59 protein-coding genes (2 of these 59 cut by a window edge) are annotated in these 54,768 nt (G+C 58.2%); 38 read left to right on the forward strand and 21 right to left on the reverse strand.

Annotated elements, in window-relative coordinates:
• On the forward strand, positions 1-419 hold the 3' end of the coding sequence (locus AC1RTP_RS08320; protein ID WP_498606310.1) for a PAS domain-containing protein. 643 nt of this gene lie to the left of the window's left edge; 419 of the gene's 1,062 nt are visible here — the last part of the coding sequence; the start codon falls outside the window, past its left edge; it ends in the stop codon at positions 417-419.
• 5 nt (positions 420-424) lie between these two features.
• Here AC1RTP_RS08320 and AC1RTP_RS08325 read toward each other — a convergent pair whose 3' ends face one another.
• Positions 425-868 carry a MarR family winged helix-turn-helix transcriptional regulator gene (locus AC1RTP_RS08325; RefSeq protein ID WP_498606314.1) on the reverse strand — a complete coding sequence of 148 codons (444 nt, stop codon included), beginning with the start codon at positions 866-868 and terminating at the stop codon, positions 425-427.
• Entirely contained in the window at positions 865-1,503 is a 639-nt protein-coding gene (locus tag AC1RTP_RS08330) for a TetR/AcrR family transcriptional regulator (protein ID WP_498607142.1), read from the reverse strand. The genes AC1RTP_RS08325 and AC1RTP_RS08330 overlap by 4 nt, the downstream gene beginning before the upstream one ends.
• 81 nt (positions 1,504-1,584) lie before the next feature.
• Here AC1RTP_RS08330 and AC1RTP_RS08335 point away from each other — a divergent pair, with 81 nt between their 5' ends.
• Positions 1,585-2,250, forward strand: a complete 666-nt coding sequence (locus AC1RTP_RS08335; RefSeq protein ID WP_498606317.1) for an O-methyltransferase — start codon at positions 1,585-1,587, stop codon at positions 2,248-2,250.
• On the opposite strand, the gene glmS is transcribed toward AC1RTP_RS08335, so the two are convergent.
• Positions 2,251-4,080, reverse strand: a complete 1,830-nt coding sequence (glmS, locus tag AC1RTP_RS08340) for a glutamine--fructose-6-phosphate transaminase (isomerizing) (RefSeq protein WP_498606320.1) — start codon at positions 4,078-4,080, stop codon at positions 2,251-2,253.
• Between the two features lie 127 nt (positions 4,081-4,207).
• Between glmS and AC1RTP_RS08345 the strand changes: the two genes are divergently transcribed.
• Together AC1RTP_RS08345 and AC1RTP_RS08350 are read left to right on the forward strand one after the other, a co-directional pair.
• Positions 4,208-4,666 carry an Lrp/AsnC family transcriptional regulator gene (locus AC1RTP_RS08345; protein ID WP_498606322.1) on the forward strand — a complete coding sequence of 153 codons (459 nt, stop codon included), beginning with the start codon at positions 4,208-4,210 and terminating at the stop codon, positions 4,664-4,666.
• Between the two features lie 328 nt (positions 4,667-4,994).
• Positions 4,995-5,591 (forward strand): acyl carrier protein phosphodiesterase, encoded by a 597-nt coding sequence (locus AC1RTP_RS08350; RefSeq protein ID WP_498606326.1) that lies wholly within the window; start codon positions 4,995-4,997, stop codon positions 5,589-5,591.
• Here AC1RTP_RS08350 and glmU read toward each other — a convergent pair.
• Positions 5,554-6,951, reverse strand: a complete 1,398-nt coding sequence (gene glmU / locus AC1RTP_RS08355; protein ID WP_498606329.1) for a bifunctional UDP-N-acetylglucosamine diphosphorylase/glucosamine-1-phosphate N-acetyltransferase GlmU — start codon at positions 6,949-6,951, stop codon at positions 5,554-5,556. The two genes, AC1RTP_RS08350 and glmU, sit on opposite strands and share 38 nt — an antisense overlap.
• 30 nt (positions 6,952-6,981) lie before the next feature.
• On the opposite strand from glmU, the gene AC1RTP_RS08360 reads away from it, so the two are divergent.
• From AC1RTP_RS08360 to AC1RTP_RS08380, 5 genes are all read left to right on the forward strand, one after another.
• Positions 6,982-7,848: a DUF6279 family lipoprotein gene (locus tag AC1RTP_RS08360; RefSeq protein ID WP_498606331.1), complete on the forward strand. Its 867-nt coding sequence runs from the start codon at positions 6,982-6,984 to the stop codon at positions 7,846-7,848.
• 35 nt (positions 7,849-7,883) lie between these two features.
• Entirely contained in the window at positions 7,884-8,468 is a 585-nt protein-coding gene (rsmD, locus tag AC1RTP_RS08365; RefSeq protein ID WP_498606333.1) for a 16S rRNA (guanine(966)-N(2))-methyltransferase RsmD, read from the forward strand.
• A gap of 36 nt (positions 8,469-8,504) precedes the next feature.
• Positions 8,505-8,996, forward strand: coding sequence for a pantetheine-phosphate adenylyltransferase (gene coaD / locus AC1RTP_RS08370; RefSeq protein WP_498606338.1), 492 nt, complete (start codon positions 8,505-8,507; stop codon positions 8,994-8,996).
• A gap of 12 nt (positions 8,997-9,008) precedes the next feature.
• Positions 9,009-9,263 (forward strand): YfhL family 4Fe-4S dicluster ferredoxin, encoded by a 255-nt coding sequence (locus AC1RTP_RS08375; RefSeq protein ID WP_498606343.1) that lies wholly within the window; start codon positions 9,009-9,011, stop codon positions 9,261-9,263.
• Between the two features lie 65 nt (positions 9,264-9,328).
• The gene (locus tag AC1RTP_RS08380; RefSeq protein ID WP_498606344.1) at positions 9,329-9,958 is read left to right on the forward strand and encodes a chalcone isomerase family protein; all 630 of its coding nucleotides are present in this window, start codon (positions 9,329-9,331) and stop codon (positions 9,956-9,958) included.
• A gap of 20 nt (positions 9,959-9,978) precedes the next feature.
• Here the strand turns inward: AC1RTP_RS08380 and AC1RTP_RS08385 are convergent, their stop codons facing one another.
• Positions 9,979-10,242: a hypothetical protein gene (locus tag AC1RTP_RS08385; RefSeq protein WP_498606346.1), complete on the reverse strand. Its 264-nt coding sequence runs from the start codon at positions 10,240-10,242 to the stop codon at positions 9,979-9,981.
• 102 nt (positions 10,243-10,344) lie between these two features.
• Between AC1RTP_RS08385 and AC1RTP_RS08390 the strand changes: the two genes are divergently transcribed.
• The gene (locus AC1RTP_RS08390) at positions 10,345-11,313 is read left to right on the forward strand and encodes a LysR family transcriptional regulator (RefSeq protein WP_498606348.1); all 969 of its coding nucleotides are present in this window, start codon (positions 10,345-10,347) and stop codon (positions 11,311-11,313) included.
• 64 nt (positions 11,314-11,377) lie between these two features.
• Here the strand turns inward: AC1RTP_RS08390 and AC1RTP_RS08395 are convergent, their stop codons facing one another.
• Positions 11,378-12,151 carry an REP-associated tyrosine transposase gene (locus tag AC1RTP_RS08395; RefSeq protein ID WP_498606350.1) on the reverse strand — a complete coding sequence of 258 codons (774 nt, stop codon included), beginning with the start codon at positions 12,149-12,151 and terminating at the stop codon, positions 11,378-11,380.
• Between the two features lie 111 nt (positions 12,152-12,262).
• Positions 12,263-15,892, reverse strand: coding sequence for a trifunctional transcriptional regulator/proline dehydrogenase/L-glutamate gamma-semialdehyde dehydrogenase (gene putA / locus AC1RTP_RS08400; RefSeq protein WP_498606352.1), 3,630 nt, complete (start codon positions 15,890-15,892; stop codon positions 12,263-12,265).
• Positions 15,893-16,104: 212 nt separating this feature from the next.
• On the opposite strand from putA, the gene AC1RTP_RS08405 reads away from it, so the two are divergent.
• Positions 16,105-16,560 (forward strand): Lrp/AsnC ligand binding domain-containing protein, encoded by a 456-nt coding sequence (locus AC1RTP_RS08405; protein WP_028103394.1) that lies wholly within the window; start codon positions 16,105-16,107, stop codon positions 16,558-16,560.
• Here AC1RTP_RS08405 and AC1RTP_RS08410 read toward each other — a convergent pair.
• Positions 16,553-17,257, reverse strand: a complete 705-nt coding sequence (locus tag AC1RTP_RS08410) for a 5'-methylthioadenosine/adenosylhomocysteine nucleosidase (RefSeq protein ID WP_498606354.1) — start codon at positions 17,255-17,257, stop codon at positions 16,553-16,555. The genes AC1RTP_RS08405 and AC1RTP_RS08410 overlap by 8 nt on opposite strands.
• A 223-nt stretch (positions 17,258-17,480) precedes the next feature.
• A complete protein-coding gene (locus AC1RTP_RS08415) occupies positions 17,481-20,456 on the reverse strand; it encodes a bifunctional diguanylate cyclase/phosphodiesterase (protein WP_498606356.1) in 2,976 nt (991 codons plus the stop codon).
• A 306-nt stretch (positions 20,457-20,762) separates the two neighbouring features.
• Here AC1RTP_RS08415 and AC1RTP_RS08420 point away from each other — a divergent pair, with 306 nt between their 5' ends.
• From AC1RTP_RS08420 to AC1RTP_RS08450, 7 genes are read left to right on the forward strand one after another with little or no spacing between them, the layout of a single operon-like run.
• Positions 20,763-21,800, forward strand: a complete 1,038-nt coding sequence (locus AC1RTP_RS08420; RefSeq protein WP_498606358.1) for an NAD(P)H-dependent flavin oxidoreductase — start codon at positions 20,763-20,765, stop codon at positions 21,798-21,800.
• A 12-nt stretch (positions 21,801-21,812) separates the two neighbouring features.
• Positions 21,813-23,414, forward strand: a complete 1,602-nt coding sequence (locus AC1RTP_RS08425; RefSeq protein WP_498606362.1) for a GMC family oxidoreductase — start codon at positions 21,813-21,815, stop codon at positions 23,412-23,414.
• An 18-nt stretch (positions 23,415-23,432) separates the two neighbouring features.
• Complete coding sequence (locus tag AC1RTP_RS08430; RefSeq protein WP_498606364.1) at positions 23,433-24,182, forward strand: ABC transporter ATP-binding protein; 750 nt, start codon at positions 23,433-23,435, stop codon at positions 24,180-24,182.
• On the forward strand, positions 24,179-24,883 hold the full coding sequence (locus tag AC1RTP_RS08435; RefSeq protein WP_498606366.1) for an ABC transporter ATP-binding protein: 705 nt from the start codon (positions 24,179-24,181) through the stop codon (positions 24,881-24,883). Before AC1RTP_RS08430 ends, AC1RTP_RS08435 begins: the two co-directional genes overlap by 4 nt.
• Before the next feature lie 27 nt (positions 24,884-24,910).
• Positions 24,911-26,107 (forward strand): ABC transporter substrate-binding protein, encoded by a 1,197-nt coding sequence (locus tag AC1RTP_RS08440; protein ID WP_498606368.1) that lies wholly within the window; start codon positions 24,911-24,913, stop codon positions 26,105-26,107.
• A gap of 5 nt (positions 26,108-26,112) precedes the next feature.
• Positions 26,113-26,997: a branched-chain amino acid ABC transporter permease gene (locus AC1RTP_RS08445; RefSeq protein WP_498606370.1), complete on the forward strand. Its 885-nt coding sequence runs from the start codon at positions 26,113-26,115 to the stop codon at positions 26,995-26,997.
• A complete protein-coding gene (locus tag AC1RTP_RS08450; RefSeq protein WP_498606372.1) occupies positions 26,998-27,960 on the forward strand; it encodes a branched-chain amino acid ABC transporter permease in 963 nt (320 codons plus the stop codon). It abuts the gene before it with no gap.
• Here the strand turns inward: AC1RTP_RS08450 and AC1RTP_RS08455 are convergent.
• Both AC1RTP_RS08455 and AC1RTP_RS08460 read right to left on the reverse strand, forming a co-directional pair.
• Positions 27,910-28,776 carry an REP-associated tyrosine transposase gene (locus AC1RTP_RS08455; RefSeq protein WP_498606374.1) on the reverse strand — a complete coding sequence of 289 codons (867 nt, stop codon included), beginning with the start codon at positions 28,774-28,776 and terminating at the stop codon, positions 27,910-27,912. The genes AC1RTP_RS08450 and AC1RTP_RS08455 overlap by 51 nt on opposite strands.
• A gap of 112 nt (positions 28,777-28,888) precedes the next feature.
• Complete coding sequence (locus tag AC1RTP_RS08460) at positions 28,889-30,046, reverse strand: iron-containing alcohol dehydrogenase (protein WP_498607143.1); 1,158 nt, start codon at positions 30,044-30,046, stop codon at positions 28,889-28,891.
• A gap of 93 nt (positions 30,047-30,139) precedes the next feature.
• On the opposite strand from AC1RTP_RS08460, the gene AC1RTP_RS08465 reads away from it, so the two are divergent.
• The 16 genes from AC1RTP_RS08465 (at position 30,140) to AC1RTP_RS08540 (ending at position 44,344) form a co-directional block, all read left to right on the forward strand.
• The gene (locus tag AC1RTP_RS08465; protein WP_498606376.1) at positions 30,140-30,901 is read left to right on the forward strand and encodes a TSUP family transporter; all 762 of its coding nucleotides are present in this window, start codon (positions 30,140-30,142) and stop codon (positions 30,899-30,901) included.
• Between the two features lie 157 nt (positions 30,902-31,058).
• Positions 31,059-32,987 (forward strand): tRNA uridine-5-carboxymethylaminomethyl(34) synthesis enzyme MnmG, encoded by a 1,929-nt coding sequence (gene mnmG / locus AC1RTP_RS08470; protein ID WP_498606378.1) that lies wholly within the window; start codon positions 31,059-31,061, stop codon positions 32,985-32,987.
• A complete protein-coding gene (rsmG, locus tag AC1RTP_RS08475) occupies positions 32,987-33,631 on the forward strand; it encodes a 16S rRNA (guanine(527)-N(7))-methyltransferase RsmG (protein ID WP_498606379.1) in 645 nt (214 codons plus the stop codon). The genes mnmG and rsmG overlap by 1 nt, the downstream gene beginning before the upstream one ends.
• A gap of 86 nt (positions 33,632-33,717) precedes the next feature.
• Entirely contained in the window at positions 33,718-34,488 is a 771-nt protein-coding gene (locus AC1RTP_RS08480; protein WP_498606381.1) for a ParA family protein, read from the forward strand.
• A 6-nt stretch (positions 34,489-34,494) separates the two neighbouring features.
• Positions 34,495-35,382, forward strand: coding sequence for a ParB/RepB/Spo0J family partition protein (locus AC1RTP_RS08485; protein ID WP_498606383.1), 888 nt, complete (start codon positions 34,495-34,497; stop codon positions 35,380-35,382).
• A 249-nt stretch (positions 35,383-35,631) separates the two neighbouring features.
• Positions 35,632-36,000, forward strand: coding sequence for an ATP synthase subunit I (locus AC1RTP_RS08490; RefSeq protein ID WP_498606384.1), 369 nt, complete (start codon positions 35,632-35,634; stop codon positions 35,998-36,000).
• Positions 36,001-36,019: 19 nt separating this feature from the next.
• The gene (gene atpB / locus AC1RTP_RS08495; protein WP_498606387.1) at positions 36,020-36,841 is read left to right on the forward strand and encodes a F0F1 ATP synthase subunit A; all 822 of its coding nucleotides are present in this window, start codon (positions 36,020-36,022) and stop codon (positions 36,839-36,841) included.
• Between the two features lie 72 nt (positions 36,842-36,913).
• Positions 36,914-37,195: a F0F1 ATP synthase subunit C gene (gene atpE / locus AC1RTP_RS08500; RefSeq protein WP_498606389.1), complete on the forward strand. Its 282-nt coding sequence runs from the start codon at positions 36,914-36,916 to the stop codon at positions 37,193-37,195.
• A 40-nt stretch (positions 37,196-37,235) separates the two neighbouring features.
• On the forward strand, positions 37,236-37,706 hold the full coding sequence (locus AC1RTP_RS08505; RefSeq protein WP_498606391.1) for a F0F1 ATP synthase subunit B: 471 nt from the start codon (positions 37,236-37,238) through the stop codon (positions 37,704-37,706).
• 2 nt (positions 37,707-37,708) lie between these two features.
• Positions 37,709-38,242 carry a F0F1 ATP synthase subunit delta gene (locus AC1RTP_RS08510; RefSeq protein WP_426340631.1) on the forward strand — a complete coding sequence of 178 codons (534 nt, stop codon included), beginning with the start codon at positions 37,709-37,711 and terminating at the stop codon, positions 38,240-38,242.
• Between the two features lie 48 nt (positions 38,243-38,290).
• Positions 38,291-39,832, forward strand: coding sequence for a F0F1 ATP synthase subunit alpha (atpA, locus tag AC1RTP_RS08515; RefSeq protein WP_498606393.1), 1,542 nt, complete (start codon positions 38,291-38,293; stop codon positions 39,830-39,832).
• Between the two features lie 45 nt (positions 39,833-39,877).
• Positions 39,878-40,750: a F0F1 ATP synthase subunit gamma gene (gene atpG, locus AC1RTP_RS08520; RefSeq protein WP_498606396.1), complete on the forward strand. Its 873-nt coding sequence runs from the start codon at positions 39,878-39,880 to the stop codon at positions 40,748-40,750.
• Between the two features lie 30 nt (positions 40,751-40,780).
• A complete protein-coding gene (gene atpD / locus AC1RTP_RS08525; protein WP_057262248.1) occupies positions 40,781-42,181 on the forward strand; it encodes a F0F1 ATP synthase subunit beta in 1,401 nt (466 codons plus the stop codon).
• 50 nt (positions 42,182-42,231) lie between these two features.
• Positions 42,232-42,657 (forward strand): F0F1 ATP synthase subunit epsilon, encoded by a 426-nt coding sequence (locus tag AC1RTP_RS08530; RefSeq protein ID WP_055939532.1) that lies wholly within the window; start codon positions 42,232-42,234, stop codon positions 42,655-42,657.
• Between the two features lie 62 nt (positions 42,658-42,719).
• Positions 42,720-43,664, forward strand: coding sequence for a hypothetical protein (locus AC1RTP_RS08535; protein ID WP_498606402.1), 945 nt, complete (start codon positions 42,720-42,722; stop codon positions 43,662-43,664).
• A complete protein-coding gene (locus AC1RTP_RS08540) occupies positions 43,661-44,344 on the forward strand; it encodes an SDR family NAD(P)-dependent oxidoreductase (protein WP_498606404.1) in 684 nt (227 codons plus the stop codon). Before AC1RTP_RS08535 ends, AC1RTP_RS08540 begins: the two co-directional genes overlap by 4 nt.
• Here AC1RTP_RS08540 and AC1RTP_RS08545 read toward each other — a convergent pair whose 3' ends face one another.
• A complete protein-coding gene (locus AC1RTP_RS08545; RefSeq protein WP_498606406.1) occupies positions 44,345-44,899 on the reverse strand; it encodes a hypothetical protein in 555 nt (184 codons plus the stop codon).
• 117 nt (positions 44,900-45,016) lie between these two features.
• Here AC1RTP_RS08545 and AC1RTP_RS08550 point away from each other — a divergent pair, with 117 nt between their 5' ends.
• A complete protein-coding gene (locus AC1RTP_RS08550) occupies positions 45,017-45,406 on the forward strand; it encodes a VOC family protein (RefSeq protein ID WP_498606410.1) in 390 nt (129 codons plus the stop codon).
• On the opposite strand, the gene rsgA is transcribed toward AC1RTP_RS08550, so the two are convergent.
• The 6 genes from rsgA to AC1RTP_RS08580 form a co-directional block, all read right to left on the reverse strand.
• On the reverse strand, positions 45,403-46,416 hold the full coding sequence (gene rsgA, locus AC1RTP_RS08555) for a ribosome small subunit-dependent GTPase A (RefSeq protein WP_498606413.1): 1,014 nt from the start codon (positions 46,414-46,416) through the stop codon (positions 45,403-45,405). The genes AC1RTP_RS08550 and rsgA overlap by 4 nt on opposite strands.
• 210 nt (positions 46,417-46,626) lie before the next feature.
• Positions 46,627-46,986, reverse strand: coding sequence for an adenosylmethionine decarboxylase (gene speD / locus AC1RTP_RS08560; RefSeq protein ID WP_498606415.1), 360 nt, complete (start codon positions 46,984-46,986; stop codon positions 46,627-46,629).
• Complete coding sequence (locus tag AC1RTP_RS08565) at positions 46,983-47,159, reverse strand: hypothetical protein (RefSeq protein WP_498606417.1); 177 nt, start codon at positions 47,157-47,159, stop codon at positions 46,983-46,985. Before AC1RTP_RS08565 ends, speD begins: the two co-directional genes overlap by 4 nt.
• A complete protein-coding gene (locus AC1RTP_RS08570) occupies positions 47,156-48,637 on the reverse strand; it encodes a DUF4178 domain-containing protein (protein ID WP_498606419.1) in 1,482 nt (493 codons plus the stop codon). Before AC1RTP_RS08570 ends, AC1RTP_RS08565 begins: the two co-directional genes overlap by 4 nt.
• Positions 48,638-48,647: 10 nt before the next feature.
• A complete protein-coding gene (locus tag AC1RTP_RS08575) occupies positions 48,648-49,700 on the reverse strand; it encodes an SPFH domain-containing protein (RefSeq protein ID WP_498606421.1) in 1,053 nt (350 codons plus the stop codon).
• A gap of 19 nt (positions 49,701-49,719) precedes the next feature.
• Positions 49,720-50,106, reverse strand: a complete 387-nt coding sequence (locus AC1RTP_RS08580; protein WP_498606423.1) for a DUF350 domain-containing protein — start codon at positions 50,104-50,106, stop codon at positions 49,720-49,722.
• A 64-nt stretch (positions 50,107-50,170) separates the two neighbouring features.
• On the opposite strand from AC1RTP_RS08580, the gene AC1RTP_RS08585 reads away from it, so the two are divergent.
• Together AC1RTP_RS08585 and AC1RTP_RS08590 are read left to right on the forward strand one after the other, a co-directional pair.
• Entirely contained in the window at positions 50,171-51,682 is a 1,512-nt protein-coding gene (locus AC1RTP_RS08585) for a polyamine aminopropyltransferase (protein ID WP_498606427.1), read from the forward strand.
• A complete protein-coding gene (locus AC1RTP_RS08590) occupies positions 51,682-53,280 on the forward strand; it encodes an NAD(P)-binding protein (RefSeq protein ID WP_498606430.1) in 1,599 nt (532 codons plus the stop codon). Before AC1RTP_RS08585 ends, AC1RTP_RS08590 begins: the two co-directional genes overlap by 1 nt.
• Positions 53,281-53,287: 7 nt before the next feature.
• On the opposite strand, the gene AC1RTP_RS08595 is transcribed toward AC1RTP_RS08590, so the two are convergent.
• From AC1RTP_RS08595 to AC1RTP_RS08605, 3 genes are read right to left on the reverse strand one after another with little or no spacing between them, the layout of a single operon-like run.
• Positions 53,288-53,632, reverse strand: coding sequence for a hypothetical protein (locus AC1RTP_RS08595; RefSeq protein ID WP_498606434.1), 345 nt, complete (start codon positions 53,630-53,632; stop codon positions 53,288-53,290).
• A 46-nt stretch (positions 53,633-53,678) separates the two neighbouring features.
• Entirely contained in the window at positions 53,679-53,975 is a 297-nt protein-coding gene (locus AC1RTP_RS08600; RefSeq protein WP_498606437.1) for a hypothetical protein, read from the reverse strand.
• Positions 53,976-54,017: 42 nt separating this feature from the next.
• The gene (locus AC1RTP_RS08605; RefSeq protein WP_498606440.1) at positions 54,018-54,191 is read right to left on the reverse strand and encodes a hypothetical protein; all 174 of its coding nucleotides are present in this window, start codon (positions 54,189-54,191) and stop codon (positions 54,018-54,020) included.
• Positions 54,192-54,396: 205 nt separating this feature from the next.
• On the opposite strand from AC1RTP_RS08605, the gene AC1RTP_RS08610 reads away from it, so the two are divergent.
• On the forward strand, positions 54,397-54,768 hold the 5' portion of the coding sequence (locus tag AC1RTP_RS08610) for a Spy/CpxP family protein refolding chaperone (RefSeq protein ID WP_498606442.1). The gene runs 117 nt beyond the window's last position; the window shows 372 of its 489 coding nt (coding positions 1-372); it begins with the start codon at positions 54,397-54,399; its stop codon lies beyond the right edge, outside the window.

Raw genomic sequence — 54,768 nt, forward strand, 5'->3', positions numbered from 1 at the left:
GCGCACGCAAGCTTTCGGAAGATGCCTTGCGCGCCACCGAGCACCGGCTGCGGTTGGCGCTTGAGGCAGCGGACCTGGGCTATTACGAATGGTATCCGGGCGATGACCGGGCCGAGGCCGACGCAAGGATGCTAGCCCTGCTTGGCATGCCCGCCAACGCGGTCTTAGGGCGGCGGCATACCGTTGCATCGATGATCCATCCCGACGACCGCCAACGTCATGAGTCCGCATTGCGCCGCGCGCTGGAACCGGGCGGGGACGGATTCTTCCACGAGGAGTTGCGCGTTCAAGGACAAGACGGAGTCGAACGCCGGCTGGCGCTCAGTGGCCGCGTCGAATTTGACGGAAGTACACAGCGGCCTGCCAGGCTCTATGCCGTTGTGCGCGACGTGACAGCCGAACACTTGCAAAAGCTTTAGCGCGGCTATTTAGATGGCGACTTGGACAGCGATTTGGCCAGGTTGGTGCGCAGTTTAAGTACAGCGTCGCGCGTTTCGGCGAATTCCCCGCTGGTCAATCCGCAAGCTTCCATCAAGTCTGAGTCAAAGGCTCGCTCACGCAAGGCACGGCCTGCATCAGTCAGGCCGACCAGCACCTGGCGTTCGTCCGCCGCACTACGTTCGCGCGTCACATAGCCCGATGCCTCCAGCTTCTTCAGGATCGGCGTCAGCGTATTCGATTCCAGGAACAGCTTCTCACCCAGTTCGCTCACCGTCTGGCCGGATTCCTCATACAAGGCGACGATGGTGATGTACTGCGTGTAGGTCAGTCCCAGCGAATCGAGCAGGGGCTTATAGGCCTTGCCGAAGGTGAGGTTGGCCGAATAGATGGCGAAGCACAGGAAATCCGCGAGTTTGGTTTTGCTCATGATGGCGACAGTATAAACGTGGACAGGTAGGCGCACATCATGTCGGCCAGCGCCTCCGCGTAAGCCGTGATTTCTTCGTCCGTACGCGGCGTCTCGGAAAACTGCTGTCCTACCGCGCTCATCGTCGCCATGACAAGGTCACCCGCCATGGCACGCTTGGCCTCCCCGGCATCGGGCAGCACCTCCAGCATGAAGGCCTGGAGCATGCGGTCGCCTGCTTCCCTTGCGGCCGCTGCTTCCGGTGCGTCGCGATAGAACGGCGCCGCATCGTTCAAGGCCGTGCGGACCTCGGCCTCTTCGCATTCCGAGCGCACAAAGGCATGGACCAGAAGGCGCAGCCGTTCCAGCGGCGGCTTGGCAAAGTCCTGCAGGATCGTCGATAGCATTGCCGATGTCTGCTGCCATTCGTCGCTTTGCAGGCGAAACAGGATCGACGCCTTGTTCGGGAAGTATTGATAAACCGAACCGACGCTCACACCGGCGCGCTCTGCCACCCTTGTGGTGGTAAAGCGCCGGATGCCTTCTTTCGCCAAAACCTGAATAGCTGCCTGCAGGATCGCGCCAACGAGGTCGTTGGAACGGGCCTGTTTGGGCTGCCGGCGCGAGGAAACACGGGGCTTGCGGGGATCGGTCATGGCGGGCGGAGGGAACGCGAATATGAAATGTGAAGAATTATTCATATTATTCCTGCTCTTACTTCAGAAAGGAATACCCCCATGATTACCCTCACCACAGCCCCCGTTGCGCCCCTGCTGGAACGCCTGTTTGCCGACGCCGAAAGTGTCAAAGTACCGGCAATGGCGGCCTTCGCTGCGCTCCCGGTAGAACAACGCGCGCACATATTGAGCAGCAAGACGGAATACCGTGAAATCTATGCGCAACTGAAGGAGGCCGCGATTCCCGTATCGCGCGAGACAGGCCTGCTGCTGTATATGCTGGCGCGCAGCGCCGAGGCCCGCACGATTGTCGAATTCGGCACTTCATTTGGCATCTCAACCCTGCACCTGGCCGCAGCCCTGCGCGACAACGGCGGCGGCCAATTGATCACCACCGAGTTCGAACCCTCCAAAGCGCAACGAGCCCGCGACAACCTCACGGCTGGCGGACTGCTGGACCTGGTGGAAATTCGTGAAGGCGATGCGCTGGAAACCCTGCGCAGCAATCTGCCGGAGCAAATCGACCTGCTGCTGCTCGACGGCGCGAAAGGCCTGTATGCCGACGTGCTGGCGCTGGTGGAGGAACGCCTACGCCCTGGCGCCCTGATCATCGCCGACAACGCCGACTATTGCGCCGAGTACGTGGCGAAGGTGCGCGATCCGGAGGGCGGCTACCTGTCGCTGCCGCTCCCCGGAGATGTGGAACTATCGATGAAACGCGCCTGATTACTCGACGGTGACCGACTTAGCCAGGTTACGTGGCTTGTCGACGTCGGTGCCGCGTGCCAGGGCCGTGTGGTAGGCCAGCAGCTGCAGGGCGACCACGTGCAGGATCGGCGACAAGTGGCCGTAGTTTTCCGGCAAGCGGATCACGTGCAGGCCGTCGCTGGAGGTGATGCGCGAGTCGACGTCGGCGAAGACGTACAACTGGCCGCCGCGCGCGCGCACTTCCTGCATATTCGACTTCAGCTTCTCCAGCAGGGCATCGTTCGGGGCGATGGTCACGACCGGCATTTCGTCGGTCACCAGCGCCAGCGGGCCATGCTTCAGTTCACCGGCTGGATAGGCTTCTGCGTGGATGTACGAAATCTCTTTCAGCTTCAGCGCGCCTTCCAGGGCGATCGGGTAGTGCATGCCGCGGCCCAGGAACAGCGCGTTTTCCTTGCGGGCGAATTCTTCGGCCCAGGCGATGATCTGCGGTTCCAGCGCCAGCACGGAGGCGATGGCGGAAGGCAGGTGGCGCATGGCCTTCAGGTGTTCCGCTTCCTGTTCTTCGGTCAGCAGGCCATTCACTTGCGCCAGGCTGAGGGTCAGCAGGAACAGGGCAGCCAGCTGGGTGGTGAAGGCCTTGGTCGATGCCACGCCAACTTCAACACCGGCGCGGGTGATGTAGGCGAGTTTGCATTCACGCACCATGGCGCTGGTGGCCACGTTGCAGATGGTCAGGGTGTGCTCCATGCCCAGGCTGCGCGCGTGCTTCAGTGCGGCGATGGTGTCGGCGGTTTCGCCGGACTGGGAGATCGTCACCACCAGGGTCTTAGGATTCGGCACGCTGTCGCGGTAGCGGTATTCGGAAGCGATTTCCACGCTGACCGGTACCTTGGCGATGGATTCGATCCAGTACTTGGCGGTCGAGCCGGCGTAGTAGCTGGTGCCGCAGGCCAGGATCAGTACGCGGTCGATTTCCTTGAACACTTTGAACGCGCCATCGCCGAACAGTTCCGGCATGACGCCGGTCACGCCTTCCAGCGTATCGCCGACCACGCGCGGCTGCTCGAAGATTTCTTTCTGCATGAAGTGGCGGTACGGGCCCAGTTCCGCGGCGCCGGTGTGGGCGTGCACGGTCTTCACTTCGCGTTGCACTTGCTTGCCGTCGACGTCGACGATCCATACGCGGCCCAGTTGCAGGTCGACCACGTCGCCTTCTTCCAGGTAGATGATCTGGTCGGTGGTGCCGGCCAGCGCCATGGCGTCGGAAGCGACGAAGTTTTCACCCTGGCCGATGCCGACGATCAGCGGCGAGCCCTGGCGCGCTGCGACCACGCGGTGCGGCTCTTCGCGGCAGAAGACGGCGATTGCGTAGGCGCCGTGCAGGCGCTTGACGGCTTGCTGGACGGTGTCGAACAGGTCGCCGTTGTACATATGGTCGACAAGGTGGGCGATCACTTCGGTGTCGGTCTGGCTGGTGAATACATAACCCAGCGCAGTCAGTTCGGCGCGCAGTTCGTCGTGGTTCTCGATGATGCCGTTGTGGACCAGGGCGATGCGGGCGGCCGCTTCGCTTGGCGAGAAGTGCGGGTGGGCGTTGTGCGAAGCAGGGGCGCCGTGGGTAGCCCAGCGGGTATGGGCGATGCCGGTGAAGCCGTTCAGGCCGCCTTCATTGATCTGCTTTTCCAGGTCGGCCACGCGCGAAGTGCTGCGGGAACGCTGCAGTTTGCCGTCCAGGTGCAGGGCGACGCCGCAGGAGTCGTAACCGCGGTATTCCAGGCGCTTCAGGCCTTCAACCAGGATAGGGGTGATATTGCGCTGGGCTACAGCGCCAACAATACCGCACATGCGCGACCTCTTTTAGAAAGTTAATGAATGAATGGTAGAGCAGGCCTTGAGAAATTTGCTTTCTCAATTAGCTATAGTGTGAAAGAATATTTCGCATGGCGCATAGCGCGAAATATTCTTTCAAATTATGGACTTTGATGAAATCGACCGTCGTATCTTGAACGCTTTGCAGAAAGATGCGTCCCAAACCAATGCCGAATTGGCAGCTTCGGTCCACGTTTCTGCGCCAACCTGCCTGCGCCGGGTGAAGCATTTGCGCGATTCAGGCGTGATCGAACGCGAAGTGGCCCTGGTGTCGCCGGAAAAGGTGGGGGCGCACCTGACGGCGGTTGTGGAAATCTCCTTAGATATCCAAGCCGCTGAACGAATGGCGGAATTCGAGGCCCTGGTGGCGCCGGAGCCGGCGGTGCTGCAATGCTACCGGGTTTCCCCTGGCCCGGATTTCGTGCTGATCGTGCAGGTGACCGACATGCCGGCTTACCACGCGTTAGCGCACCGTTTATTCGCTGGGCAGGCCAATGTGCGGAATGTAAAAGCGTATTTTTCCACTTTCCGCAGCAAGTTCGAAACCAGTATCGCAGTCTGAATCAGTTATCCCGGCTTATACCGGGATAGACACAGGCTTATTCACACATTTCTCCACAGCGCCGCACACGGCCGGAGAAGTTATTCGGCGTTCCACACCGCATATCCTCGCGCTTTCCTCAGGGTTTCCCACATCTTTATCCACAGTTTTGGTTTATCCCTGCTTATTAGCCAGTATTCCCCAGGCTTTTCCACAGCGCCCGTGCCGCAGCGTGCTTTGTGGACAATTCAGAGATACCAATTGCTGCTTATCCCAAGGCTATCCCACGGTTTTCAGGCGGAATTACGACTGCTTTTACACATCTTTATCCACAGCGCTAGAATGAGGCATGAACTACCTCGCACACATCTATCTGGCCCGCCATAGCGACGAGGCGATGGTCGGCGCCATGCTGGGCGATTTCGTCAAGGCGAACGGTGGTGACCACTACGCGCCGGAGATTGCGAACGAGATCGCGCTGCACCGTTTCATCGATTCGTTCACGGATAGCCACCCGGTCGTCACCGAGGCAAAAAGCCTGTTCACGGAGGGGCGGCGGCGTTATGCGGGAATCGTGCTGGACGTGTTCTACGACCACATCCTGAGCCAGCGCTGGGATGAATACTGCGAAGAACCTCGTGCGGAGCTGATCGAGCGCTTTTACGGCGCCCTGGCCTCGCATGAAGCGCAACTGCCCGATCGGCTGCGCGAAATCCTGCCCAAGCTGATCAAGCAGGACTGGTTGGGTGCTTACGGGGAATTCAGCGGGGTCGAGCTGGCGCTGACCCGCATGTCGGACAGGCTAAGCCGCAATGGCCACCTGCTAAGGGAAGGTATCGGGGAAGTGCAACAGCACTACGAAGCGATCGCCGCCGGCTTTGACCGCTTCTTCCCCGAGCTGGTGAAATTTACTTACCAGCGCCGCCGTCAGTTTTCGGTAGCTTAACCGGACGCTTCCAGCCTTCGATCGTCAGCTGCTTCGGACGCGAAATGGTCAGCTGGCCGGCCGGCGCATTCTTGGTCAGGGTCGTGCCCGCGCCGATGGTCGCACCAGCGCCCACCGTGACCGGGGCCACCAGCTGGGTGTCGCTGCCGATGAAGGCGCCGTCTTCGATCACGGTACGGAACTTGTTCACGCCATCGTAGTTGCAGGTGATGGTGCCGGCGCCCACATTCACGCGCGAACCGATCGTGGCGTCGCCGATGTAGGCGAGGTGGTTAGCCTTGCTGTGCGCGGCCACCTGGCTGTTCTTGATCTCGACGAAGTTACCAACGTGGACGTCTTCACCCAGCTCCGTGCCAGGACGCAGGCGCGCGTATGGGCCGATCTGGCCTTTATCGCCCACCACGGCTTGCTCGATGTGGGAAAAGGCCTTGATGTTGGCGCCGGCGCCAATCTTCGCGTTAATCAGCACGCAGTTCGGGCCGATGGTCGCGCCTTCGCCGATTTCCACCTTGCCTTCGAAGACGCAGTTGACGTCGATGGTCACATCGCGGCCGCAGGTCAGCTCGCCGCGCACGTCGATGCGGGCAGGATCGGCCAGGGTGACTCCCTTGTCCAACAAGACGTTGGCCACGCTGCGCTGGTAGATGCGTTCCAGTTCGGCCAGCTGGGCCTTGCTGTTCACGCCCAGCACTTCCCATGGCGCGGCTGGATGGGCCGACACCACCTGCACGCCTTCTTCCACCGCCATGGCGACGATGTCGGTCAGGTAGTACTCGCCTTGTGCGTTCTGGTTCTTCAGATTGCCCAGCCACTGTTTCAGCTTGGCGGTCGGGATCACCATGATGCCGGAGTTAATTTCCTTGATCAGACGCTCAGCTTCTGTGGCATCCTTCTCTTCAACGATGCGCTGGATGGCGCCGCCGACGCGGACGATGCGGCCCAGGCCAAACGGGTTGTCCTGCACCACGGTCAGGATACCCAGCTTGTCCTTGCCGGCGGCTTCGGCCAGGCGCTTCAGGGATGCGGCGGAAGTCAGCGGCACGTCGCCGTACAGCACCAGGGTTGGCTGGTCGTCGTCCAGGTGGAGCAGGGCTTGCTGGACGGCGTGGCCGGTGCCCAGCTGCGGTTCCTGCAGGGCAGCTGAGATTTCGGTACCGGGAACGGATTTATGCTTGTCCAGCGAAGCCAACACCGCTGCGCCGCCGTGACCGTAAATGACGCACAATTTAGCCGGAGACAGGCTGCGCGCGGTGTCGATAACGTGGGACAACAGGGACTTACCAGCAACGGGATGTAAAACTTTTGGCAGCGCCGACTGCATGCGCTTACCCATGCCGGCGGCGAGAATGACGACGTTCATAGACCGTAATGTTCTTGTGTGAGTTGATATATGAAAAAGTTTAACACGTGGATCGTGCTAGCTTTTGCCATTCTGCTCGCGGCATGCAGCTCCCTTAAGTTTGCTTATAACAATGGCGATACCTTGCTGTACTGGTGGCTCGACGCCTATGTCGACTTCGACAGCGAGCAAAAAGCGGACGTAAAGCAGGATATCGGCGACTTCTTCCGCTGGCACCGCAAGACCCAGCTGCAGGACTATGTGCAGTTGCTGCAGAAGGGCCAGCGCCAGCTGCAGGGCAACCCCAGCGCGGCTGACCTGATGGCTGATTATGTGGATATCCGCGACCGCACAGAGGCGCTGCTGCTGCGCTCAGCGCCCGACATCGCGGAACTGGCCTTGTCGCTCAGGCCCGACCAGCTGGATGTGATGGAGAAGAAATTCGCCAAGAACAACCTGGATTTCCGCAAAAAGAATATGAAAGGCGACGCGGAGGAGCAAAACAAATTCCGCTACAAGAAATCGATGGAGCAGTTTGAGCTCTGGTTCGGCAGCTTCAGCGACGAGCAGGAAGCCGCGATCCGCAAGGCATCCGACGCACGGCCGCTGAATAACGAGTTGTGGCTGGACGAGCGCATACGGCGCCAGCTCAAGATCATGAGCCTGGCGCGCAAGATCATGCACGAGCAACCGAGCAAGCAAGTGGCCACGCAATGGGTGGAAGAGCTGATACGTTCGGGCTTCGACCGCTTTGGCTATTCGGAGCGCAAGGCCTTCTTCGACAACTACACGCAATCGACGGTGGAACTTGTCCACACCGTGGTGAAGGTCTCGACGCCGGAGCAAAAAGCACACGCCCAAAAGCGCATGGAAGGCTGGATCAAGGACCTGAATCTCCTGGCGGCGCAGGCGCATTGAGCCTTTGTGCAGCGCGGCATGAGATAATGCCGGCCATGCAAAAGAAGAAAGTCCCCAACCAGGTCCGCATCATCGGCGGCGACTGGAAGCGCACCCCGCTGCCCGTTCTGGAAGCATTGGGCCTGCGCCCAACGCCAGACCGTGTGCGCGAAACCGTCTTCAACTGGATCAACCACCTGCACGATGCCGCCTGGAGCGACACCCAGGTGCTGGACCTGTTCGCCGGCAGCGGCGCCCTCGGTTTCGAAGCCGCCAGCCGCGGCGCAGCCAAGGTCACCATGATCGACGCCAACAGCGCCGTGGTGCGCCAGCTGGAAGCCAACCGCGAAAAGCTCATGGCCACCAATATCGCCATCCAACGCGGCGACGCACTGGCGACGGCGCAATCACTGGCCGGCCGCGGCGCCCGTTTCGACCTGATTTTCCTCGATCCGCCCTACCAGCAAGGTTTGCTGGAACGCTCGCTGCCTCTGTGCCGCCCCCTTTTGAAGGACGGCGGCCTGGTCTATGCCGAAGCGGAAGCGCCTCTCGCCGTTGAAGGCTGGGAAGTAGTGCGCTCCGACAAAGCGGGCATGGTGTACTACCACCTGCTTCAGGCCTTGCCTGAAAATGAGGCATAATCCTTCTTTGATTGAAGCCAAACGCATGGAGTTGCAATGGTTGTAGCAGTTTATCCGGGTACTTTCGACCCGCTGACCCGGGGTCACGAAGACCTCGTGCGTCGCGCATCGGGCTTGTTCGACCAGTTGATCGTCGGCGTGGCCGACAGCCAGAACAAACATCCTTTCTTCACCCTCGAAGAAAGGCTCGAAATTGCCAATGAAGTACTGGGCCATTATCCAAACGTCAAGGTTGAGAGTTTTTCCGGCCTGCTGAAAGACTTCGTGCGCGAGCATGACGCGCGCGTGATCGTGCGTGGCCTGCGCGCCGTGTCGGACTTCGAATTCGAGTTCCAGATGGCGGGCATGAACCGCTACATGCTGCCGGATGTGGAAACGCTGTTCCTGACCCCATCCGACCAATACCAATTCATCTCGGGCACCATCGTGCGCGAGATTGCCGAGCTTGGCGGCGACGTGTCCAAGTTTGTTTTCCCTTCGGTGGACCGCTGGCTTCGCAAGAAGATCGCAGCCCGCAAAGGCGAGTAAGAGAGTATTGCCATGGCTTTAATGATTACCGACGACTGCATCAATTGCGATGTATGCGAGCCCGAGTGCCCGAACGACGCGATCTACATGGGTCCGGAGATCTACGAAATTGATCCCAACAAGTGCACCGAATGTGTCGGGCACTTCGACGAACCGCAATGCCAGCAGGTTTGCCCGGTTTCCTGCATTCCTTTCAATCCAGATTGGCGGGAAAGCAAGGAACAATTGTTGGCAAAATTCGAGAAGTTGCAGGCAGATAAGGCCTGATGTCTCCCCAAATGGGTAGCTCTGCGTTATATTGCAAATAGCTACCCATACTAACCGGAGACAAAATGAGCATTACCCGTCGTAACGTATTGAAAAGCGCTGTTGCCGCTGCCGTCCTGGCCGCCAGCAGCCTGCCCGCATTCGCCGCAGAAGTCGCCGGCGTGAAATTTGCAGACACTGTCACGGTAGCTGGACACGAACTGAAACTGAACGGCGCAGGCGTGCGCACCAAGCTGGTGTTCAAGGTCTACGCGCTGGGCTTCTACCTGCAAGACAAGAAATCGACTGTCGCTGACGTGCTGGCTGCGCCAGGCCCGCGCCGCATCCGCATCGTTGCGATGCGCGACCTGAGCTCGGACGACTTCGGCATGGCCTTCATGAAGGGCCTGAACGACAACGTGAGTGCGGAAGAGCGCACCAAGCTGCTGCCGCAGACCAAAGCTTTCGGTGAGATTTTTGCCCAGTTCCCAGGGCTGAAGAAGGGTGACGAGCTGCTGGTCGACTGGACCCCGGGCGCCGGTTCCCAGTCCTTCCTGAATGGCAAGAAGGTCGGCGAGTCACTGCCTGACCAGGCGTTTTTCAACGCCATCATGCGCATCTGGATCGGCACTAAGCCGGTGGATTCGTCCCTGAAGCCCAAGCTGTTGTGGAATGCCGAGAAACCGGCTTCGAATCCGACCCCAGAAACGAACTGATTTGCTGCGCTGCGGAAGGCTTACGCGCGGCAGGCCATGGCGCGCAGTTCGGCGACATGGCTTGGGGAGCCTTCCATCGAATTCAGCATACGCTTGAACATCATGGTGTCGCGCATCAGGCGACGCTGCAGGCGTTCCTCTTTGCTCAACTTTGGCTTAACGACAAGCACGGCAGCGCGGGCGATACCACGCAGCAGCGGCTTGAACACGACAGCCAGCGCCAGCGCCAGGATCACCAGCGGCAGGAACTGTGCGAATTCGATGATGTTAATGTAAGTAGACATACCAGTTTCAATACCTATAGAATCTATTGACACTATAGTGCGCCGCAACATATAACGCCAATTCCGTTTCTCGATAACAATTATTATTGGTGTGAATGACCGATGAGCTTTCTGACCCTCGACCTGAATCTGCTGCGCGTTTTCGACGCAGTGATGACTGAGCAGAACCTGACCCGCGCTGCCGGCCACCTGGCCATGACGCAGCCGGCGGTGTCGAACGCCATCAAGCGCCTGCGCGAAAGCCTGGGCGACGATTTGCTGATCCGCACCGCATATGGCGTCAAACCAACCCCGCGCGCCGAAGCGCTGTGGCCGCAGGTGCGCAGCGCCCTGGCCTCATTGGAATCGGCAGTAACGCCGGGGACCTTTGACGTCTCCAAGACCCACGCCACCTTCCGCATGGCGATGGCGGACGCGACGGCAGCGTTCTGGCTGCCCTCCCTGATGCGCTCGATCGAACGCGAAGCACCGGGCGTGAACATCCGCATGGTCCCTTTGACAACGCGCGAACCGCGGCCGATGCTGCTGCGCGGCGATATCGACCTCGCGGTCGGCTTCTTCCCCGGCGTAGCGGCGCAGTTGATGAGCGAACCAAGTTCCCCGATCCGCCACGAACGCCTGTATTCCGGTATTTACGTCGCAGTGATGCGCCGCGGCCACCCGCTGGCCAAGCAAGACCTAACGCTGGACAACTACTGCGCCGCCAACCACCTGCTGGTGAGTTTCTCCGGCCGCGCCCACGGCCTGGTCGACGAAGCGTTAGCGCAAATCCAACGCGAACGCCGCATCCTCCTGACGGTGAACCAATTCTTCACCGCCGGCCGCGTGGTCGCCAATAGTGACCTGATCACCGTGCTGCCAAAGCACCTGATCGCCTCTACCGGCATGACGGACGCGTTGATCTACAAAGAGCTGCCCTTCCCACTGCCAGCCGTGCACCTCGACATGCTCTGGCACGAACGCGACGCCCGCAGCCCCGCCCACAAATGGCTCCGCGGCCACCTCGAAGGCATGAACGCCGTCGCCCAAAAAACCGCCCCCGGCACCAACCCCAAGAACGACACGTACTAACCCCGCGGCCTTACAGCCCCGCTCGTGTCACACCTTGGGGTCACACCCCAAGTGTGACACGCTCTCAGCTGTCATTCGGCGTGAACATCTTGATTGCTCGAGCTACAGTTCTGACTGAGACGCCAAAGTGTTCCGCGATTTCCTGACGGGTGTAGGCCATTGATTGGTAGGCTTTGGCCATAGCCTCGTCCCTGTCCGCGTAAATTACTGAATAGGTAATCAAAGGCTGTGCCCGTTCTCGAATGCAGTTGGGGCGTTCAGTATGGAAGTTCAATGGATTCGGCATGCCCACGCCATTCGCCACAAATTCCGCGTATGTTGCGATTCTTTGGTTACGATCGCCCGTTCCAAATTGAGATAGCAGCCAATCCGTCTCGAGCCAATCGGGCGCCTCGTCCGGAAATAGATAATGCCGATGGCTGCTCCACGGCCAATCAGCAGGATTTGCCACAAGCTTTGCCCGGACGGGATTTAGGCTGATGTAGCGAGCCACAGCCAGAAGCTGCATATTTTTTTGTACTGAAACTGCGTGAAAGCGGCCTTGAATCACGTGTCCAGTTAGACCATGCCGTCGATTAAAATGTTGGCAGTAGGTGGCATTCAATTGATGCATGCTTTCCGAAAGGTTGGCATGGACCGTTTCGATCAACAGATGATAGTGGTTCGGCATAAGGCAAAAAGCATGAACTTTCAATTCATGCCTATCGACTGTTTCTGCCAAAGTGTCGAGCCAAATGAGATGATCGCGCCGATCGTGGTAAATGGCTGCACGACGATTTCCACGCGAAGTTACGTGGTGAATTGCTCCAGGAAAAATGACGCGAGGTGCTCGGCTCATGCTGGCAAAGCTAACATAGCCCGAGCGCACATATTCTGAGCAAAATCAAACAGCTGTGGTCGTGTCACACTTGGGGTGTGACCCCAAGGTGTGACACGGACTGTGCTGTAGTTAAGCGTCGAGGGTCATCAGGCTGGCGTTGCCGCCGGCGGCGGTGGTGTTGACGCATAGGGCGCGTTCGGCCACCAGGCGCCACAATGGGATGTCGCCTTCTTCGGTGGTGTCGATCACGGATACGATCGCGCCGTCACGGGCGGCCAGTTCTGGGCGCAGCTTGGCGCCGAGGTTGGATTCCACCAGAGCGATCTGGAAGTCGGCGCCAGCTACGTCTGCGGACTTGATCGTCTGGATTGCGGATTTGACGTCGGCTGGGAGGTCGGCTGGCAAAGTACCGTCTACTACCAGTGCGCGGTTGCCGGTTGCCAGGGCTGCGGCGACCTGGTTCAGCAGTACGTCGGCGTGCATGGCGAAGCAAGCGATATTCCCGCGTGGGACGTAGGCCAGGGTGTTGCGCTCGCCGGTTGGACCTGGCAGAGCGACCAGGTTGCCCACTGGCGTGGTGCGTGCATAGCTTTCGATATGCGCTGCCAGGCGGGTTTTGCCTTGTGCCTTGGCCCATGCGGCCAGGGAGTCTGTTGCCGGCGCGCCTACGCGTTCGTGGCGGTCCAGGGCGACGGCGCCGCGTTGCAGGCGCTTGATGTACAGCGGGCCGCCGGCTTTCGGGCCGGTGCCGGATTTGCCTTCGCCGCCGAATGGCTGCACGCCGACCACTGCGCCGACGATATTGCGGTTCACGTAGATGTTGCCGACGTGGGCGCTGGAGGTGATGTAGTCGATGGTTTCATCGATGCGTGAGTGCACGCCCAGGGTCAGGCCGAAGCCGCTGCCGTTGATTTGTTCGATCACTTTCGGGAGTTCGGAACGCTTGTAGCGGATCACGTGCATCACCGGGCCGAACACTTCCTTGGTCAGTTCGGACAGCGAGCGGATTTCCAGCACTGTCGGCGGTACGAAAGTGCCTGCCTCTGCGTTCGGCACTTCAAGCGAGAAGCTGGCCTTGGCGTGGGCGCGCACTTTTTCAATGTGGGACAGCAGGTTTTGCTGCGCTTCTTTGTCGATCACAGGGCCGATGTCGGTCACCAGGCGGTCTGGCGAGCCAATCTTCAATTCCTTCATCGCACCTTTGAGCATCTTGATGGTCTTGTCGGCGATGTCTTCTTGCAGGAAGAGCACGCGCAACGCGGAGCAGCGTTGGCCGGCGCTGTCGAAAGCAGACGAAATCGCGTCGCCCACCACCTGCTCTGGCAGTGAGGAGGAGTCGACGATCATCGCGTTCTGGCCGCCGGTTTCGGCGATCAGCGGGATGTCCACATTTTCCGCTGCGGCGCGTTTTGCCAGGGTGCGGTTGATCAACTGCGCCACTTCGGTGGAGCCGGTGAAGATCACGCCTTTGACGCGGGGGTCGTTGCACAGGCCTGCGCCGACCACTTCTCCGCGGCCTGGGAGGAATTGCAGCGCTGCGCGTGGTACGCCTGCTTCGTGCAGCAGTTCCACTGCGCGCTGGGCGATCAATGGGGTTTGTTCGGCAGGTTTTGCCAACACGACGTTACCTGCGGCCAGTGCGGCAGCAGCCTGGCCGGTGAAGATCGCCAGCGGGAAGTTCCATGGGCTGATGCAGGTGACAGGGCCCAGCGCCAGCGTGTTGGTGGAGCCGCGTACTTGCACGGCGTAGTAGCGCAGGAAGTCGACTGCTTCGCGTACTTCGGCGATTGCGTTCGGCAGCGATTTACCGGCTTCGCGGACGGCCAGCGCCATCAGTTCCAGCTTGTGGGTTTCGAACAAATCGGCGGCGCGATCCAGGCAGGCGGCGCGTTGCGATGGCTCGGTGGTCTGCCAATCCATGGCGAACTGGCTGGCTGCGTTCAGGGCGTTGTTCACGTCGTCCGCAGTCGCTTCGGTCACGGAGCCGACGATATCTTCCTTGCGGGCTGGGTTCACGATTGGCTGGGAGGCCTGGCCGGCGCTGGAATCAACAGCCAGCAGAGGGCCGGCAGTCCAACTGCGCGGCTGGGCCAGGGCTGCGGATACTTCACGCAGCACGTCTTCGTTGGACAGGTCGATACCTGTGGAGTTCTTGCGCTCGGAACCGAACATGGCTAGCGGCAGGGCGATGCCGGTGTGCGGCACGCCATCCAGGTTGCGCGCTACTTCGATCGGGTTCGATATCAGGGAATCAACAGGAATGCTTTCATCGACGATCTGGTTCACGAACGAGGAGTTGGCGCCGTTTTCCAGCAGGCGGCGAACCAGGTAGGCCAGCAGGGTTTCGTGCGAACCAACCGGTGCGTAGATGCGGCATGGTTTATCCAGGTTGTCCGAACCAACTACCTGGTCGTACAGGGTTTCGCCCATGCCGTGCAGGCACTGGAATTCGTAGCCGGTAATGCCGTCGCGCTTGGCCCAGGTGTAGATGGTGGACAGGGTTTGTGCGTTGTGGGTGGCGAACTGCGGGTAAATCACATCGCTCGCTGCCAGCAGGCGCTGGGCGCATGCCAGATAGGAAAGGTCGGTGTAGACCTTGCGGGTGTAGACCGGATAGCCAGGCATGCCATCAACCTGGGCGCGCTTGATTTCGGCATCCCAATAGGCGCCTTTCACCAGACGCACCATGAATTTACGGCCGCTGCGTTTTGCCAGGTCGACCAGGTAGTCGATCACGAACGGGCAGCGCTTCTGGTAGGCCTGCACCACGAAGCCGATGCCTTCGAAGCCTTCCAGTTCGGGATTGAAGGCCATCGCTTCCATCAAGTCCAGGGACAGTTCCAGGCGGTCGGCTTCTTCGGCGTCGATATTCAGGCCGATGTTGTAGCCCTTGGCCAGCTTGACCAGCGCGGTCAGTCGCGGCAGCAGTTCGGACATCACGCGATCGCGCTGTGCGCGGCTGTAGCGTGGGTGAAGGGCGGACAGTTTTACGGAAATGCCAGGACCATTGCGGATGCCGCGGCCAGCGGAGGCTTTACCGATCGCGTGGATAGCCTTCTCGTAAGCGGCGTAGTAGTTGGCGGCATCGGCTTCAGTCAGTGCTGCTTCGCCGAGCATGTCGTAGGAGTAGCGGTAGCCGCGTGCTTCGTTGTCTTTACCGTTCTTGATTGCTTCGTCGATGGTCTGGCCGGTGACGAACTGGTTGCCCAGCATGCGCATCGCCAGGTCGACGCCTTTGCGGATCAGCGGTTCGCCGCCTTTTGCGATCAGGCTGGTAATCGCCGAACCCAGGCCTTCTTCGCTGGAAGAAGAAACCAGTTTGCCGGTAATCAGCAGGCCCCAAGTCGCTGCATTCACGAACAGGGAAGGCGATTCGCCCAGGTGTTTACGCCAATCGCCTCTGGAAATTTTGTCGGCGATCAGGCGGTCGGCGGTTGCGGAGTCGGGAATACGCAACAGTGCTTCGGCTAGGCACATCAGGGCGATGCCCTCTTCGGAGGACAGGGAGAATTGATGCATCAGAGCATCCACACCGGAAGAACGGGTGCGTTTTTCACGTACAGAAGTCACCAGGCGCTTGGCCAGGAACTGCGCATCTTGGGTAGTTTCCAGTGAACCGACGTTAATTTGCGACAGAAGCCATTGCACAGCAGTTTGTTCGTCGCGGCGATACGCAGCAGTGATGGCGCTGCGCAGCGGGCTTGGATCTCGCAGGATTTCTGCTTGAAGGGCGGCGAACGGAGTGGTGTTCAGATGCATGAATGTCTCTATTGGCTAGTATGTAAAAAGTCTTTGGGCACCTAAGAAAACACGCCCGGCAAAGCTCGTTTGCGCGGGCGTGTTGTGCAGTGCAACTAATGATTCGATTGTATGCCGGAATCGCTCGGATTAATTCTGGTAATACTTTGGACTAGCAATAGATAGTTTTTGGTGCGAGAATTTGACCAAATAAAATTAATCGTGGAGATGTAATGCTGGACAAGATCAGTAAGAAAATTTTGGCCGAGTTGCAGAACGATGGCCGAATTAGCAACGTTGAACTGGCTGCGAGAGTAAATCTTTCCCCTGCCGCTTGCCTGGAACGTGTACGAAAATTGCACGAAGCGGGCTACATCATGGGTTATACGGCACAGCTGAACCCGCAGCTACTGGATGTTTCGCTGCTAGTGTTCATCGAAGTCGTGTTGGATCGCACGACCCCGGAAGTTTTTGATGCCTTCAAACATAGCGTTCAGCTGATTCCTGAAGTCCTCGAATGCCATATGGTTGCCGGCGGTTTTGACTACCTGGTTAAGGCTCGCGTGAAGGATATGGCGGCTTATCGTGAATTCCTTGGCAAAACTTTATTGCAGAAGGGTGTGCGAGAAACCCACACTTATGCGGTGATGGAAGAAGTCAAAAACACCACCAAACTGCCGATCAAGTAAGAGATTTGCAGAATTTCTGGATGACGCCGAAGGCGTAGCGAGAGGCGACGGTTTGTACAAAGTGCATGAAATCCGTCGCCGCTTCTTCGTTGGCGTTGTCCGAAATCGTCCTCATGATGGCAAAAGGCACTCCCAGCTCGTGACAGACCTGGGCAACAGCTGCTCCTTCCATTTCCACTGCCAATAAATCAGGCAGTGCGTCTTTCAGGCTCATCAAATGAGCTTTGTCTTTAATGAATTGATCTCCGCTGCCGATCAGGCCGCGATGTACTTGCGCATTGTTTTGTAGGAATTCGCGTGTAGCCAGGCTTAGTTTCAGGCTCAATTCGCGGTCTGTAGGCATGCGCGAGAGCCCGGTCAGTGGGATTTCAAAACGTGGGAATAGCGGGCTGGCATCAAAATCGTGTTGAGCCAGGGAATCTGCGACGACTACGTCTCCGACATGAACCCCAAGGTCTGCAGAACCGGCAACGCCGGTAAAAATTATGTGGGTAACGTTGAACTTCTCCACAAGTGTTGCAGCTGTCACTGCTGCAGCAACCTTTCCAATTCGCGATAAAACAGCCACAGAATCGATTTTCCAGAGTTTTCCGGCCGTGTACTCACGTTTGCCGTGGATGAGCTTGTAGGGGCTCTCCATGGCTTCCAGTAGACCTTGTTGTTCTTCTGCCAAGGCTGAGATGATACCGAGACGCATGCGCGAGTTGTCCTCTATTTATTTAAAGTTGTATACGAAAGGATAGTAGTAGATAGTAAACGCGAGCCTGTCTGTGGATAAACCTGTTAACATCCACAGAATCAGAAGTTTACGAATTGTAGAACTGGCTGGACAAGAACTGTGTCTAAAACGGATGAGTTCTGAACAAATTTTGTGCGTGAACTCAAAAATGGTGTTTACGCACATTCGATCCTGTGGATATTCATTGAGTTATCAACAGTTGATGTAGTTTTTCAGCTGAAATTGGTGCTCCGAAGAAGAATCCCTGCCCAAAATCGCAACCTGCAGCCATCAAAATTTCCAGTTGGGCCGCTGATTCGATCTTTTCCGCGATGACTTTGATGTCCAGCTTGTGGGCCATCGAGACAATTGCTTCGCACAAGAGCTGGTTGTCGCTGAAACTTGTGTCCAGTTTGAGGAAATCGATCTGGAAACGTTTCAGGAAGTTCAGAGATGAATAGCCATGACCAAAATCATCCAGGGAAATCTGGAGATTGGCGTCCCTCAGGGATTGCACGCGCTGTACCACTTCCCTGTTTGCCTCCAGCAGCAGCCCTTCAGTAACTTCAATCACCATAGAATGGGGTGAGAGTGCTTGTTCGCGCAGCAAATCCAGCCAATGTTCTACACCTACGGCCTCATGGCGGAATTGCCAGGCTGATTTGTTCACGCAGACTTTGAAGCCGTTTCCAAAGCTTGCTGCGAGGGCTGCGGCCTCTTGGAACACCCATTCGCCTATGGATGCAATGACGCCGGTATTTTCGGCAACGCCAATGAATTCCGCGGGCTTGAGCAGGCCTCGTTGGGGATGTTCCCAGCGAATCAGTGCTTCCGCCATATCGATCTTGCCCGAAGCCAGATTGCGGATCGGCTGAAATAACAGCCTTAACTCTTTGTTTTTTAAAGCACTGCGCAGCTCGTTGGCAAGTTCGATGCGCATTTGGCTGGCTTCCTGCATGAACGGTGCGAAGTAGCTGAAGCGATTGCGGCCTTGCTGTTTGGCGAGATACATGGCCTGGTCGGCGTTTTTGATGAGCTGTTCGGGTTCCTTGCCATCGTCCGGGAACAGGGAAATGCCGATGCTGCCCGAAATATGGGCAATTTCATGCTTTAAGTGGAAAGGCCTGGCCAGGCAATGCAGGATGTCTTGCACGATTCGAACCACATCGCCTGGTTCTTTGAGTTCGCTGAGGATAACGGTGAATTCATCCCCACCTAGCCTTGCGACCGTATCAGTATTGCGCACGCATTCAAGCAGGCGCTCTGCAACTTGCTTGAGCAGGATATCGCCGTAGTCGTGGCCAAGCGTATCGTTGACGGCCTTGAATCCATCCAGGTCGATGAAGATCAGGGCCATTGGCAGCTGGTCGCGTGCTGCTTTTTTCATCTCCAGGCGCAAGCGGTCATCGAACATACGTCGGTTGGGCAGGCCGCACAGTGTGTCGAAGTTGGCCTGCTTCCAGATTGCTTCTTCCGAAGCCTTTTTCTTGGTGATGTCGGTAAACAGCGCAACGTGGCGTAGCGCATTGCCCTTGTCGTCGAAGACCGTGTTGAAACGCAGGGAGACCAGATAGTGGTCGCCGTTCTTGTGCTGGTGCCAGATTTCGCCTTCCCAATAGCCAGTGTGGGTGATGGTCTGGCGCATACGGCTGTAGAACTTGATGTCCTGGTGGGTGGATGTCAGCTCGTAGGCAAGGTGGCCGACTACTTCTTCCGCTGCGTAGCCGCTGATTTGGGAAAACGCTGGATTAACGGACAGGATGCGGCCTTCATCGTCGGTGACCATCATGCCTTCGCTGGCGTTTTCGTACATAAGGGTGGCCAGTTTGCTCGATTCCTCGTGGCGTTTTCTCTCGCTGATGTCTTCTGCCATGACGAAGAGGCCGATGACTTTACCGTTTTCATCGCGGTCTGGGACGTAAGTGATGGCGTCGCAGCGTTCTTCGTTCTTGCGCTGGATGCCTCGTTCGAAATATACGGTTTCCCCGGCAAAGGCGCGTTCAAGATGGGGACTGGTTTCTGCGTACAGCGCTGGCGTCAGCACTTGCTGAAGGTTTACGCCGTTGCCGTAAATTTCAGCAAAACGCCGATTTTTGAAGGTGTAGTGTTCGTCGCGGTCCATGTAGGCGATCACGATCGGCAAGTTATCGGCAATTAAGCGTAGACGCTGTTCGCTGTTGGCCAGCTTCTTTTCGGTTTCAGTCGATGTGGCGTAGAGAGTTCGGTAGCGGCGCTCGCGTTCTTCGGCAGCGGCGAAAGAGCGTAAGGCATAAATTATTGCGACAAAAATCAGCAAGAAGATCAGGATCAGGGCTGCGCCGGCAACGAGGATTTGTCGTTGCGAAATCAGAGCCAGACCGACATTGGAACTGCCGACAGTGACGATCAAAGGAAGGTTCGGCAATTTTCGGTAGCTGGCGATTCTAGAGAGATTGTCGATGGGGCTGATTGTTTCAAGAGTGCCGATTGGTGCGTTGCTGAAGGCTCTGAAAACATTCGAATCGCGCATGTCGCGATTGAAGGTTTGTTCGAAAAGGGGAGCGCGAGCAACGATATGGCCATTTGTGTGGAATAGCGTGATGGTGACGTCGTTGCTCAGGCGTGAGTATTCGAATGTTTCGGCGAGACGGCTGGCATCGATGGGAGCAACGATCACACCGAGGAATTCCCCGTTAGCGCTTTCGACGCGGCGGCTAAGGAAAAACAAGCGCGAATTCGAGATCCGGCCACGGGTCGGTGCACCGACAAAAAGCTTGTCTCCAGGAGTCAGCTGAGACTGGAAGTAGTCGCGGTCTGCATAACTGATGCCTTTGACTGGAATATCGCGCGAGCTGGCAATTGCAAAACCTTGGGGATCAATAAAAGTGATCCAGAAATTGCTGCCGAATGTGGCGCCGCGAGAGGAAAGCAGCCCGTCAACAGTTTTTGGCGTATAGGGAGCAACCTTGATTGCGTTGGCAAAGCCGAGTAAGGCGATGTCTGAAAGTTGGACCGAGCTTAAAACCTGGGCTTCGATAGCCCGAGCGTAGTGTTGGGTTTGTTGACGGATAGCCTGTTCACGATCCCGGGCAGAAGAAAGTAGCTGCCAAGCGATGACTGCCGTGGCGAGCAGGGCGAGCATGGTCATGGTGACGAGCAATCGCCTGCGAAAACGTCGATAGGCGTCAGAGGTCGACAAGAGCTCCTCCAGGCAGGATTGCATGGAACAACTTGCTTGTTCAGTATAGGTGGAGAGTTTTGTTTACGTTAGATTAGTGTGTATACAAAATAGTAGTGATTGTTAACAACCTCCACTTTCTGTGGATAAGTGCACCTTGCGGAGAAAAATCAGCGGTTTACGAGCTGTATAAGCAGGCGCGTAAACCTTGAATGGGCTGAGAACTGTTTTTGGACAATTTTCGGCCGTTTTCAGGAAGTCTTGTTTACTCACAAACGATGCCTGTGGATATTCATAGCGTTATCCACAGCTCTGGAAGGGTGATAAATGGGTTTAAAGGAACTATTCCCCGTTCCGATCATCCAGGGACCGATGGCTGGCGGTACAAATACGCCTGCGATGGTCGCCGCGGTGTCAGAAGCTGGCGGACTTGGGTCGTTTGGCTTTTCCATGCTGCCTTTGGACACGATCCGCGCCCAGGTGGCGGAGACCAGGCGCCTGACTTCCAAGCCTTTCATGCTGAATTTTTTCGTGCAGCGCGTGCCTTCACCGTCCCAGAAGGAGGTGGATCGGGGGGTTGGTTTGCTTCGGCCGGTATGGAGTTCGCTGGGATGGCCGGAATTGCCCAAGCCTGCACGCTGGTGCGAAGACTTTGCCGCACAATTTGAGCTTTTGCTTGAACTGAAGCCGGCTGTGGCCAGTTTTACTTTCGATATCCTGTCCCCTGCCCAAGTAATGCGCTTGCGAGATGCCGGGATATTCGTGATCGGCACCGTCACCACGGTTAGTGAAGCCCTCGCCTGGCAGGCTGCTGGCGCTGATGCTGTTGTCGCGTCTGGCGTGGAGTCAGGCGGCCATCGCGGCACCTTTATCGGAGAGCAAAGCGCTGCCACGCTTGGCGCGGTGGCTTTGTTGGTGGATGTTCTCGAGGCGGTGAAGATCCCTGTGATCTCGGCCGGGAACATCATGACCGGCGCAGATATCCGTGAACGATTGGCGCTGGGCGCGTCGGCCGTGCAAATGGGGACTGCTTTCATGGTGACCGATGAATCGGGCCTTCCGCAGGCTTACAAAGACAAGCTGCTGGGCGCTCAGGGCAACCCGACCCGCTTGACGCGTGGGATTACCGGTCGCTATGCACGGGGTATTGAGAACCGTTTCATGCGCCAGATGGAGTCTGTGGAGGCCGAGGTTCCTGCGTATCCGGTACAAAATGCGCTGACCGGCAGCATTCGTGCGGAAGCGGCAAAGCGCGGTGATTCCGAATTGATGTCCTTGTGGGCCGGTACAGGTGTGGCGAAGTCGCGCGCCATGCCGGTCAAAAAATTGATGGAAACCTTGATAGCAGAAATCGACAAACCCTGACCAGGAGCACGCTTGGAATCTGCAGGCCAGTTTGACTTCATCATCGTGGGCGGAGGGACAGCAGGCTGTGTGCTTGCCAATCGCCTGACGCAAAATCCAGAGAACCAGGTGTTGCTGATCGAAGCGGGAGGGAAGGATGATTACGTCTGGATCCACATTCCCGTTGGCTACCTTCACTGCATCAATAATCCGCGCACAGACTGGCTGTTCCGTACCGAACCGGATGTCGGATTGGGCGGCCGCAGCCTGATTTATCCGCGCGGTAAAGTCCTCGGCGGCAGCTCTTCGATCAACGGCATGATCTATATGCGCGGCCAATCCAGCGATTACGACCAATGGGCTGAAATGTGTGGCGATCCGCGCTGGCGCTGGTCGGAAGTGCTGCCTTTGTTCCGCAAAAGTGAAGACCACTATGCTGGTGCTTCGGATTTCCACGGCGTTGGCGGTGAATGGCGCGTCGAAAAACAGCGCCTGCGCTGGGACATCCTAGATGCCTTCCGCGATGCAGCCGAACAAAGCGGTATCCCAAAAATCGATGACTTCAACCGCGGCGACAATTTCGGCTGTTCGTATTTCGAGGTGAATCAAAAGCGCGGAATCCGCTGGAATACCGCCAAGGGTTTTCTGCGCGCTGCTACCGGGCGCTCTAACCTGACGCTGATGACCGGCTGCCATGTTGAAAGACTGGTGCTGGAAGAGGGCGTCTGCAAAGGCGTAGTTTTCACCGGCGGCGGTACACGCTGGAACGCGGAAGCCCGCGAGACCTTGCTGGCTGCGGGCGCAATCGGCACGCCGCAGATCCTCCAATTGTCCGGCATCGGTCCTGCCGAAGTGCTGGCACAAGCTGGCGTGAAACCCGTTCATGATTTACCCGGCGTTGGCGACAACCTGCAGGATCACCTGCAACTGCGCATGGTGTTCAAAGTTGAGGGCGCGAGCACGCTGAATACCCTGGCTTCGAACTGGTTCGGCAAGGCTCGCATTGGACTTGAATATGCACTGTTCCAGAGCGGGCCGATGTCGATGGCGCCTTCGCAAATGGGCGCCTTTGCGCGTTCGGGGCCGGAGCAGCTGACGCCGAATTTGCAATACCACGTGCAGCCGCTTTCGCTTGAGCGCTTCGGCGAACCGCTGCACGACTTCCCTGCTTTCACTGCCAGCGTTTGCAACTTGCGTCCCACCTCGCGCGGCCATGTGCGGATTGCCTCCGCCGATTCCTATGCACCGCCGAAGATTGCGCCGATGTACTTGAGCACCGACGAAGATAGGCGCGTCGCAGCAGCAGCACTAAACCTCACACGCAAGATCGTCGCGGCGCCGGCGCTGGCGAAATATAAGCCGCAGGAATGCAAACCCGGTGTGCATTTTCGCACTGACGAAGAATTGGCCGAGGCCGCGGGCGCTATCGGCACGACGATTTTCCATCCGGTGGGCACCTGCAAAATGGGGCGCGAGGACGACGTTTCGGCCGTCGTTGACAGCGAATTGCGGGTTCGCGGTGTGCGAGGCTTGCGCATCGCCGACGCTTCGGTGATGCCCACCATTACCTCTGGTAACACGAATTCCCCGGTAATCATGATTGCGGAAAAGGCAGCGTTGTTGTGTATGATCTAGCAAAACCGGGGAGACACGATGTCCGACTTCATCTTGGAAACAAAAGGTTTAACCAAGGAGTTCAAGGGATTCACAGCTGTCGCTAACGTGGACTTGCAAGTCCAGCGTGGGCATATCCATGCCTTGATCGGCCCAAACGGCGCCGGCAAGACAACCTGCTTCAACCTGCTCACCAAATTCCTGGTGCCGACGTCGGGCCAGATCCACTTTAATGGCAAGGACATCACGACTCACAAGCCGGCGCAAATTGCGCGCATGGGTGTGATTCGTTCGTTTCAAATTTCAGCAGTCTTTCCCCACCTGACCGTGCTCGAAAACGTGCGCATTGGCTTGCAGCGCAAGCTTGGAACGACTTTCCATTTCTGGCGCAGTGAACGCACGCTCGATCAACTGAACGGCCGCGCGATGGAGTTGTTGGACGAGGTCGACCTTGGCTCATTCGCCGACACGGTGACCGTCGATATGCCTTATGGTCGTAAGCGTGCTTTGGAAATCGCCACCACGTTGGCGATGGAACCGGAGCTGATGCTGCTCGACGAACCGACGCAGGGCATGGGGCACGAAGATGTGCACCGCGTGACAGAGTTGATCAAGAAGGTTTCGGCCGGCCGCACCATCCTGATGGTTGAACACAATATGAACGTGGTCTCCGGGATTTGCGACTGGATCTCCGTGCTGCAGCGCGGCTCGGTGCTCGCGGAAGGCCCGTATAACGAAGTATCGAGTAATCCAGTGGTGATGGAAGCCTATATGGGGACCGAGGCATGACGGCGGCGCTGGAGATCAGCCGGCTCCAAGCCTGGTACGGCGAATCGCACATCCTGCATGACGTGAACCTGACCGTGAATCCCGGTGAAGTGGTCACGCTCCTGGGCCGCAACGGCGCGGGCCGCACCACGACGCTTCGCGCCATCATAGGCCTGACCGGCGCGCGCAAGGGTTCGATCCGCATCAACGGCGAAGAAGCGATCGGCCTGGCTACGCACAAAGTCGCCCACCTTGGTGTTGGCTATTGTCCTGAAGAGCGCGGGATCTTCGCCTCGCTCACTACCGAAGAAAACCTGATGCTGCCACCTGCGCTGAAAACGGGGCAGGGCATGTCGGTAGAAGAAATCTACGAGATGTTTCCGAACCTTAAAGAGCGCCGCAACAGCCAGGGCACACGCCTGTCGGGCGGCGAACAGCAGATGCTGGCCGTGGCGCGCATCCTGCGCACAGGAGCACGCTTGCTGCTGCTGGATGAAATCTCGGAAGGGCTCGCGCCGGTGATCGTGCAGGGCCTGGCGCGCATGATCCGCACGCTGAAAACGAAGGGTTACACGATTGTGATGGTCGAACAGAATTTCCGCTTCGCGGCGCCGCTCGCGGATCGGTTTTATGTCATGGAACATGGTCGGATTGTTGAGAGTTTTGCGTCATCGGAACTGGATGCCCGCATGCCGGTCTTGACTGAGCTGCTGGGTGTTTGAAATTCAAAAATTGAAAACGGAGACACTATGAAACGCAAAGTAATCGCCCTCGCTGCAGCCCTGTGTGCATTCGGTAGCGCCCACGCCCAGATTTCTGGCGACACGATCAAGATCGGCTTCATCACCGACATGTCCGGCGTCTATTCCGACATCGACGGGCAAGGCGGCGCGGAAGCGATCAGGATGGCGATTGCCGATGCGGGCGGCGCGATCAACGGCAAGAAGATCGAGTTCGTATTCGCCGACCACCAGAACAAAGCTGATATTGCGGCCTCCAAAGCGCGCGAATGGTTTGACCAGCAGGGTGTGGACATGCTGATCGGCGGTACCAACTCCGGCGCCAACCTGGCGATGGCCAAAGTTGCAGCTGACAAGAAGAAGGTCTTCATGGTGATCGGCGCCGGCTCTTCGCGCCTGACCAATGAGGAATGCACGCCCTACACCGTGCACTACGCCTACGACACGGTTGCTCTGGCGCGCGGCACCGGCAGCACCATGGTCAAGCAGGGCGGCAAGAACTGGTACTTCCTCACCGCTGATTACGCCTTCGGCCACTCGCTGGAAAAAGACACAACCGAAGTGGTGAGCAAGTCCGGCGGCAAGGTGGTTGGCAGCGTGCGCCACCCCTTCCCTGGCACTGATTTTTCGTCCTTCCTGATGCAGGCTTCGTCGTCTGGTGCGCAGGTGCTTGGCCTGGCTAACGCTGGCGGCGACTTTATCAACTCCGTGAAGGCAGCCAATGAATTCGGCGTCGCCAAGAAGATGAAGATGGCCGGCCTGCTGGTGTTCATCAACGATATTCACTCCCTCGGCTTGAACGCCACCGCCGGGATGTACCTGACCGATGGCTGGTACTGGGACATGAACGACACCACGCGCGCATGGTCCAAGCGCTACTTCTCGAAAATGAAGAAGGAACCGTCGATGCTACAGGCGGGCGACTACTCCGCAGCGTCGCAATACCTGGCGGCGGTAAAGGCTGTAGGTACCGACGATTCGGACAAGGTGATGGCCAAGCTGAAGTCCACCACAATCAAAGACGTGTTCACCAATCACGGCGTGATCCGCCCGGACGGCCGCATGGTCCACGATATGTACTTGATGGAAGTGAAGAAGCAGTCGGACTCCAAGTACCCATGGGACTACTACAAGATCGCCGCCACGATTCCGGGCGATCAAGCCTATATGTCCAAGGCCGAAACCAAGTGCCCACTTTGGAAGTAAGCTAGATGGAGATCTTCGGCCGCCCGCTACCGATGCTGATGTCCCAGCTCTTGCTGGGGCTCGTCAACGGCTCTTTTTACGCCATGCTGTCGCTCGGCCTCGCTGTGATTTTCGGCCTTCTGAATGTGATCAATTTCGCGCACGGTGCCTTGTACATGATGGGCGCCTTCCTCGCGTGGATCGGCATGACTTACTTCGGTTTGAGCTATTGGAGCATGCTGGTGCTGGCGCCGTTAATTGTGGGCGTGCTGGGCGTGGTGATCGAGAAAACCATGCTGCGCTGGTTGTACAAGCTTGATCACCTTTATGGGCTGTTGCTGACGTTCGGAGTCACCCTGCTGATTGAAGGCGGTTTCCGTTCGTTTTACGGGGTCTCCGGGCAGCCGTTTGAAACTCCGGAGGCCCTGCAGGGGGCAACGGACCTCGGCTTCATGGTGATGCCGAATTACCGCGCCTGGGTAGTTGTGGCCTCTTTAGTGGTTTGCCTCGCCACCTGGTTCGTGATCGAGAAGACCAAATTGGGCGCCTACCTGCGTGCCGGCACCGAGAATCCGAAGCTGGTGGAAGCCTTCGGCGTCAACGTGCCGCTGATGGTGACGCTCACCTACGGCTTCGGTGTCGCTTTGGCGGGCTTTGCAGGCGTCCTGGCGGCTCCAATCCAGCAGGTGACCCCCTTGATGGGGGCGAACCTGATTATCGTCGTGTTCGCCGTTGTGGTGATCGGGGGCATGGGGTCGATTCTTGGCTCGATCGTGACCGGTCTCGCGCTTGGCGTGATCGAAGGACTGACTAAAGTGTTCTATCCCGAATTCGCCAACACCGTTGTGTTTTTGGTGATGGTCATCATCCTAATGATGCGCCCTGCTGGCCTGTTCGGGAAGGAAAAGTAGATGAACAAGAAGCTGGGCTACTCCATCGCGTTTTTGTTGGCGCTAGGCGCGCCGTTTGTCGGCTATCCCGTGCTGCTGATGAAGCTCCTGTGCTTCGCACTGTTTGCCTGCGCGTTCAACCTGCTGATTGGCTTCACTGGCTTGCTGTCGTTTGGCCATGCTGCATTCTTCGGCGCCGCAGGCTATGTGGCCGGCAACGCCCTGAAGAACTGGGGGCTGCCATTTGAACTAAGCCTGCTGGCGGCGGTTCTGGCTGGCGCAGTCATTGGCCTCGTGATGGGCGGACTGGCGATTCGTCGGCAAGGGATCTACTTTTCGATGATCACGTTGGCGCTGGCGCAGATGGTGTATTTCGGCGCCCTTCGCTTCACCGATTTCACCGGCGGCGAAGATGGCCTGCAAGGTATCCCGCGCGGCAAGCTGCTTGGGATGCTGGATTTGGGCAGCGACCTGACGATGTATTACGTGGTGCTGGCGATCTTCGTTGGCGGCTTTGTGATGATCATGCGCACCGTGCATTCCCCGTTTGGACAAGTGCTGAAAGCGATCAAGGCAAACGAGCCGCGCGCAATCTCGCTTGGCTATGACGTGGACAAGTACAAGCTTATGGCCTTTGTGCTTTCGGGTTCATTGGCCGCGCTGGCCGGCGCAACGAAATCGATCGTGCTTGGCTTCGAGACCCTGACCGACGTGCACTGGGCCATGTCCGGCCTCGTAATCTTGATGACGCTCGTCGGCGGCATGGGCACCCTGGTCGGCCCGATCATCGGCGCGATCCTGATCATCTCCCTGGAAAACAAGCTCGGCGACTTCGGCACGATGATGGCTAGCGCCACAGGCATCGAATGGTTCACCACCCTCGGCGAAGCAGTGAGCCTGGTCACAGGCCTGATCTTCGTCGCCTGCGTGCTTCTATTCCGCCGAGGCATCGTCGGCGAAATCATCGCACGCACCAACCGCTGAGCCCGTGTCAACCTTGGGGTCAGGCTCTTTGGTTGACACGAGCTGAGCCGTCGCATTGGGAAATGCAATGATGGCGCGGCTGATTGTTCTCGACGAAACTCCGAAGAATTCGCCTATCTCTTGGCGGGTATAGGCTGTTGATTGAAGGGCACGCGCCATTGCCTCGGTTCTGTTGGGGTATTGATCTGCATACTCCTGCAGGGATAACGCGTGCTCTCGTTTCGGATTCGGAAGCTGTCCATGGAGTCGAAGGGGATCAGGCATACCAATACCGGCGAGTACAAATTCTTTATATTTGCTGATCCGGCTCACCAAATCATCATTGCCAAATTGGCCCAGGAGCCAACTCGTTTCTAGCCAATCGGGCGCTGGCTCCGGCGAAAGAAAATGTTTATGACTGCTCCAGGCCCAATCTGCTGGGTCGTCTACCAGCTGGGCACGCACCGGATTCAGGCTCACATATCGTGAGACAGCCATTAGTTGTTGGTTAGATTCAATCAGGACTGCGTGAAAGCGACCTTGGATCACATGCCCTGAGGTGCCATGGCGTTTGTTGAAATGCTGGCAGTACCTTGCGTTCAGCATATGCATCACCTGTGAGAGATTGGCTAGGGGTGTCTCAATCAACAAGTGAAAATGGTTGGGCATGAGACAGTAGCCATGCACCTTGATCAAATGCTTGCCCACAGCTTCCGCAAGTAGGTCGAGCCAGATCAGGAAATCGCGCGTATCAAGGAAGATGTTGGCGCGCCGATTTCCACGCGCTGTGACGTGATAAATCGCATTGTTGAATTGGATGCGAGGTGGGCGGCTCATGTAATCAGATTAGCTGAGTTACACAGACCATCTTTGATGCTGCTCACGTAAACGGTTCAGCCCGTGTCAACCAAAGAGCCTGACCCCAGGGTTGACACGGGCTCGGCGGTAGTTAGAGTGCGAGCTGGTAGATGGCATAGGCGTCTTCGCGGGAGACGGGGCGGGGGTTGTTGCCGAGGAGGCGGGTTTGCTTCATGGCGTCGTCGGCGAGCAGGTCTAGGTCGTTCGCTGTGATGCCGACTTGGCGCAGGGTGCGTGGGAGCCCGGTAATCGTGGCGAATTGTTGCATTGCAACAGCGAGGGCTTCGGCGCGCGCCTCTCCACTGCCTTCGGCATGGGGCACGATAATGGTCGCGAGCTCTGCGTATTGTTCGGCGCAGGCTGAAGCGTTGAAGCGCAGTACGTGGGGCAGGACGAGGGAGTTCGATAGGCCGTGCGGGACGTGGAAGATGCCGCCGATGGGATAAGCCAGGGCGTGTACAGCGGCGACCGGGGCATTGGCGAATGCTTGCCCGGCTAGCATGGCGCCGAGCAGCATGGCCTGGCGGGCGGCTAGGTCTTGGCCGTTTTCACAGGCACGGATCAGGTGGCGGGACAGCAGGCTTAGCGCTTGCCGGGCGAGGTTGTCCGACAAGGGGTTCTTTTTGTGCTTGCTGGTGTAGGCTTCGATGGCGTGGACCATCGCGTCGATCCCTGTGGCAGCAGTCACGGCGGCGGGTAGTCCCAGCGTGAGTTCGGCGTCTAGGATCGCCAGGTCGGCGTACAACTGGGGTGCGACGATGCCCATCTTGCTTGTGGCGCCGGTCGTGACGATGGAGATGTTCGTGACTTCCGAGCCTGTGCCGGCGGTCGTCGGGATCTGGATCAGCGGTAGCCGTGGGCCGCGCACATTGCCGATGCCGTAGATTTCGGCCAGCGTTTGTGGGCTGGCGGCGAGTACGGCGACGATCTTGGCGACGTCCATTGAGCTGCCGCCGCCGAGTCCGATCACCAGTTCGGCTTGGCTCTGGCGGGCGAGCGCAAGGGCATCTTCGATCACGTGTTCAGGCGGATCAGGCAACACATCGGCAAATTGTTCCACGTGAAACATTGCCTGACGTAAGCTGGCAATGGGTGCTTCGGCCAAGCCGGTGCGCAGGAATCCCTGGTCTGTTACGAGCAGAACGCGGCGGATGTCTGGAAAGCGTGAGCGGAGTTCCAGGCCTAATCCTTTAGCAGCGCCGGGCGCAGACAGGATTGTCGGAACGGTAGCGAAGCTGAACGAGGTCAGTGTACTCATGGGGAAAGCTTACACCAGCCATCAGCGCCCTGCGCAGTTCCCCCGTACAATATTACGTTTCCGAATAAAGCTGGGGCAAGGTAAATGGTTGAGTATGGGTTGTTGGCGGGCGCTGCTTTTGCGGCTGGGTTTGTGGATGCCGTGGTTGGTGGCGGCGGGCTGATCCAGATTCCTGCTCTGTTCTCGGCGATGGGCAATACGCCTCCGGCTACACTGTTCGGAACCAATAAGGTGGCCAGCGTATTCGGTACCAGCGCGGCGGCAGTCAATTATGCGCGCCGTACTCCGATAGCTTGGACGACGGTGGCGCCGGCGGCGATCGCGGCATTTATGTTCGCCTTCCTGGGCGCATACACAGTAACCAGGGTTCCGGCCGACTTCCTGCGCGGACTGCTCCCCTTTGTTTTGCTTGCAGTCGCCGTCTACACTTTCTACCGGAAGGACTTGGGCAGTATCCACGCTCCTATCCATACCGGAACCAAGGAAAAGGTGCTGGCAATCCTGGTGGGGGCGGGTATTGGTTTCTACGACGGCTTCTTCGGCCCGGGTACTGGCAGTTTCCTCGTCTTCCTCTTTGTGCGCAGTTTCGGCTTTGACTTCCTGGGCGCCTCGGCTGCAGCGAAGGTTGTGAACGTTGCCTGTAATGTGGCGGCTATCCTGTTGTTCGGATTCACCGGCCATATCATTTGGCAACTGGGCCTGATGATGGCTGTCTGCCAGGTGGTCGGTTCTGTGCTTGGAACCAAGCTGGCGCTGAAGCATGGCAGCGAGTTTGTTCGGCGTCTGTTCTTGATTGTCGTGGGGCTGTTGATCATCAAAACGGGCTATGACGCTTGGCCAAAGTGATAGTGTTTCACGTGGAACAATGTTGAAAGGGTGCCAAACGGCGCCCTTTTTTGTTTCACGTGAAACATTGCGCGCAAAAAAATCCTGCTCAAAAAATTCGCAGGGTCGAAAAAACTTTATAATTCAGTTCGATCCCCAGCTTCTCCCCATTTTTACCATGTTATTTCCTACTGAATTCGACGTCATCGTTGTCGGCGGCGGTCACGCCGGTACCGAGGCAGCCCTCGCTTCTGCCCGTATGGGACAGAAAACTCTCCTGTTGACTCACAACATTGAGACGCTGGGCCAGATGTCGTGCAACCCATCCATTGGCGGTATCGGCAAAGGCCACCTCGTGAAAGAGGTCGACGCAATGGGTGGTGCTATGGCCATCGCAACCGATGAGTCAGGTATCCAGTTCCGTATCCTGAATTCCTCTAAAGGCCCAGCTGTGCGCGCGACTCGCGCCCAGGCCGACCGTATTTTGTACAAGGCTGCCATCCGTCATCGCTTGGAAAACCAGCCGAACCTGTGGCTGTTCCAGCAGGCCGTGGATGACCTGATGATGGAGGGCGACCGCGTGGTCGGCGCCGTGACCCAGATCGGTTTGAAGTTCCTGGGCCGTGCTGTCGTACTGACCGCCGGTACCTTCCTGGACGGCAAGATCCACGTCGGGCTGCAGAATTTCTCGGCTGGCCGCGCCGGCGATCCACCTGCCATTTCGCTGTCCGCTCGCCTGAAAGAGTTGAAGCTGCCGCAAGGCCGACTGAAGACCGGCACGCCGCCGCGTATCGATGGCCGCAGCATCGACTTCTCGCAAATGACCGAACAGCCGGGCGACCTGGACCCAGTGCCAGTGTTCTCAGTGATGGGCAATACATCCATGCATCCGCAGCAGCTGCCGTGCTGGATTACCCATACCAACCAGAAAACCCACGACATTATTCGTGGCGGCCTGGACCGTAGCCCGATGTACACCGGCGTGATCGAGGGTGTCGGCCCGCGTTACTGCCCGTCAATCGAAGACAAGATTCATCGCTTCTCGGCTAAGGAATCGCATCAGATCTTCCTGGAACCGGAAGGCCTGACGACCCACGAGTTCTACCCGAACGGTATCTCGACCAGCCTGCCATTCGATGTGCAGATCGAGTTGGTGCGTTCGATGAAGGGCCTGGAAAACGCGCACATCCTGCGTCCGGGTTACGCCATCGAGTATGACTACTTCGACCCGCGCGGCTTGAAAGCCTCGCTGGAAACCAAGGCCATCAACGGCCTGTTCTTCGCCGGCCAGATTAACGGCACCACCGGTTACGAAGAAGCTGCTGCCCAAGGCATGCTGGCGGGTATCAACGCCGCGCTGCAAACCAAGGGGGAAGAGGCCTGGACTCCGGCCCGTTCCGAAGCTTACCTCGGCGTGCTGGTCGACGACCTGGTCACCCAGGGCGTACAAGAGCCATACCGCATGTTCACCAGCCGCGCGGAATACCGCCTGAGCCTGCGTGAAGATAACGCTGACATGCGCCTGACAGAAATCGGGCGTAAGCTCGGCGTGGTTGGTGATGCGCAGTGGGAAGCATTCGACCGCAAGCGCGAGGCCGTGGCGCAGGAGCTCGAGCGCCTGAAATCGGTCTGGGTTAACCCACGCATCCTGGCGGCTGCTGAGTCCGAACGTGTGATTGGCCAAGCTATCGAGCGCGAATATTCGCTGGCCGATTTGCTGCGTCGTCCTGGCGTTGGCTACGAAAAGCTGATGACCATGACCGGTAACGAAGGCCAGCCGCTGGCAGGTCCAGGCGTCACCGACGAGGCAGTGATGGAGCAGATCGAAATCACCCTGAAGTATTCGGGCTACATCGATCGCCAGCTGCGCGAGGTCGAGCGTCACGAGCATTACGAAAACCTGAAGCTGCCGGAAGGCTTCAACTACGCAGAGATCACGGCGTTGTCGATGGAAGTGCGCCAGAAACTGCAGAAGCATCGTCCGGAAACCCTGGGCCAGGCTTCCCGTATTTCGGGCGTGACCCCAGCTGCAATTTCACTGCTGCTGGTGCACCTGAAGAAAGCCGGCTACGGCGGTTTCGTTACGCTGAAAGACGAGGCGGCTTAATGGCAGTGTTTGATCGCGCCGCACTGGCGCACGTACTGAAGAATGGTGTCGAACAGCTGGACCTGGGCCTGAGTGAAGCACAGCAGGAAAAACTGCTGGACTACCTCGCCCTGCTGAACAAGTGGAACAAGGTGTACAACCTGACGGCCGTACGCGACCCGATGGAAATGATGACCCTGCACGTTCTCGATTCGCTGGCAGCTGTGCCGGCCTTCGATAGTGCGCAGAATGTGCTGGATGTTGGGGCCGGGGGCGGATTGCCAGGCGTGGTTCTGGCAATCGCGCGGCCGGACATGAAAGTGTCGATGATCGACATCGTTCATAAGAAGACGGCCTTCCTGAACCAAGTGAAAGCAGAGCTGGAACTGAGCAACGTTACGGTGTACACGAAGAAGGTGCAGGAACTGCAGGTCAAGACGCCCTACGACGTCATCACCTCGCGAGCTTTTGCCGACCTCAGCGATTTTGTGAACTGGTCCGGGCACCTGCTGGCAGAAGGAGGGCGATTCATAGCCCTGAAAGGCACGGCGCCGGCAGAGGAGCGAGAGCGACTGCCAGACCCATGGAAAGTGAATGAGCTACAGCCTTTGCAAGTACCAGGACTGGACGCACAGCGTCACCTGGTCTTCATCGGCAGGACGTAAAGTATAAACGGTATAAATAATATTAATCGTTTATACGAATTAAATAGTATAAACGGTTTAAACAATATAAAACATTTCGACCATACATGGCCAAAATTTTCTGTGTAGCAAATCAAAAGGGCGGCGTCGGTAAGACTACCACGACTGTAAACCTGGCCGCCGGCCTGGCCAAACTTAATCAACGAGTGTTGCTTGTTGACCTCGATCCTCAGGGCAACGCGACAATGGGCGCGGGGATCAACAAGGCGACGCTACAAGCTTCCACTTATGAAGTCTTGCTCGGCGCTGCCGATGTGGCGACTGCTCGCGTGCGTTCGGAAGCGGGCGGCTTTGATGTGCTGCCTGCCAACCGCGAGCTCGCCGGCGCCGAAGTCGAGATGGTGCAGCTGGAGAACCGCGAGCGCCGCTTGCGCGATGCGCTGGCCGTGGTAGCCAAAGACTATGACTTCATGCTGATCGATTGCCCACCTGCGCTGTCGATGCTGACGCTGAACGGCCTGTGCGCGGCGCATGGCGTAATCATTCCTATGCAGTGCGAGTACTACGCGCTGGAAGGTTTGTCTGACCTGGTCAACACCATCAAGAAGGTGCACGCTAACCTGAACCCGGACCTTAAGATCATCGGCCTGCTGCGTGTGATGTTCGATCCACGTATGACGCTGTCGCAGCAAGTCTCGGCACAGTTGGAGCAGCACTTCGGCGACAAAGTATTCAAGACCATCATCCCGCGTAACGTGCGACTGGCGGAAGCGCCGTCCTATGGCATGCCGGGTGTGACTTTCGACCCGACGTCGAAGGGCGCGCAGGCGTATATCGCTTTCGGCGCAGAGATGGTTAAACGTATTAAGAAAATGTAATTGACGATGGCAACTAAAAAAATGAAAGGCCTCGGCCGCGGCCTCGACGCGCTGCTCGGTGGTGACGAAGATCCTTCGAATCCAACTTCGCACCCGACTCCATCGGAGATGGCGGTGCAGTTCCTGCAAGCTGGCAAATACCAGCCGCGTACCCAGATGGATGAAGGCAGTTTGGCGGAGCTGGCTTCATCGATCAAGACCCAGGGCATTATCCAGCCGCTGCTGGTTCGCCCCGTGGGCATCGACAAGGGGACCGGCCACGTCAAATACGAGATCATCGCGGGCGAACGCCGTTTCCGTGCAGCGCAACTGGCTGGGCTGGAGACTGTGCCTGTCCTGGTGAAGGATGTGGATGACACGACCGCGGCCGCGATGGCCCTGATCGAGAACATCCAGCGTGAAGACCTGAACCCGTTGGAAGAGGCGCAGGGTATTCATCGGCTGATTACTGATTTTTCCTTTACCCATGAGCAGGCGGCGCAGGCGGTTGGCCGGTCGCGCTCGGCGGTTTCCAACTTGCTGCGTTTGCTGAACCTGGCGGAGCCGGTGCAGACCATGCTGATGGCAGGGGATATCGATATGGGCCACGCTCGCGCATTGCTGGCTGTCGACGCGGCATCACAAATTGCCTTGGCGAATGTTGTTGTAGCGAAACGACTTTCGGTACGTGAGACGGAGAAACTTGTCCACAACCATATGGAAGAAGCCAAGGCCAAGCCGACGGCTCGCGCCAAAGAGAAATCGGGCGACATCAAGCGGCTGGAAGAGGAGCTGTCGGATTCGCTGGCGACGTCGGTTGTATTCAAGATGGGCGCCAAAGGCCGCGGGCAGATGATCATCGATTTCGCCGACCTCGATATTCTCGATGGCGTGATTGCGCGCCTGCGCGGCTAAAACCGGTAACCCGGTGCCTGACCCGCAGGGTCAGGCACCCAACATGCGGCCGCCGCAGACCAGTGTCTGACCCTGCGGGTCAGACACTGCCTTTCAGGTTTCGATTACCCCCGAAGTAATCGTAAGATGCCCACTTTTTCAGCAGAATAAGTTGTTGTTAGGGGGGCGTTTTGCGATGCACCATGTTTGACCTCGATCACGTAAACAAACTATAATCCCGTGTCTTTGGGTCTAAAGGAAGTGCGGCAAGTGAGTGATTCTTCGAGAAGTATCGCCTGGCCAGTTTTCCGAGTAGTTGCCCTGCAATTAACAATCGCCGTCCTATTCTCCGCTACCGTGGCGCTTTTCGCCGGGGTGGGGAAAGGCTGGTCTGCTGCCGTGGGCGGCGGAATGGCAGTAATCGGTAGCTTGGTCTACGCGCTGATGGTCATGCGCGGAACCGATGATGCAAAGAAAGCATTTCGGACGCACTTCCGCGCCGAGATGCTAAAAATGTTTGTAACGGCAGTGCTGTTTATCTGTGCACTGGTGCTGTTTAAGTCAGCCGCCTGGTTATGGCTGATTCTAGGATTCGTAGTGGCAACCCTGGCTTACTGGCTGTCGCTGCTCAAGATTTAATCATTAAAAATTCGGACCTATGACTACTGAACACGCAACGGGCGGTCACGCCGGCCCGGCTAACGCCACCGAGTATATCCAGCACCACCTGTCTCACCTGAACAGCGCTGGCGAAGTTGTTACCCCTGGTTCCATCAACCTGGACACCTTCTGGATCTCCCTGATCCTGGGCTTCGTGTTCCTGGGTATGTTCTACATGGCTTCCCGCCGCGCAACCGCTGGCGTGCCAGGCAAGCTGCAGAACTTCGTTGAATGGGTCATGGAGATGGTCAACGAGACCGTCAATTCCGCATTCCACGCCAAATCCAATGTTATCGCTCCACTGGCCATCACCATCTTTGTATGGGTCTGGCTGATGAACGCAATGGACTTCCTGCCTGTCGACCTGCTGCCTAAAGTGCTGAGCTGGTTCGGCGTGCACAAGCTGCGCGTTGTGCCTACCGCCGACGTGAACCACACCTTCGGCATGTCGATCGGCGTGCTGATCTGCATCATCGGCTTCTCGATCAAAGCTAAAGGCGCTGGCGGCTGGACCAAAGAACTGTTCACCGCACCGTTCCACGCACACGGCACCGTCGCCACCATCATCCTGGCGCCGATCAACTTCATCTTCCAGATGCTGGAACTGTTCGCCAAACCAATTTCCCTGTCGCTGCGACTCTTCGGCAATATGTACGCCGGCGAGCTGATCTTCATCCTGATCGCACTGCTGCCATGGTGGGCACAGTGGCTGCTGGGCGGTCCATGGGCAATCTTCCACATTCTGATTGTTACCCTGCAAGCGTTTGTGTTTATGGCGTTGACGGTTGTGTACCTGGCCCTCGCGGTTGAAAAGCACTAATCAGCAACTTATTCGTAGTATTTGGTTTTAGTTTTTTGGTATTTTCGTTTTTTTTAAATTAGGAGAAATCTAATGCAAGCTCTGATCGCACAAGTACAAAGCATGACCGTTCTGGCCGTAGCAATCATCGTTGGCCTGGGCGCCATCGGCACCGCACTCGGCTTCGCTATCCTGGGCGGCAAGTTCCTGGAAGCTTCGGCACGTCAACCAGAACTGATGCCACAACTGCAAACCAAACTGTTCGTTATCGCTGGTCTGCTGGACGCGATCTCCATGATCGGCGTTGGTGTTGCTCTGCTGTTCACCTTCAACAACCCATTCCTGACCGCACTGACCTCCGCTGTTGCTCAGTAATCTTTCTCCTGAATCTGGAGAAAACTTTTAGGAGCAAGGTATGAACATCAATATGTCTCTCGTCGGACAAATGATCACCTTCGCGGTGCTCGTTTGGTTCTCGATGAAGTTCGTATTCCCAGCGCTGAATTCGGCGCTGGATGAGCGTGCCAAGCGAATTGCAGATGGTCTGGCTGCCGCCGACCAAGGTCAAGCTTCCATGCAGCGCGCTGAAAAAGCCGCTGCTGAAGCGATGACCGCTGCCCGTAACGACGCTTCGTCGCTCGTTTCGGACGCTGAAAAGCGTGCTCAACTGGTCGCAGAAGAAATCAAAGCAAACGCACAAGCCGAAGCTGCCCGTATCGTGGCACAAGCTAAAGCTGAAGCTGAGCAGCAAGTAACCCAGGCCCGCGAAGCACTGCGTGGTCAAGTGGCTGACCTGGCTGTGAAGGGCGCCGAGCAAATCCTGAAGCGCGAAGTCAACGCGTCGGCTCACGCTGACCTGCTGTCTCGCCTGGCTACCGAGCTCTGATTATGGCAGAGCTCGCAACCGTCGCCCGTCCTTACGCGGAAGCCCTCTTCCGCGTAGCCCAGGCTGGCAACCTCGCGCAGTGGTCCGATCTGGTGTCCGAGATGGCCCAGATCGGTTCGCATGAAGAGGTGCTGGCATATGCCCGCAATCCAAAAGTTCTGGATAGCGATGTCATCGCAGCCATCAAGGCCTTGCTGAAATCGCCGCTCAACGCGGAAGCGAACAACTTCCTCTCGATGCTGATCGAAAACGGTCGTATCGCATTGCTGCCGGAAATCGGTGCCCAATTCGCGCTGCTGAAGAACGCAGCCGAAGGCGCGGCAGACGCCGAAATCACGAGCGCATTCGACATGAGCGAAGCCCAAGTGGCCGAGCTGATCAAGACGCTGGAAAAGAAATTCAGCCGCAAGCTGAAACCCGCCGTGACCGTCGATCCTTCGCTGATCGGTGGCGTTCGCGTCGTGGTTGGCGACGAAGTGCTGGACACTTCGGTCAACGCCAAGCTGCAGCAGCTGCGTTCCGCGCTGGTCGCCTAATCAGGCCGCCTTTCGCGACAGCTAGAGAGAAAACATTTAGGAGTTAGTATGCAACTCAACCCATCCGAAATCAGCGAGCTGATCAAGAGCCGGATCCAAGGCATTGACGGCGGCGCTGAAGTGCGCAATCAAGGCACCGTAATTTCCGTAGCAGACGGTATCTGCCGCATCCACGGCCTGTCGGACGTGATGCAAGGTGAGATGCTGGAATTCCCAGGCAACACCTTTGGCCTGGCAATGAACCTGGAGCGTGACTCCGTTGGTGCCGTTATTCTGGGCGCCTACGAGCACATCTCCGAAGGCGACACCGTTAAGTGCACCGGCCGTATTCTGGAAGTTCCAATCGGTCCTGAACTGTGCGGCCGCGTTGTTAACGCCCTGGGCCAGCCGATCGACGGCAAAGGTCCTGTTAACACCAGCCTGACCTCCCCAATCGAAAAGATCGCTCCAGGCGTTATCGCCCGTGAGTCCGTCGGCCAGCCTATGCAGACCGGCCTGAAATCGATCGACGCGATGGTACCAATCGGCCGTGGCCAGCGTGAGCTGATCATTGGCGACCGTCAGACCGGTAAGTCCGCCGTTGCAGTTGATGCCATCATCAACCAAAAAGGCCAAGGCGTTACCTGTATCTACGTTGCTATCGGCCAGAAAGCATCGACCATCAAGAACATCGTGCGTTCCCTGGAACAGCACGGCGCGATGGAGTACACCATTGTTGTCGCCGCTTCCGCTTCGGAATCCGCAGCAATGCAGTACATCTCGGCTTACTCCGGTTGCACCATGGGCGAATACTTCCGCGACCGCGGCGAAGACGCTCTGATCGTGTACGATGACCTGTCCAAGCAAGCAGTTGCTTACCGTCAGATCTCCCTGCTGCTGCGCCGTCCACCAGGCCGCGAAGCGTACCCAGGCGACGTGTTCTACCTGCACAGCCGTCTGCTGGAACGTGCAGCTCGCGTGAACGCCGACTACGTCGAAGCCTTCACCAAGGGCGCTGTCAAAGGCAAGACCGGTTCCCTGACCGCACTGCCAATCATCGAAACCCAGGCTGGCGACGTTTCCGCGTTCGTTCCAACCAACGTGATTTCGATTACCGACGGCCAGATCTTCCTGGAAACTTCGCTGTTCAACTCCGGTATCCGTCCTGCGATTAACGCAGGTATCTCGGTGTCCCGCGTTGGTGGCGCTGCTCAGACCAAGGTCATCAAGAACCTGTCCGGCGGTATCCGTACCGACTTGGCACAGTACCGTGAACTGGCTGCGTTCGCGCAGTTCGCTTCCGACCTGGACGAATCGACCCGTAAGCAGCTGGACCGCGGTGCCCGCGTGACCGAACTCCTGAAGCAGGCTCAGTACTCGCCGCTGTCGATTTCCCTGATGGGCGCTTCGCTGTTCGCAGTGAACAAAGGCTTCCTGGACAGCGTTCCAGTCAAGCGCGTGCTGGCTTTCGAAGCAGAACTGCACTCGTTCCTGAAGACCAAGCACTCCGCTCTGCTGGCTAAGATCGAAGAAACCAAGCAACTGGACAAAGACGGCGAAGCTGCGCTGTCGGCCGCCATTGCTGAGTTCAAGAAATCCTTCGCAAACTAATACCTGGTGGCCCGGTAACGGGCCACCCCGCAAAGGAGAAGGATCATGGCAGCAGGTAAAGAGATACGTGGCAAGATCAAGAGCGTAGAGAATACGAAGAAGATCACCAAGGCGATGGAAATGGTCGCTGCATCGAAAATGCGCAAGGCGCAGGATCGTATGCGCGCCGCCCGTCCCTACAGTGACAAGATTCGTAATATCGCTGCAAACTTGGCTAACGCCAACCCCGAGTACACGCACCCGTTCCTGGCTGAAGCCGGTACGGAAGCCAAGGCTGTGGGCTTTATCATCGTGACGACCGACAAAGGTCTGTGCGGTGGTATGAACACCAACGTTCTGCGTATGGTGACCAACAAGACCCGCGAGCTGGAAGCTGCAGGCAACAAGATTGAAGCAGTCGCAATTGGTAACAAAGGTTTGGGCTTCCTGAACCGCGTCGGTGTACCAGTGGTCGCACAAGCTACCCAGATCGGCGATACGCCGCACCTGGAAAAGCTGATCGGCCCAGTGCAAGTGATGCTGGAGAAATTCCAGGAAGGCAAACTGGACGCCGTTTACCTGTGCTACACCAAGTTCATCAACACGATGAAGCAAGAACCGTTGGTCGAGCAGCTGTTGCCGCTGACCGCGGACAAGATGAAGGCCGATGACAAGTCCCACAACTGGGATTACATCTACGAGCCGGACGCTGCTTCCGTGATCGACGAACTGCTCGAGCGCTACATTGAAGCGCTGGTGTACCAGGCCGTTGCAGAAAACCTGGCGTCCGAGCAATCGGCGCGTATGGTGGCGATGAAGTCCGCATCGGACAACGCCGGCAACGTGATCGGTGAGCTGAAGCTGGTCTACAACAAGACCCGCCAGGCTGCAATTACCAAAGAACTGTCTGAAATCGTCGCCGGTGCGGCAGCGGTTTAAACGAATTTAACTATATTTGAAGGAACGAACATGGCTGATGGCAAAATCGTTCAGTGTATCGGCGCAGTGGTGGACGTTGAGTTCCCACGCAACGCGATGCCTAAGGTTTTTGACGCGCTGAAAATGGAAGGCTCCGAGCTGACCCTGGAAGTGCAACAGCAGTTGGGTGACGGCATTGTCCGTACCATTGCTCTGGGCTCCTCCGACGGTCTGCGTCGCGGCATGACCATCCAGAACACCGGCAAACCAATCATGGTCCCAGTAGGTAAAGCTACCCTGGGCCGTATTATGGACGTGCTGGGCAACCCGATCGACGAATGCGGTCCTGTCTCCCACGAGCAGACTGCTTCGATCCACCGCGTGGCTCCTGCTTACGACGAACTGTCCCCATCCCAAGACCTGCTGGAAACCGGCATCAAGGTTATTGACCTGGTCTGCCCATTCGCTAAGGGTGGTAAGGTTGGTCTGTTCGGCGGTGCAGGTGTGGGCAAGACCGTGAACATGATGGAACTGATCAACAACATCGCTAAAGCTCACTCGGGTCTGTCCGTGTTTGCTGGTGTTGGTGAGCGTACCCGTGAAGGTAACGACTTCTACCACGAAATGGCTGACGCTAAAGTGGTTGACCTGGAAAACCCAGCCAACTCCAAAGTGGCCATGGTTTACGGTCAGATGAATGAACCGCCTGGTAACCGTCTGCGCGTGGCGCTGACCGGTCTGACCATCGCTGAATCGTTCCGTGACGAAGGCCGTGACGTTCTGTTCTTCGTGGACAACATCTACCGCTTCACCCTGGCCGGTACCGAAGTTTCCGCACTGCTGGGCCGTATGCCTTCCGCAGTGGGTTACCAGCCTACCCTGGCTGAAGAGATGGGCCGTCTGCAGGAGCGTATTACCTCCACCAAGACCGGTTCGATCACCTCGATCCAGGCCGTCTACGTTCCAGCGGATGACTTGACCGACCCGTCCCCAGCGACCACCTTCGGTCACTTGGATTCGACCGTCGTTCTGTCCCGTGACATCGCTGCTCTGGGTATCTACCCTGCAGTTGACCCGTTGGATTCGACCTCCCGTCAGCTGGACCCGCTGGTCGTGGGCGAAGAGCACTACGCTACCGCACGCGCCGTACAGGGCACCCTGCAGCGTTACAAAGAACTGCGCGACATTATCGCGATTCTGGGTATGGACGAACTGGCTCCAGAAGACAAGCTGGTCGTTGCTCGCGCACGTAAGATGCAGCGTTTCCTGTCCCAGCCGTTCCACGTTGCTGAAGTGTTTACCGGTTCCCCAGGTAAGTACGTTTCGCTGAAAGACACGATCAAGGGCTTCAAGATGATCGCTTCCGGCGAACTGGACCACCTGCCAGAACAGGCCTTCTACATGGTTGGTACCATCGAAGAAGCCATCGAAAAAGCCAAGAAACTGGGCTAATTCGTTGTTGAAGCAGTCCCGTTCCGCGGGACTGCGCACAGAGGATAAACATGGCAAACACTATTCACGTTGATGTGGTTTCGGCCGAAGAGCAAATCTTCTCGGGCGAAGCGACTTTCGTGGCGTTGCCGGGCGAGCAGGGCGAGCTGGGTATCTACCCTAAGCACACCCCGCTGATCACCCGTATCCGTCCAGGCGCGGTGCGCATCCAGATCCCAGGCCAGGCTGAAGAAGAGTTCGTCTTCGTCGCCGGCGGCCTGCTGGAAGTGCAGCCAAACGCTGTGACGGTCCTGGCTGACACCGCGATCCGTGGTCACGACCTGGATGAAGCCAAAGCTGAAGCTGCCAAGAAACTGGCGGAAGAAAGCCTGGCCAACAAACAGACCGGCATCGACTACGCGAAAGCACAAGCGGAACTGGCAGCGGCTATCGGCCAGCTGGCAGCAATCGCAAAACTGCGCAAGATCAAGGGTTAATCCCTTCTTCTCGTTGCACTGGAAAGGCAGCTTCGGCTGCCTTTTTCTTTTTGTGCGGTGCTGTGCTACGATTTGCATTTTTTGCAATGATAAAACGCCTCCTCCTCGCGGGTGCAGTCGTGGCCTGCGGCCAAGCCGTTGCAGCCGATACGGCTCCCGTTCGTAACTTTGCTCCCGGCTTCGTCACGGTGTACGACTCAACTGTGCAGTTGCCAATGCCGGCACGCGTAACAGCCATGCGTGGTTTGTTGATGGCGGAATATCCAGAGTTCTACAGCCGCCGTAAGCCTGAGCAACTCGACAAGAAGGTGCAGCAGGCGATTGAAGGTTTTCCGAAGATCCGCAAAGCGTACCTCGACAAGTCTGAAAAATTCGGCGCTGCGCTGGACCAGCACATGCGCACTTTTCTAAGCGCATTTCCCAATTACCAGAACACCACGCCCATCACGCTCGTGCATTCGCTCGGTGAGATGGATGGCGGACCGCGCGAGCTCAATGGCAAGATTCACCTCGTATTCGGCGCCGATGTGATGGCCGAAATCAACCCTGACGGCAATTCCGCTCCTTTGTTCCACCACGAGTTGTTCCACTTGCTGCACCGTCAGAAATTCGCTTGCGATACCGATGGCATCTGGGAGCCGCTGTGGGGCGAAGGCCTCGCGGTCTACGTCTCCGAAGTGATGAACCCTGGCGCCAACGAAAACGAACTGCTGTTGGATTTCCCTCGTGGGATGGCGGCCAACACACGCGCGGCCTTGCCTGCGGCGTGGGTGCAACTTCAAACCGTGCTTGATAACACTGACGAGAAACTGGCGCAGGAATTGTTCACGACTTCAGGAAAAGCCACCACGCTGCCCGTCCGGCGCGGCTATTATCTGGGTTACCTGGTCGCAAAAGAAGCAGGTAAGACGCGTGACCTGGCAACGCTGGCCGCGCTCGACTGCAAGCAAGTACGCGCGCTGGTTGGGGAGACTGTTGGCAAACTGGCGAAAACATCCAATCCATGAACACTGTTTTTATTACCGGCGCTGCGGGAGCCCTTGGCAGCGCAGTCGCACGGGCCTTCGATGCCGCTGGCGCCAACACCGTCCTGATCGGCCGCGATATCGCGCGCCTGGAAGCCACCTGCGGCCCTGCCAGCGAGCGACGCATGCTGGCCGTGGCCGACCTGCGCGATGCAGCTTCGGTCGCCGCAGCCGCGCGCGCAGCGGCCGATCGTTTCGGTCGCATCGACGCCTTGTGCAATATCGCCGGCGGCTTTGCAATGGGCACGCCGGTGCATGCAACTAGCGATGCACAATGGGATGAATTGTTTGACTTGAACGTACGCAGCTTGCGCAATGCGGTTGCCGCCGTGGTGCCAGGCATGCTGGACGGGCAGGGCGGCAAAGTGGTGAACATCGCCTCCGGCTCCGCACGCCAGGGCTTGGCGAATATGGGCGCCTACTGCGCAAGCAAAGATGTCGTGATCCGCCTGACTGAGTCCATGTCCGCCGAACTGCGTGGCCAGGGCATCAACGTCAACTGCGTCCTGCCAGGCACCATTGACACCCAAGACAATCGCGCTGCGATGCCGAACGCCGACCGCAGCAAATGGGTCGCCCCCGAGGCGCTGGCCGAAGTAATCTTGTTCCTGTGCAGCCCCGTCGCCCGCGCCATCCACGGCGCTGCAATCCCATGCACTTAATCAGTGGCACATGCCGAAGGCTTGTTTGTCCTCAAACCAGCGGTAGGTGAAGGTGCGGGAGACGTAGCGCTTCTCGCCGATGATCACGTCGGGTGGGGTAAGGTCGAAGCGTTTTGGCATCTTACCTTTGATGATCAGGCGGTAGCGGAACTGCGTGTCGTCGCTGGTGCCGACGGCGAACAACACAAGCGGTACGCCGTTGACGATTTCCACGATCTCGGGCTTCGCGTTGGTTGGACGCTGGTAGACGCTCAGCACGGTCGCGTTTTCGATCAGCGGGCCCTTCGGTTCGCTGACCTGGAAGTGGGCCGTGGCGAATTTCACCTGCGTGGTGCGGGGCAGCATGTAGTTGACGCCGATTTCCATTCCGCCGTCTGCCGGCTGGGGCAGGACGGTGGTGGCGGCTACCGTGATTCCGCGCGGCAGTTCGAAGGTATCGGCGTCGACCGGCGTCGAGCATTCGGCTGACGTGGCCTGGTACAGCGGACCAGGAGTATAGCTATCGCCGCAACCGGCGAGAACGAGCAGCAGGGCGAGTGGCGCGACTTTGCGCATGGTGTAAGGCCTCTTGTTATTTGTCTCGACAGTTTACCTGACCGGCCTGCCGAGTGGTGCGCCGTCCGTGAGTGGGCAGTGCTAGTCTTGAACCAAAAGTAGAGATGGGAGGCGCTCATGATCCACCATCTGGGCATTGTTGTTTCCGATTTCGTGCGCAGCGCGGCGCTGTTTGATGGCTGCCTGGCGCCGCTGGGCATCCGCAGGGCGGTGACTGACCTGGACTGGGCCATCTATGCCGCTGCCACCGGTCATCCTTTCCTCTGGGTGGGCTCTGAGATTCCCAGTTTCTGGGAAAACGGACATGAGCCTTCCCGCAGCCCGATACATTTGGCCTTTATCGCGCCGAACCGGGATGCGGTGAATGCTTTTTATCGCGCGGCGATAGACCTGGGGGCGGAAGATAACGGCCCGCCAGGTCCGCGCGTGAGCGACGCAAGTTTCTATAGCGCCTTCATTATTGACCTTGACGGCAACAACATCGAAGCCACTGTTCAGGAAACTTAGCCTCGTTTCTGCTTGCTGCGCGCTGAAGCTGCCCTCATCAGGACTTTCCACTTTTGCCGTTCCGCGATGCGTTCCAGCGCTGTCTGCTGGTTGCGTGCCACTTCACGTTGCAGTTTGTGGAAATTGTGCAGGCGGTCCGGGTCCACGTGACCGATGACCGCACAGCCAGGTTCTCCCTCGTGCCGGCAATCGCGAAACTGGCAGCCTGCCGCCAATGATTCGATATCATCGAACGCCGTTGAAAGGGATTCGGGGCTCAAGGCACGCAAACCTGGCGTGTCAATGATGCAGGCGCCGGAGCGGCAGATGTGCAGCGAACGGGCAGTGGTCGTATGACGGCCTCGGCTATCGCTACGCCGCACACCACCAGTCTCCTGCGCCGAACCGGTCAGCGCATTGGTTAGGGTTGACTTGCCTGCGCCGGAGGAGCCAAGCAGGCAAATTGTCTGTCCAGCACCCAGCCATGGCTCCAGCTGGGCTACCGACTCAGCGGATGTGCCGTTGACGAGAAGGACTTGTGTACCCAGCGGGATACGCTGGTGTATTGCCGCCAACGGGCCAGCGGTATCGGCGCAGATATCCGGCTTGCTGAGGATGATCAAGGGCGTGACTTCCGCTGCGGCGGCCAACGCCAGGTAGCGTTCGATCCGGCGCAGGTTGAAGTCAGCGTCCAGGCCCATGACCAGCAAGGCGGTATCGATATTGCTGGCGATTGGAGGCGCATCCGCGCGTGCAAATTGATTCGCTGGGGATAAGCGCTGGCTTATCCACACCTCATTTAAAGCGTTTGACTCGGCAATAACCCAGTCACCGACGCATAACGGCGTCTCGGCCAATAGGCGTGGCAGGGCGCGGGCGTGGAATTCGGCGGTTCCGTCATGCAGGGTGATGCGGTCGCGCTGGTATTCGGTGATGCGGCACAGCTGGCCGGCGATAACGCCGCTCAGCTGCGAAATGATTGTGTTGTTAAGTCCGATATTGCGTAATGCTTCGTAATCGAAGTCGATCATGATGATGAGCTTTTTCCATAGGTGAACACGGCCAGCCACGCACGGCGTGGCAAGCGAAGATGGTCTGGAAAAGTCGGCGCCCGGCTGGGCGCTTTTGCTCAGCGTTGAAGCTCAGGCAGCCGACAGGAGGGCAAGATCAAAGGTACGCATGGTTTGTCTCCTGTCAGGTGAGTTGGAAGGACGCCAGTGTCGCATTAGCGGGATGGCAAGTCAATGCGGTGGTTCGCGATCGACGGTGCGAACTTCGGAGTATTCGGGTTGCAGCGCATCTTCGATGACTTCCAAAGCAAGCTGCGGTTGGGCGGCGCCGCACATGAAGATGTCGGCTGCCGCAAAGCCGTTTTCCGGCCAGGTATGGATCGAGATATGGGATTCCGCCAGCAGCACGACGCCGGTCACGCCTAGCCCGGCTCCGAAGCTGTGGAAGTGGCTATGCAGCACCTGGGCGCCCGCCTCGGCCGCCGCTGCACGCAGCAGCTGCTCAATCTTTACGCAGTCCGTCAGCAGGTCCGGTTCGATGCCGGCCATGTCCGCCAGCAGATGGGTGCCACTTGGTTGGTGAATGCTCACTTATGGCCTCCGCCGCCACCACCGCCACTGCCCCAGCCGCCGGCGTTGGAAGACCAGCTGCTGCCGTGGTAGCCGCTACCACTTCCCGAGGACGGGGCGTTGATAAATTTAACCCAGCTGGAGCCGACGCTGAACAAGCTCACCATCAGGGCGTAGCCGAAGAATTTATTCATTTTTTCTGATCGTTGTTCATTGCGTCCAGCAGCCAGGCCGGCACGTAAAGCGCCAGGCAGGCAACGATGGTTGGGCCGATTGTGCCGCCGAAATTGAATAGCAGCGGAATCGCATTCAGCGCCACCATGCCCATCATCCAGTTCTTGGCGGAGCGCTTGTAGCGGTCCTTGCCGGAGTCTTCGGTGACAGCGCTTGATCGTGGCTCGCCTTTGACGGCATCGCCGAACCAGGCCTTCAGCTGGTCCCAGGCTACCGGCGTGGAGCGCGACCAGCCAAGTTCGGTGGTGGTCAGTTCGGCCGCCAGCGTGACTTGTTGGCGGCGGTATTCGTAGACGTGGGTATGGTCGCCCGCCTGCACGCGCCAGTTGAAGGCGCCGGCAGCGTAGGTCACCACTGAGTTGTAGTCATACAGCTTGTTGAAATCCGCCTTGTCCAGCGTGGCTGTCTGGCTATCGAGCGACTTCGCCTCCGGCCACTGGTCCATGACGTTGGCGCGCGACCAGCCATCTTCGGTTTCGACCAGCCAGGTAAAGCCATTGCGGCTGCCATACAGAAGGTATTCGGTCCAGCTGCTGCCTTCATCGTCGGCGCGGCGCATTACACCGATGATGGTGAAGTCCTGGTTGCCCAATTTGCCGGTGGCGCCCAGCGGCAGCGTAAAGCGCTCGCGCTCCTGCTTTTCGCCGATGGCGATGACTTCCGCCTTTGGACTGGCGGCATCGATCTGTGTGTGGCAGGACTGGCAAACCAGGCTGGCCGTCATGCCGGGCAGGTATTTGATCTGGGTGCCGCAATTCGGGCAATCCAGCGCATCGAGCTTGCCGCGGTAACGGCCGGTGGTGCGCTTGATTTCTTCGACATCGCGCAGAAGCTGGCATTGCATCGCTTCCAGCGTGACGGCGACGCCGGTGTACAGCAGCGGCGGGCCTTCTTCCGAATAGTCGATGGTCAGGAATTGCCCGCCACGGCGGAAGTCGGCCGCTTTGACTTCCCAGCCGTCGCCGACCTTGAACGGCAGTTCGCCCTGGCCTCCGATGCAGCGCGAAGTGCGCACATCGGCCGACATATAGCGTTCGCCCACCAATTGGTAGGGTTTGCCGGGCTGCAGCTCCTCGAATGCTGGCAGGGCGTTGCCGTCCGGCGCGCGCAGCGTGGTCACCATGTACTGGCCGGAAGCATCGCCCAGCCAGCCGGTGGTGGCGTCATCGAAGACGATGTACCACTCGTTCCACATTCCGGCGTCGTACTTCAGCTGGATGCGGCCGACCACATTGAAATTGCGGCCGCCCAGCACGCCGCTGGTGCCGACCTGGATCGGCGAGTAGTCCTCCAGCACGGAGGAAATCTTGCCCAGGTCTTTGACCGCGCCGGCCTCTTTCAGTACGCGCGTGTTGCAGTACTCGCACACCGCCATGACGGAGGCGTGCGAGCGGAAGTTTACCTCTGCGCCGCAGCTAGGGCAGGAAACGGTTTGCATGCGGCCTGGCTTATCCGATCAGCTTTTTGAGCAGTTCAGCCTTGGTGGCATCGTAATCGGCCGGCGAGATCAGACCCTTGTCCAGCAGGCCTTTCAGCTTGCCGAGACGGTCTTCGATCGATTCCTGTGCCGGCGCAGCGGGAGCTGCCGGTGCGGCGGTTGAAGGAGCTTGGGCGGCGCCTGGATTCAGCGCTTGGCCCATGGCCTGGCCCATCACCTGGCCGACTGTCAGGCCAGCACCCAGTCCTGCTCCAATGCCTGCCAGGCCGCCTTCGTTGCCGGCAGCCAGAGGGATCGATTGCGCGACCTGGAATTTGGTGTAGCCGGCCATCTTGTCGGCGCCCAGGCCGCCCTTCATGCCGGCAGAGATACGCTCGTCCAGCGCGGCCTGCAGTTCTTCCGGCAGGCTGACGCTGGCCACATTGAATTCATCCAGGGCGATACCGTAGCGGCCGAACGCGTCGGCCAGGCCGCCTTTGACTTCCTGCGCCATCAGGGCCTGGTTGGCGGCCATGTCGAGGAAGGCGATTTGCGAGGCGCCAAGCGAGCTGGCCATGGAAGCCAGCAGGATGCCGCGCAGCTGGTCTTCCACGTCGTCGCGGGTATAGGTGTCGCGGGTGCCGCTCAATTCGGTGAAGAACTTGCGCGGGTCGGTCACGCGGTAGGAATACATGCCGAAGGCGCGCACGCGGATCATGTCGAAATCCTTGTCGCGGATTGTGATCGGCTGCGGCGTGCCCCATTTACGGCCGGTCTGCACGCGGGTGCTGAAGAAGTAGACGTCCGATTTGAACGGGGAGGCGAATAGCTTGTCCCAGTTTTTCAGGTTGGTCAGCAGGGGCAGCGTCTGCGTGGTGAGCTTGTGGGTACCGGGGCCGAATACGTCGGCGATCTGGCCTTCGTTGACGAACACCGCGATCTGCGATTCACGCACGACCAGCACGCCGCCATTCTGGATCTCGAAGTCTTGCATAGGGTAGCGCCAGGACAGCACGCCTTCCGTCTCTTCGTTCCACTGCAATACGTCAATAAACTGCTTCTTGATAAAGCTGCCGATACCCATGATGTGACCTCTTTCAGGTTCAGGAAATGCAGGCGGCGTTGATGCCGCCGATGGAAAGCGAAATAGTGCCGAGCAAGCCGCCGAAAGCGCTGTTGTCGGCTTCAATCTGGTCTTGCGCCATTTTCAGGCAGCGCGTGGTCACGCCGTAGCCAAGCGCCTGTACCACCATTGCGCCGAAGGCCCAGCCCAGGAACTGCTGCCAGTCGTTGGTGTGCAGGAGGCTCGATGCGATGGTCATCGAAAAACCCAGCATGGCGCCGCCAAGCGAAAAGGCTGCGGCGTGGTTGCCCTGCCGGATCAGCTTTACTTCATCATAGGGCGTCATCCAGGTATATGCCTTGAAGAAGACGACCAACAATATTGCGGCGAGTGCCAGGTGGACCAGATAATTTAGGATGGCGTTCACGTCGATCCCCGGTTAAAGTAACAAGCTTGCTAACAAAGAAACATATTAGAGCATAAGCGGCCAAATGACCAAAAAGATTCTTATTGTTTCAGTCTTCGTCGTCGCGTCATGCGGACTTGCCTATGAATTGATTGCCGGTGCGCTTTCAAGTTACCTGCTCGGCGACTCGGTGCTGCAGTTCTCCACCATTATCGGCTGCTACCTGTTTGCCATGGGCGTAGGCGCGCATTTCTCGAAATATGTGAAGGACGACGATGTGCTGGCACGCTTTGTCGACATCGAGCTGGCGGTGGGCTTGATTGGCGGCGTATCGGCGGCGCTGTTGTTCATGACCTTTGCCTGGGCTTCCGCGCCTTTCCACACTTTGCTATACGTGATGGTGTTCCTGGTCGGGGCACTTGTCGGCATGGAGATTCCGCTTGTGATGCGCGCGCTGAATTCGCGGCAGACGGAGTTCAGTGAGCTGGTGAGCCGGGTGCTGACATTCGACTACCTTGGGGCGCTTGCGGTGTCGCTGCTCTTCCCGCTGGTGCTGGCGCCGCAGCTTGGGCTGGTGCGCACCGGTTTCCTGTTCGGGATGCTGAATATCGCGGTGGCCCTGTGGACAATTTACGTTTTTCGCACAGAGCTTGCGAATGTGGCGGGGCGTTTGCTCCGCGCCAGCGCGGTGATGCTGGCGCTGGTGATCGGTTTCGGCGCCGCCGACCGACTGACCAGCTGGGGCGAGCATGGCTTGTTTGGCGACGAGATCGTGTATTCGACCACTACGCCGTACCAGCGCCTCGTCATCACCAAGTGGAAGGATGACCTGCGCCTGTATATCAACGGCAACCTGCAGTTTTCTTCGCGCGACGAGTACCGTTATCACGAGGCGCTGGTGCATCCGGTGATGGGCGCGCTGCCTTGGGCGAAGCGCGTGCTGATCCTGGGCGGCGGCGACGGGCTTGCGCTGCGCGAAGTCCTGCGTTATCCACAGGTGGAACACGTTACACTGGTCGACCTGGACCCGGCCATGACGGCGGCCTTCACCCAGCGCGACGAGCTGGTGGCGTTGAATAAGGGATCCTTCCGCGACAAGCGTGTACATGTAGTGAATGCCGATGCGGCCATCTGGCTGCAGCAGAATGCGGACATGTTCGATGCCGCGATTGTCGATTTCCCCGATCCTTCCAGTTTCGCGCTGGGCAAGCTGTATTCGGTGCCGTTCTACGGGATGCTGAAGAAGCACGTTGCCGCGAATGGACTTGTCGTCATCCAGGCCACATCGCCGTTCTTTGCACCGCATGCCTATTGGACTGTTGATGCCACTTTGCGCGAGGTGGGTATGCGTACCTGGCCGTACCACTTGTATGTGCCTTCGTTCGGCGAATGGGGCTTCATCATGGCGTCGCCGCAGATGGATTACCGGCCGCCGGAATCGTATCAATTGCCGATGCGCTTCCTGAACGCGGAAACGACAAAGGAAATGTTCGCCTTTCCGCCGGATATGAAGCCACTGCCGATGGCGCCGAACCGGCTCAACACCCAATCGCTGGTGCATGAATTCGAGCAGGACTGGCGTCGGGTGATCCGCTGATGCTGCGCCGTTCTTTCCTGGCCTGGGCCGCCGCCAGCGGCGCGACCGCTGCGGCCAGTGTGGCGGGCTATTTGCATTGGCAGGAAGTCACACCGACCGTGATTGCGCCGGGTCGCGAGGAGGGGCACTTCCTGCGTGACCGCAAACCTTTGCCGGCGCCTTCGCAAGCTTTGTCGACCGGTGTGCTGATCCTTGGTTCCGGCGTCGCGGCTCTGACTGCGGCCTGGAAACTGCGCAAAGAAGGGCATGCTGATTTCTTGATGCTCGATGGGCCGGAGCCTTATGGGAACGCGGCTGGGGGCAGCTTTGGAGAACTGGCATTTCCGACCGGTGCGCACTACTTGCCGCTGCCGACGCAGGAATGCTTTCATGTGCGCGAAATCCTGGCGGACCTTGGCGTGATCCAGCGCGGCGCAGATTCGCGCAAGCCTTACTACGATGAGCGCTTCGTATTGCATGGGCCGGAAGAGCGTCTGCTGTTTGATGGCAAATGGCAGGAGGGCATCTTGCCGCATGAGGGCCTGCCGCATGCGGAGTTGGCGGAGCACAAGCGCTTCTTCGCACAGGTGGAAGCCTTGCGCAGCGCGGTCGGGGCGGACGGCAAGCGCCGCTTCACGTTCCCAAGCGAGCATTCCTCGAACGACGCCGAAGCGGCGCGCCTGGATGGCATGAGCTTTGGCGCCTGGGTGGCGCAGAACGGGTACCGGTCGCCTTCCTTGCTCTGGTATCTGGGGTATTGCTGCCGCGATGATTATGGCGCGGGAATTGATGCGGTGTCGGCGTGGGCCGGGCTGCATTACTTCAGCGGGCGCGGCGGCGAGGCAGAGAATGCGGAGCAGGGTGCCTGGCTGACTTGGCCGAATGGTTTGCAGGCACTGGCAAGCGGCATGGAGAATCTGGCGCAGCCAAAGCGTTTGGCAGGCAGCGCTGTGAAGGTGCGGACGTTGGCCGGCGGCGGGGTGGAAGTGCTTTGCTTTGCACTCGAACTCGGCGTACCGCGTACGTTCACCGTCCACGCGCGGCGAGTCATTTCTGCGATGCCACTGCATGTTGCGGCGAGGGTTGTGGAAAACATGCCGGATGTCCACAGGCAGATTCACGCGCCCTGGATGGTGGCGAATTTTCTAATGAAGCGTTTTCCACAGGAGCTGCCAGACGCTCCGCTGTCGTGGGACAACGTTGTGCATAACACGAAGGGCTTGGGTTATGTGGTCTCAACCCACCAGGATATTCGCGTGGCGCCGCCTGAAAAAACCGTCTTTACCAGCTATATGGCGCTGGCGGACCGCGATCCGCGCGAGGCGCGCAAGTGGATGACGGAGGCGAATGGCGATGAGTTGCTGGCGCTGGCGAGCATCGACCTGAAGGCAGCTTACGGGGCGCAGTTCGAGCGTTGCGTGGAGCGTGTCGACATTACGCTGCGCGGTCATGCGATGGCGGTGCCGGTACCGGGATTCCGCAATGATGCGGGCTTGAAGGCATTGCGAGAGATGGATGGGCCGGTGCTGTTTGCCCATTCTGACTTGAGCGGCTTCTCCGTGTTTGAAGAAGCGTCCTGGTGGGGATACCGCGCAGCGCAGCGGGCGCTGCGCGGTTAGCAAGCTATTACTTGGCGGCGGGAGCGGCAGCTGGTGCTGGCGCGGCTGCCGCTGCCGGAGTTTCAGCTGGCTTTTCAGCTTTCTTGTGCGCGACCTTGTGCACGGCCTTCTTCTCTACTTTCGGCTCGGTCTTCACATCGGTCTTGGCTTCGGCTTTCACTTCGGTCTTGGCATCGGGCTTAACTTCGGTTTTGGCCGCTACCTTGGCTTCAGCCTTTGCGCTGGTGCTGTTGACCGCAGCTGCGGCTGCAGGAGTTGCTGCTGGCGCAGGGGTGGCTGGAGCTGCAGGAGTGGTTGCGAAAGCAGCGGTAGCGAACAGGCCGGCGATCAGGGTAGCGATGGTCTTTTTCATGGTGTATGTCCTTTAGTTTTCGTGGTTGGTTACGATAAATCGGTGATTACTTAGCAGCTGGAGCCGGTGCAGGCGCCGCGGCCGTGGTCGGGGCCGGGCTCGCCTTCACTTCGGTTTTGGTTTCGGCCTTGGTTTCGGTGGCCTTTACTGCTTTCTTGTGCTCGGTCTTCTTCTCTACTTTCGCCTCTACCTTGGCTTCAGCCTTGGCGCTGCTGCTGGAGGCTGCAGCTGCGGCTGCAGGAGCTGCGGTTGCTGCTTGGGCGGCTACAGGAGCAGCTGGGGTGATTGCGAAAGCAGCGGTAGCGAACAGGCCGGTGATCAGGGTAGCGATAATGTTTTTCATGGTGTCCTCGAGTGAAAGTGTATAAATCGTTTAGCTAATTAGTTATTTCTTTTCAGCGGCAGGTTTCTGTACTTCTTGTTTTACTTCAGCTTTAACTTCAGCCTTTACTTCAGCCTTTACTTCCGGGACAGCTGGTGCAGCCGGGGCAGGAGTTTGTTGTGCGAATGCGGCGCTTGCGAACAGACCGACGATCATGGTTGCGATGACTTTTTTCATTTTTAAATCCTCACTGTTAGTTGATCTTGTGTAGCGCACTGTTTCCTGTGTCACTGAGCTGAAAACGGGATCACTCATCAATGTGTTGACGGTCATTACAAACCCTTACATTTGTCGCAGATTTACAAAACTTTACGCAGCGCGCATAGAAGCGACATGCCTCCTCCCTAAAGTGGCCAAACCCACTAACCCGAAAGGAGATGTCATGAAGAAGACCTGGATTGCAATCGCCACCGCCGTCGCTGCACTTGGCGGCAGCGCCTTCGCCGCAGGTTCCGGCCATGAGCGAGGCCACGGCGCTGGCCACAGTCCGTGGACGATGGACGCGGCGCAAGCGGATAAGCACATTGAAATGATGGTGGAGCACATCCTGCCGGCCGGCACGGCGGCGCAAAAATCGCGCGTGACCGAAATCGCCAAGGCCTGCTTCAACGATGTCAAGCCGATCCACCAACAACTGCAGGATGGGCATGAGGCTATGACCAAGCTACTTGCGCAGCCTTCGATCGACCGCGCCGAACTGGAAAACCTGCGTGCTGACCACGTGAAGAAGATGGACCAGATGTCGCGCCGTGTG

This window comes from Pseudoduganella sp. GW821-FHT11H04 (assembly GCF_058807935.1).

Excerpts from the sequence above, each read along its gene's own strand:
- coaD (WP_498606338.1), top strand. The coding sequence starts at position 8,505 with ATGGTTGTAGCAGTTTATCCGGGTACTTTCGACCCGCTGACCCGGGGT.
- AC1RTP_RS08410 (WP_498606354.1), bottom strand. The coding sequence starts at position 17,257 with ATGCGTCTCGGTATCATCTCAGCCTTGGCAGAAGAACAACAAGGTCTA.
- AC1RTP_RS08575 (WP_498606421.1), bottom strand. The coding sequence starts at position 49,700 with ATGGGTATCGGCAGCTTTATCAAGAAGCAGTTTATTGACGTATTGCAG.
- AC1RTP_RS08435 (WP_498606366.1), top strand. The coding sequence starts at position 24,179 with ATGACGGCGGCGCTGGAGATCAGCCGGCTCCAAGCCTGGTACGGCGAA.
- glmU (WP_498606329.1), bottom strand. The coding sequence starts at position 6,951 with ATGAACGTCGTCATTCTCGCCGCCGGCATGGGTAAGCGCATGCAGTCG.
- atpB (WP_498606387.1), top strand. The coding sequence starts at position 36,020 with ATGACTACTGAACACGCAACGGGCGGTCACGCCGGCCCGGCTAACGCC.
- AC1RTP_RS08450 (WP_498606372.1), top strand. The coding sequence starts at position 26,998 with ATGAACAAGAAGCTGGGCTACTCCATCGCGTTTTTGTTGGCGCTAGGC.
- AC1RTP_RS08465 (WP_498606376.1), top strand. The coding sequence starts at position 30,140 with ATGGTTGAGTATGGGTTGTTGGCGGGCGCTGCTTTTGCGGCTGGGTTT.
- AC1RTP_RS08455 (WP_498606374.1), bottom strand. The coding sequence starts at position 28,776 with ATGAGCCGCCCACCTCGCATCCAATTCAACAATGCGATTTATCACGTC.
- AC1RTP_RS08395 (WP_498606350.1), bottom strand. The coding sequence starts at position 12,151 with ATGAGCCGAGCACCTCGCGTCATTTTTCCTGGAGCAATTCACCACGTA.
- AC1RTP_RS08565 (WP_498606417.1), bottom strand. The coding sequence starts at position 47,159 with ATGAATAAATTCTTCGGCTACGCCCTGATGGTGAGCTTGTTCAGCGTC.
- atpA (WP_498606393.1), top strand. The coding sequence starts at position 38,291 with ATGCAACTCAACCCATCCGAAATCAGCGAGCTGATCAAGAGCCGGATC.
- AC1RTP_RS08335 (WP_498606317.1), top strand. The coding sequence starts at position 1,585 with ATGATTACCCTCACCACAGCCCCCGTTGCGCCCCTGCTGGAACGCCTG.
- AC1RTP_RS08445 (WP_498606370.1), top strand. The coding sequence starts at position 26,113 with ATGGAGATCTTCGGCCGCCCGCTACCGATGCTGATGTCCCAGCTCTTG.
- AC1RTP_RS08530 (WP_055939532.1), top strand. The coding sequence starts at position 42,232 with ATGGCAAACACTATTCACGTTGATGTGGTTTCGGCCGAAGAGCAAATC.
- AC1RTP_RS08420 (WP_498606358.1), top strand. The coding sequence starts at position 20,763 with ATGGGTTTAAAGGAACTATTCCCCGTTCCGATCATCCAGGGACCGATG.
- atpE (WP_498606389.1), top strand. The coding sequence starts at position 36,914 with ATGCAAGCTCTGATCGCACAAGTACAAAGCATGACCGTTCTGGCCGTA.
- AC1RTP_RS08440 (WP_498606368.1), top strand. The coding sequence starts at position 24,911 with ATGAAACGCAAAGTAATCGCCCTCGCTGCAGCCCTGTGTGCATTCGGT.
- AC1RTP_RS08595 (WP_498606434.1), bottom strand. The coding sequence starts at position 53,632 with ATGAAAAAGACCATCGCTACCCTGATCGCCGGCCTGTTCGCTACCGCT.
- AC1RTP_RS08590 (WP_498606430.1), top strand. The coding sequence starts at position 51,682 with ATGCTGCGCCGTTCTTTCCTGGCCTGGGCCGCCGCCAGCGGCGCGACC.
- AC1RTP_RS08570 (WP_498606419.1), bottom strand. The coding sequence starts at position 48,637 with ATGCAAACCGTTTCCTGCCCTAGCTGCGGCGCAGAGGTAAACTTCCGC.
- mnmG (WP_498606378.1), top strand. The coding sequence starts at position 31,059 with ATGTTATTTCCTACTGAATTCGACGTCATCGTTGTCGGCGGCGGTCAC.
- AC1RTP_RS08600 (WP_498606437.1), bottom strand. The coding sequence starts at position 53,975 with ATGAAAAACATTATCGCTACCCTGATCACCGGCCTGTTCGCTACCGCT.
- putA (WP_498606352.1), bottom strand. The coding sequence starts at position 15,892 with ATGCATCTGAACACCACTCCGTTCGCCGCCCTTCAAGCAGAAATCCTG.
- AC1RTP_RS08330 (WP_498607142.1), bottom strand. The coding sequence starts at position 1,503 with ATGACCGATCCCCGCAAGCCCCGTGTTTCCTCGCGCCGGCAGCCCAAA.
- AC1RTP_RS08350 (WP_498606326.1), top strand. The coding sequence starts at position 4,995 with ATGAACTACCTCGCACACATCTATCTGGCCCGCCATAGCGACGAGGCG.
- AC1RTP_RS08375 (WP_498606343.1), top strand. The coding sequence starts at position 9,009 with ATGGCTTTAATGATTACCGACGACTGCATCAATTGCGATGTATGCGAG.
- AC1RTP_RS08510 (WP_426340631.1), top strand. The coding sequence starts at position 37,709 with ATGGCAGAGCTCGCAACCGTCGCCCGTCCTTACGCGGAAGCCCTCTTC.
- AC1RTP_RS08585 (WP_498606427.1), top strand. The coding sequence starts at position 50,171 with ATGACCAAAAAGATTCTTATTGTTTCAGTCTTCGTCGTCGCGTCATGC.
- AC1RTP_RS08540 (WP_498606404.1), top strand. The coding sequence starts at position 43,661 with ATGAACACTGTTTTTATTACCGGCGCTGCGGGAGCCCTTGGCAGCGCA.
- rsmD (WP_498606333.1), top strand. The coding sequence starts at position 7,884 with ATGCAAAAGAAGAAAGTCCCCAACCAGGTCCGCATCATCGGCGGCGAC.
- AC1RTP_RS08550 (WP_498606410.1), top strand. The coding sequence starts at position 45,017 with ATGATCCACCATCTGGGCATTGTTGTTTCCGATTTCGTGCGCAGCGCG.
- AC1RTP_RS08430 (WP_498606364.1), top strand. The coding sequence starts at position 23,433 with ATGTCCGACTTCATCTTGGAAACAAAAGGTTTAACCAAGGAGTTCAAG.
- AC1RTP_RS08385 (WP_498606346.1), bottom strand. The coding sequence starts at position 10,242 with ATGTCTACTTACATTAACATCATCGAATTCGCACAGTTCCTGCCGCTG.
- AC1RTP_RS08605 (WP_498606440.1), bottom strand. The coding sequence starts at position 54,191 with ATGAAAAAAGTCATCGCAACCATGATCGTCGGTCTGTTCGCAAGCGCC.
- rsgA (WP_498606413.1), bottom strand. The coding sequence starts at position 46,416 with ATGATCGACTTCGATTACGAAGCATTACGCAATATCGGACTTAACAAC.
- atpD (WP_057262248.1), top strand. The coding sequence starts at position 40,781 with ATGGCTGATGGCAAAATCGTTCAGTGTATCGGCGCAGTGGTGGACGTT.
- atpG (WP_498606396.1), top strand. The coding sequence starts at position 39,878 with ATGGCAGCAGGTAAAGAGATACGTGGCAAGATCAAGAGCGTAGAGAAT.
- AC1RTP_RS08505 (WP_498606391.1), top strand. The coding sequence starts at position 37,236 with ATGAACATCAATATGTCTCTCGTCGGACAAATGATCACCTTCGCGGTG.
- AC1RTP_RS08480 (WP_498606381.1), top strand. The coding sequence starts at position 33,718 with ATGGCCAAAATTTTCTGTGTAGCAAATCAAAAGGGCGGCGTCGGTAAG.
- rsmG (WP_498606379.1), top strand. The coding sequence starts at position 32,987 with ATGGCAGTGTTTGATCGCGCCGCACTGGCGCACGTACTGAAGAATGGT.
- AC1RTP_RS08545 (WP_498606406.1), bottom strand. The coding sequence starts at position 44,899 with ATGCGCAAAGTCGCGCCACTCGCCCTGCTGCTCGTTCTCGCCGGTTGC.
- AC1RTP_RS08390 (WP_498606348.1), top strand. The coding sequence starts at position 10,345 with ATGAGCTTTCTGACCCTCGACCTGAATCTGCTGCGCGTTTTCGACGCA.
- AC1RTP_RS08345 (WP_498606322.1), top strand. The coding sequence starts at position 4,208 with ATGGACTTTGATGAAATCGACCGTCGTATCTTGAACGCTTTGCAGAAA.
- glmS (WP_498606320.1), bottom strand. The coding sequence starts at position 4,080 with ATGTGCGGTATTGTTGGCGCTGTAGCCCAGCGCAATATCACCCCTATC.
- AC1RTP_RS08380 (WP_498606344.1), top strand. The coding sequence starts at position 9,329 with ATGAGCATTACCCGTCGTAACGTATTGAAAAGCGCTGTTGCCGCTGCC.
- AC1RTP_RS08325 (WP_498606314.1), bottom strand. The coding sequence starts at position 868 with ATGAGCAAAACCAAACTCGCGGATTTCCTGTGCTTCGCCATCTATTCG.
- AC1RTP_RS08360 (WP_498606331.1), top strand. The coding sequence starts at position 6,982 with ATGAAAAAGTTTAACACGTGGATCGTGCTAGCTTTTGCCATTCTGCTC.
- AC1RTP_RS08405 (WP_028103394.1), top strand. The coding sequence starts at position 16,105 with ATGCTGGACAAGATCAGTAAGAAAATTTTGGCCGAGTTGCAGAACGAT.
- AC1RTP_RS08485 (WP_498606383.1), top strand. The coding sequence starts at position 34,495 with ATGGCAACTAAAAAAATGAAAGGCCTCGGCCGCGGCCTCGACGCGCTG.